This is a genomic window from Pseudomonas sp. DY-1 (assembly GCF_003626975.1).
Taxonomy (GTDB): domain Bacteria; phylum Pseudomonadota; class Gammaproteobacteria; order Pseudomonadales; family Pseudomonadaceae; genus Metapseudomonas.
In genome coordinates, this window is sequence record NZ_CP032616.1 from 5,819,892 (window position 1) to 5,875,772 (window position 55,881).

The 55,881-nt window shown below is 64.1% G+C and carries 53 protein-coding genes and 1 pseudogene; 27 read left to right on the forward strand and 27 right to left on the reverse strand.

From position 1 onward, the window contains the following. Positions 1-24: 24 nt before the first annotated feature. The 7 genes from D6Z43_RS27385 (at position 25) to D6Z43_RS27415 (ending at position 6,659) form a co-directional block, all read left to right on the forward strand. Positions 25-1,299 (forward strand): Rieske 2Fe-2S domain-containing protein, encoded by a 1,275-nt coding sequence (locus D6Z43_RS27385; protein ID WP_120655103.1) that lies wholly within the window; start codon positions 25-27, stop codon positions 1,297-1,299. An 83-nt stretch (positions 1,300-1,382) separates the two neighbouring features. Beyond that, positions 1,383-1,859: an aromatic-ring-hydroxylating dioxygenase subunit beta gene (locus D6Z43_RS27390; protein WP_120655104.1), complete on the forward strand. Its 477-nt coding sequence runs from the start codon at positions 1,383-1,385 to the stop codon at positions 1,857-1,859. Positions 1,860-2,012: 153 nt separating this feature from the next. Beyond that, complete coding sequence (locus tag D6Z43_RS27395; RefSeq protein ID WP_120655105.1) at positions 2,013-2,753, forward strand: SDR family NAD(P)-dependent oxidoreductase; 741 nt, start codon at positions 2,013-2,015, stop codon at positions 2,751-2,753. Positions 2,754-2,842: 89 nt separating this feature from the next. Next, entirely contained in the window at positions 2,843-3,802 is a 960-nt protein-coding gene (locus D6Z43_RS27400) for a PDR/VanB family oxidoreductase (RefSeq protein ID WP_120655106.1), read from the forward strand. 18 nt (positions 3,803-3,820) lie between these two features. Beyond that, positions 3,821-4,321: a flavin reductase gene (locus D6Z43_RS27405; protein WP_120655107.1), complete on the forward strand. Its 501-nt coding sequence runs from the start codon at positions 3,821-3,823 to the stop codon at positions 4,319-4,321. A gap of 377 nt (positions 4,322-4,698) precedes the next feature. Further along, positions 4,699-5,976 carry an OprD family porin gene (locus D6Z43_RS27410; protein ID WP_120655108.1) on the forward strand — a complete coding sequence of 426 codons (1,278 nt, stop codon included), beginning with the start codon at positions 4,699-4,701 and terminating at the stop codon, positions 5,974-5,976. A gap of 59 nt (positions 5,977-6,035) precedes the next feature. Continuing rightward, complete coding sequence (locus D6Z43_RS27415) at positions 6,036-6,659, forward strand: NIPSNAP family protein (protein ID WP_120655109.1); 624 nt, start codon at positions 6,036-6,038, stop codon at positions 6,657-6,659. 137 nt (positions 6,660-6,796) lie between these two features. Here the strand turns inward: D6Z43_RS27415 and D6Z43_RS27420 are convergent, their stop codons facing one another. Beyond that, a complete protein-coding gene (locus tag D6Z43_RS27420; RefSeq protein ID WP_120655110.1) occupies positions 6,797-7,684 on the reverse strand; it encodes a LysR family transcriptional regulator in 888 nt (295 codons plus the stop codon). 135 nt (positions 7,685-7,819) lie between these two features. Between D6Z43_RS27420 and D6Z43_RS27425 the strand changes: the two genes are divergently transcribed. The 4 genes from D6Z43_RS27425 to D6Z43_RS27440 all read left to right on the forward strand — a co-directional run bounded on the left by D6Z43_RS27425 (position 7,820) and on the right by D6Z43_RS27440 (position 11,459). Then, positions 7,820-8,941, forward strand: a complete 1,122-nt coding sequence (locus tag D6Z43_RS27425; protein WP_120655383.1) for a muconate cycloisomerase family protein — start codon at positions 7,820-7,822, stop codon at positions 8,939-8,941. 15 nt (positions 8,942-8,956) lie between these two features. After that, positions 8,957-9,247 carry a muconolactone Delta-isomerase gene (gene catC / locus D6Z43_RS27430; protein WP_120655111.1) on the forward strand — a complete coding sequence of 97 codons (291 nt, stop codon included), beginning with the start codon at positions 8,957-8,959 and terminating at the stop codon, positions 9,245-9,247. A gap of 39 nt (positions 9,248-9,286) precedes the next feature. Beyond that, a complete protein-coding gene (catA, locus tag D6Z43_RS27435; RefSeq protein ID WP_120655112.1) occupies positions 9,287-10,213 on the forward strand; it encodes a catechol 1,2-dioxygenase in 927 nt (308 codons plus the stop codon). A gap of 376 nt (positions 10,214-10,589) precedes the next feature. Continuing rightward, the gene (locus D6Z43_RS27440) at positions 10,590-11,459 is read left to right on the forward strand and encodes an alpha/beta hydrolase (protein WP_120655113.1); all 870 of its coding nucleotides are present in this window, start codon (positions 10,590-10,592) and stop codon (positions 11,457-11,459) included. A 207-nt stretch (positions 11,460-11,666) separates the two neighbouring features. On the opposite strand, the gene D6Z43_RS28600 is transcribed toward D6Z43_RS27440, so the two are convergent. The 10 genes from D6Z43_RS28600 to antA all read right to left on the reverse strand — a co-directional run bounded on the left by D6Z43_RS28600 (position 11,667) and on the right by antA (position 21,696). After that, positions 11,667-12,530, reverse strand: a complete 864-nt coding sequence (locus tag D6Z43_RS28600; RefSeq protein WP_120655114.1) for a methyl-accepting chemotaxis protein — start codon at positions 12,528-12,530, stop codon at positions 11,667-11,669. Between the two features lie 73 nt (positions 12,531-12,603). Further along, positions 12,604-13,857 (reverse strand): OprD family porin, encoded by a 1,254-nt coding sequence (locus D6Z43_RS27450; protein ID WP_120655115.1) that lies wholly within the window; start codon positions 13,855-13,857, stop codon positions 12,604-12,606. A 130-nt stretch (positions 13,858-13,987) separates the two neighbouring features. Further along, positions 13,988-14,677 (reverse strand): ABC transporter ATP-binding protein, encoded by a 690-nt coding sequence (locus tag D6Z43_RS27455; protein ID WP_120655116.1) that lies wholly within the window; start codon positions 14,675-14,677, stop codon positions 13,988-13,990. Continuing rightward, positions 14,670-15,419: an ABC transporter ATP-binding protein gene (locus D6Z43_RS27460; RefSeq protein ID WP_120655117.1), complete on the reverse strand. Its 750-nt coding sequence runs from the start codon at positions 15,417-15,419 to the stop codon at positions 14,670-14,672. Before D6Z43_RS27460 ends, D6Z43_RS27455 begins: the two co-directional genes overlap by 8 nt. Beyond that, positions 15,416-16,435: a branched-chain amino acid ABC transporter permease gene (locus D6Z43_RS27465; protein ID WP_120655118.1), complete on the reverse strand. Its 1,020-nt coding sequence runs from the start codon at positions 16,433-16,435 to the stop codon at positions 15,416-15,418. Before D6Z43_RS27465 ends, D6Z43_RS27460 begins: the two co-directional genes overlap by 4 nt. 10 nt (positions 16,436-16,445) lie before the next feature. Next, on the reverse strand, positions 16,446-17,357 hold the full coding sequence (locus tag D6Z43_RS27470; RefSeq protein ID WP_120655119.1) for a branched-chain amino acid ABC transporter permease: 912 nt from the start codon (positions 17,355-17,357) through the stop codon (positions 16,446-16,448). 61 nt (positions 17,358-17,418) lie between these two features. Further along, positions 17,419-18,582 carry an ABC transporter substrate-binding protein gene (locus D6Z43_RS27475; protein ID WP_120655120.1) on the reverse strand — a complete coding sequence of 388 codons (1,164 nt, stop codon included), beginning with the start codon at positions 18,580-18,582 and terminating at the stop codon, positions 17,419-17,421. A 186-nt stretch (positions 18,583-18,768) separates the two neighbouring features. Then, the gene (gene antC, locus D6Z43_RS27480) at positions 18,769-19,794 is read right to left on the reverse strand and encodes an anthranilate 1,2-dioxygenase electron transfer component AntC (RefSeq protein WP_120655121.1); all 1,026 of its coding nucleotides are present in this window, start codon (positions 19,792-19,794) and stop codon (positions 18,769-18,771) included. 19 nt (positions 19,795-19,813) lie between these two features. After that, positions 19,814-20,305 (reverse strand): anthranilate 1,2-dioxygenase small subunit, encoded by a 492-nt coding sequence (antB, locus tag D6Z43_RS27485; protein ID WP_120655122.1) that lies wholly within the window; start codon positions 20,303-20,305, stop codon positions 19,814-19,816. After that, positions 20,302-21,696, reverse strand: a complete 1,395-nt coding sequence (antA, locus tag D6Z43_RS27490) for an anthranilate 1,2-dioxygenase large subunit (protein ID WP_120655123.1) — start codon at positions 21,694-21,696, stop codon at positions 20,302-20,304. The genes antB and antA overlap by 4 nt, the downstream gene beginning before the upstream one ends. Before the next feature lie 741 nt (positions 21,697-22,437). Between antA and D6Z43_RS27495 the strand changes: the two genes are divergently transcribed. Continuing rightward, positions 22,438-23,451: an AraC family transcriptional regulator gene (locus tag D6Z43_RS27495; protein ID WP_120655124.1), complete on the forward strand. Its 1,014-nt coding sequence runs from the start codon at positions 22,438-22,440 to the stop codon at positions 23,449-23,451. Between the two features lie 107 nt (positions 23,452-23,558). Further along, positions 23,559-24,296 (forward strand): thioredoxin family protein, encoded by a 738-nt coding sequence (locus D6Z43_RS27500; protein ID WP_120655125.1) that lies wholly within the window; start codon positions 23,559-23,561, stop codon positions 24,294-24,296. A gap of 123 nt (positions 24,297-24,419) precedes the next feature. Here the strand turns inward: D6Z43_RS27500 and D6Z43_RS27505 are convergent, their stop codons facing one another. Together D6Z43_RS27505 and D6Z43_RS27510 are read right to left on the reverse strand one after the other, a co-directional pair. Continuing rightward, positions 24,420-27,494 (reverse strand): efflux RND transporter permease subunit, encoded by a 3,075-nt coding sequence (locus D6Z43_RS27505; RefSeq protein WP_120655126.1) that lies wholly within the window; start codon positions 27,492-27,494, stop codon positions 24,420-24,422. A gap of 1 nt (position 27,495) precedes the next feature. After that, on the reverse strand, positions 27,496-28,593 hold the full coding sequence (locus tag D6Z43_RS27510; RefSeq protein WP_120655127.1) for an efflux RND transporter periplasmic adaptor subunit: 1,098 nt from the start codon (positions 28,591-28,593) through the stop codon (positions 27,496-27,498). A gap of 143 nt (positions 28,594-28,736) precedes the next feature. On the opposite strand from D6Z43_RS27510, the gene D6Z43_RS28030 reads away from it, so the two are divergent. Both D6Z43_RS28030 and D6Z43_RS27515 read left to right on the forward strand, forming a co-directional pair. Beyond that, positions 28,737-28,877 carry a hypothetical protein gene (locus tag D6Z43_RS28030; protein WP_162945881.1) on the forward strand — a complete coding sequence of 47 codons (141 nt, stop codon included), beginning with the start codon at positions 28,737-28,739 and terminating at the stop codon, positions 28,875-28,877. Further along, positions 28,874-30,073 carry an MFS transporter gene (locus D6Z43_RS27515; protein WP_120655128.1) on the forward strand — a complete coding sequence of 400 codons (1,200 nt, stop codon included), beginning with the start codon at positions 28,874-28,876 and terminating at the stop codon, positions 30,071-30,073. The genes D6Z43_RS28030 and D6Z43_RS27515 overlap by 4 nt, the downstream gene beginning before the upstream one ends. 238 nt (positions 30,074-30,311) lie before the next feature. On the opposite strand, the gene D6Z43_RS27520 is transcribed toward D6Z43_RS27515, so the two are convergent. From D6Z43_RS27520 to D6Z43_RS27530, 3 genes are all read right to left on the reverse strand, one after another. Further along, the gene (locus D6Z43_RS27520; protein ID WP_120655129.1) at positions 30,312-30,800 is read right to left on the reverse strand and encodes a heme-binding protein; all 489 of its coding nucleotides are present in this window, start codon (positions 30,798-30,800) and stop codon (positions 30,312-30,314) included. Positions 30,801-30,896: 96 nt separating this feature from the next. Next, the gene (locus tag D6Z43_RS27525) at positions 30,897-31,523 is read right to left on the reverse strand and encodes a response regulator transcription factor (RefSeq protein ID WP_120655130.1); all 627 of its coding nucleotides are present in this window, start codon (positions 31,521-31,523) and stop codon (positions 30,897-30,899) included. Then, positions 31,520-32,956 (reverse strand): sensor histidine kinase, encoded by a 1,437-nt coding sequence (locus D6Z43_RS27530; RefSeq protein ID WP_153918293.1) that lies wholly within the window; start codon positions 32,954-32,956, stop codon positions 31,520-31,522. The genes D6Z43_RS27525 and D6Z43_RS27530 overlap by 4 nt, the downstream gene beginning before the upstream one ends. Before the next feature lie 250 nt (positions 32,957-33,206). On the opposite strand from D6Z43_RS27530, the gene yghU reads away from it, so the two are divergent. Next, positions 33,207-34,052, forward strand: a complete 846-nt coding sequence (gene yghU, locus D6Z43_RS27535) for a glutathione-dependent disulfide-bond oxidoreductase (protein WP_120655131.1) — start codon at positions 33,207-33,209, stop codon at positions 34,050-34,052. A gap of 54 nt (positions 34,053-34,106) precedes the next feature. On the opposite strand, the gene D6Z43_RS27540 is transcribed toward yghU, so the two are convergent. Next, entirely contained in the window at positions 34,107-34,721 is a 615-nt protein-coding gene (locus D6Z43_RS27540; protein ID WP_120655132.1) for a DUF4157 domain-containing protein, read from the reverse strand. Between the two features lie 206 nt (positions 34,722-34,927). On the opposite strand from D6Z43_RS27540, the gene D6Z43_RS27545 reads away from it, so the two are divergent. From D6Z43_RS27545 to ycaC, 5 genes are all read left to right on the forward strand, one after another. Then, a complete protein-coding gene (locus D6Z43_RS27545) occupies positions 34,928-35,878 on the forward strand; it encodes a GlxA family transcriptional regulator (protein ID WP_120655133.1) in 951 nt (316 codons plus the stop codon). A gap of 235 nt (positions 35,879-36,113) precedes the next feature. Then, complete coding sequence (locus tag D6Z43_RS27550) at positions 36,114-36,554, forward strand: helix-turn-helix domain-containing protein (protein ID WP_120655134.1); 441 nt, start codon at positions 36,114-36,116, stop codon at positions 36,552-36,554. Beyond that, on the forward strand, positions 36,551-37,486 hold the full coding sequence (locus D6Z43_RS27555) for a LysR substrate-binding domain-containing protein (protein WP_120655135.1): 936 nt from the start codon (positions 36,551-36,553) through the stop codon (positions 37,484-37,486). Before D6Z43_RS27550 ends, D6Z43_RS27555 begins: the two co-directional genes overlap by 4 nt. Positions 37,487-37,747: 261 nt before the next feature. Beyond that, positions 37,748-39,586: an amidohydrolase gene (locus D6Z43_RS27560; protein WP_120655385.1), complete on the forward strand. Its 1,839-nt coding sequence runs from the start codon at positions 37,748-37,750 to the stop codon at positions 39,584-39,586. A gap of 188 nt (positions 39,587-39,774) precedes the next feature. Beyond that, positions 39,775-40,398, forward strand: coding sequence for an isochorismate family cysteine hydrolase YcaC (ycaC, locus tag D6Z43_RS27565; protein ID WP_120655136.1), 624 nt, complete (start codon positions 39,775-39,777; stop codon positions 40,396-40,398). A gap of 196 nt (positions 40,399-40,594) precedes the next feature. Here ycaC and D6Z43_RS27570 read toward each other — a convergent pair. Further along, positions 40,595-40,753 (reverse strand): annotated as a pseudogene (locus D6Z43_RS27570) (alpha/beta hydrolase); the annotation flags it as partial. Positions 40,754-40,952: 199 nt separating this feature from the next. Between D6Z43_RS27570 and D6Z43_RS27575 the strand changes: the two are divergent. Next, positions 40,953-41,789 carry an AraC family transcriptional regulator gene (locus tag D6Z43_RS27575; RefSeq protein ID WP_120655137.1) on the forward strand — a complete coding sequence of 279 codons (837 nt, stop codon included), beginning with the start codon at positions 40,953-40,955 and terminating at the stop codon, positions 41,787-41,789. Between the two features lie 70 nt (positions 41,790-41,859). Then, positions 41,860-42,630 carry an ABC transporter substrate-binding protein gene (locus D6Z43_RS27580; RefSeq protein WP_120655138.1) on the forward strand — a complete coding sequence of 257 codons (771 nt, stop codon included), beginning with the start codon at positions 41,860-41,862 and terminating at the stop codon, positions 42,628-42,630. Positions 42,631-42,645: 15 nt separating this feature from the next. On the opposite strand, the gene D6Z43_RS27585 is transcribed toward D6Z43_RS27580, so the two are convergent. After that, positions 42,646-43,548 (reverse strand): LysR family transcriptional regulator, encoded by a 903-nt coding sequence (locus D6Z43_RS27585; RefSeq protein ID WP_120655139.1) that lies wholly within the window; start codon positions 43,546-43,548, stop codon positions 42,646-42,648. Between the two features lie 308 nt (positions 43,549-43,856). On the opposite strand from D6Z43_RS27585, the gene D6Z43_RS27590 reads away from it, so the two are divergent. Then, positions 43,857-45,362, forward strand: a complete 1,506-nt coding sequence (locus tag D6Z43_RS27590; protein WP_120655140.1) for a cytosine permease — start codon at positions 43,857-43,859, stop codon at positions 45,360-45,362. A gap of 19 nt (positions 45,363-45,381) precedes the next feature. Next, entirely contained in the window at positions 45,382-46,227 is an 846-nt protein-coding gene (locus D6Z43_RS27595; protein WP_120655141.1) for a nitrilase family protein, read from the forward strand. Between the two features lie 82 nt (positions 46,228-46,309). Here the strand turns inward: D6Z43_RS27595 and D6Z43_RS27600 are convergent, their stop codons facing one another. Further along, positions 46,310-46,621 (reverse strand): hypothetical protein, encoded by a 312-nt coding sequence (locus tag D6Z43_RS27600; RefSeq protein ID WP_120655142.1) that lies wholly within the window; start codon positions 46,619-46,621, stop codon positions 46,310-46,312. Between the two features lie 383 nt (positions 46,622-47,004). On the opposite strand from D6Z43_RS27600, the gene D6Z43_RS27605 reads away from it, so the two are divergent. Further along, complete coding sequence (locus tag D6Z43_RS27605) at positions 47,005-47,340, forward strand: DUF2388 domain-containing protein (protein WP_120655143.1); 336 nt, start codon at positions 47,005-47,007, stop codon at positions 47,338-47,340. A 267-nt stretch (positions 47,341-47,607) separates the two neighbouring features. After that, positions 47,608-47,877 (forward strand): DUF1652 domain-containing protein, encoded by a 270-nt coding sequence (locus D6Z43_RS27610; protein ID WP_162945882.1) that lies wholly within the window; start codon positions 47,608-47,610, stop codon positions 47,875-47,877. 54 nt (positions 47,878-47,931) lie between these two features. Here the strand turns inward: D6Z43_RS27610 and D6Z43_RS27615 are convergent, their stop codons facing one another. The 7 genes from D6Z43_RS27615 to D6Z43_RS27645 form a co-directional block, all read right to left on the reverse strand. Beyond that, entirely contained in the window at positions 47,932-48,438 is a 507-nt protein-coding gene (locus D6Z43_RS27615) for a BRO family protein (protein ID WP_256660925.1), read from the reverse strand. Between the two features lie 525 nt (positions 48,439-48,963). Continuing rightward, positions 48,964-49,668: a hypothetical protein gene (locus tag D6Z43_RS27620; protein ID WP_256660926.1), complete on the reverse strand. Its 705-nt coding sequence runs from the start codon at positions 49,666-49,668 to the stop codon at positions 48,964-48,966. After that, a complete protein-coding gene (locus D6Z43_RS28605; RefSeq protein WP_371924436.1) occupies positions 49,665-50,762 on the reverse strand; it encodes a methyl-accepting chemotaxis protein in 1,098 nt (365 codons plus the stop codon). Before D6Z43_RS28605 ends, D6Z43_RS27620 begins: the two co-directional genes overlap by 4 nt. Before the next feature lie 221 nt (positions 50,763-50,983). Then, positions 50,984-52,231, reverse strand: a complete 1,248-nt coding sequence (locus tag D6Z43_RS27630; RefSeq protein WP_120655147.1) for an alginate export family protein — start codon at positions 52,229-52,231, stop codon at positions 50,984-50,986. Positions 52,232-52,578: 347 nt separating this feature from the next. Then, positions 52,579-53,370 (reverse strand): ABC transporter ATP-binding protein, encoded by a 792-nt coding sequence (locus D6Z43_RS27635; RefSeq protein WP_120655148.1) that lies wholly within the window; start codon positions 53,368-53,370, stop codon positions 52,579-52,581. A 79-nt stretch (positions 53,371-53,449) separates the two neighbouring features. Beyond that, positions 53,450-54,307 (reverse strand): nitrate ABC transporter permease, encoded by an 858-nt coding sequence (gene ntrB / locus D6Z43_RS27640; RefSeq protein ID WP_120655149.1) that lies wholly within the window; start codon positions 54,305-54,307, stop codon positions 53,450-53,452. A 14-nt stretch (positions 54,308-54,321) separates the two neighbouring features. After that, positions 54,322-55,605, reverse strand: a complete 1,284-nt coding sequence (locus D6Z43_RS27645; RefSeq protein ID WP_120655150.1) for a CmpA/NrtA family ABC transporter substrate-binding protein — start codon at positions 55,603-55,605, stop codon at positions 54,322-54,324. Positions 55,606-55,881: the final 276 nt, after the last annotated feature.

Below are 55,881 nucleotides of genomic sequence, written 5' to 3' on the forward strand. Positions count from 1 at the left end.
GCCTTGCGCCGACGAGGAGTGATCGTGACCAACCTGATCGAAACCGTGAACCTGGCCAGCTCGCCGGCCGACCTGGTGCTGCACGACCGCGTGCACACCTCCCTCTATACCGACGCCCGCATCTTCGACGAAGAGCTGGAGAAGGTCTTCTACAGCACCTGGATCTGGGTCGCCCATGCCAGTGAGATTCCCGAGGCCGGCAGCTACAAGAGCACCTACGTCGGCAAGCAGCCGGTGATCGTGGTGCGTGACCGCAAGAAGGACGTGCACGTGCTGCTCAACCGCTGCCGTCACCGTGGCGCCACCGTCTGCGAGCACAAGAAGGGCAAGACCAACAGCTTCGTCTGCCCCTACCACGGCTGGAGCTACGCCCTGGACGGCAGCCTGCGCGGCGTGCCGCACCCGGAGAGCTACGCCGATTGCCTGGACAAGGGCGAGCTGCCGCTGGTGAGCCTGCGTGTCGAGGAATACAACGGCATGATCTTCGCCACCTTCAAGGACGACATCGAGCCGCTGGTGGACTTCCTCGGCCCGGCCAAAAAGTGGATCGATCTGTTCATGAAGCAGGGTGCCGGCTACGGCGTTAAGGTTTCCGGTGAGCACCGCTTCCGCTTCCCCGGCAACTGGAAGATCCAGCTGGAAAACACCACGGATGCCTACCACTTCCCTCTGGTGCACAAGTCGTTCCTGTCCTCGGTGGACGAGCAAACCCTGGAACTCTTCGATTTCGTGAAGGGTCCGGGCTACGTCGAAGACCTCGGCAACGGCCACAGCGTGATGGTGATGATCCCCGACCTGGTGGACCTGGAAGCCAACCTGGACCTGCCGATCCCCGAGCGTTTCGAGGCCCTGGCCATTGATCTGCGCGCCGAAGGCATCGAGGAACAGCAGGTGCGCCGTATCGTCCGCGCCGTCGGCGGCTCCGGCTTCAACCTCAACCTGTTCCCCAACGTGGCCTGCTCCATGGCCTTCTTCCGTGTGCTGCAGCCGATCTCCGTGAACGAGACCGAGATCCACCACGCGGTGATCACCATGGACGGCGGCCCGGCCGTGGCCAACCGCTACCGGCTGCGCCTGCACGAACACTTCCAGGGCCCCATGGGCTTCGGCACCCCGGATGATTCCGAGGCCTGGGAGCGTGTGCAGAAGGGCGCCCAGGCGGGCACCGACCTCTGGATCATGCTCAACCGCGGCCTGCCCGGCGAGAAGCCGAGCGAGGACGGGCTGATCAGCGACGTCAGCGCCGAGACCGGCATGCGCGCGGCCTATCAGCAGTGGAAAAAGATGATGTCGGCCTAACCCCATCCGACGCTGCGCGCGCCCCTCCCCAGCGGTGAGAAGGGCGGCGTGGCCACGCAACGCACAGTTTGAAGAGACCAGCCATGAACCTTGAATTGCTCAACCACGTCAGCGCTTTCATCTGGCAGGAAGCGGACATGCTCGACCACGGCGAATTCGACGCCTGGTTGAACCTGTGGTCCGACAAGGGCACCTACATCATTCCGATCGATCCGACCGAGACCGATTTCGAGAACACCCTGAACTACGCCTACGACGACCACCACATGCGCCAACTGCGGGTGCAGCGTCTGATCGGCGGCGAGTCCATCTCCACCAGCCCGCGGGCCCGCACCGTGCGTGCCCTGTCGCGCTTCCGCGTGCTGGGCGAAGAAGACGGCGTGATCACCGTGCGCTGCGCACAGAACCTGCGGGAATTCCGCAAGGACGTGCTCAAGCACTACACCGCCGACATCACCTTCCAGCTCAAGCGCGAAGGCGAGGGTTTCAAGATCCAGCGCAAGCTGATCCAGCTGATCAACTCCACCGATACCCTCGCCGGTATCGGTTACATCCTCTGAGGGCCGACCCATGAGCTGCTGCGCGTCGGCGATACCGCGTCATCAATGGCTTCGAGATGCTCATTTACAGCACGTAAACTCCGCTCTCTCAGCCATTTCTTCCTTGTCTCGCTCTAGCTCGCGAGCCCATGAGTCGACCCTGCGGAGCGCGCCATGAGTCAGATTGCACTCGTCACCGGCGCCGCCCAGGGCCTCGGCCTCGCCATCGCCAGCCGCCTGTTCGCCGCCGGTTACGCCGTGGTGATCTCCGACCTGTCGCTGGAACGCGCCCAGGCCGCTGCCGACCGGCTCGACCCGAGCGGCGAACGCAGCCTGGCGCTGAAACTCGATGTGGCCAGCAAGGCCGACTTCGAGGCGGCGCTGGCGGCGACCCTGGAACGCTTCGGTGCGCTGCATGTGGTGGTGAACAACGCAGCCATGACCATGACCACGCCGGTCATGCAGATCAGCCCCGAGGAGTTCGACCGGGTCCTGAGCCTCAATACCCGCAGCGTCTTCGTCGGCTGCCAGGTATTCGGCGCGCACATGGCCGCCGCCGGCTACGGGCGGATCGTCAACATGGCTTCTCTGGCCGGGCAGAACGGCGGCACCGCCACGGGCGCGCACTACGCCGCGTCCAAGGGCGCCATCGTCACCCTGACCAAGATCTTCGCCAAGGAGCTGGCGGCCAGTGGTGTGACCGTCAACGCTATCGCGCCCGGGCCGATCGAATCGCCCGCCGTGCGCGCAGCGGTGCCGGCCGAGCGCATGGAAGGGCTGCTTGCCAACATCCCGGTCAAGCGCCTGGGCGATGCGGATTTCCTCGGCGATCTGGTGGTGCAGCTGGCGCGTCCTGAAGCCTATTTCACTACCGGGGCGACCTGGGATGTGAACGGTGGACTGTTCATGCGCTAAGTGCGCGAAGCGACAAAGCAAGGCCGTGCGTGCAGTGCGGTGGGTAACAACGAGAACAAGCAGCACCTTGAAGGTGCGGGAAGGCCGGTATGAGTGAGCAAGTGTTGAATCTGGTGGTCCGCAAGCGGGTGGAGCAGGGCGAGGGCGTGGTGATCCTCGACCTCGCCGACCCGTCGGGCAAACCCCTGCCGGCGTTCGAAGCCGGCGCCCATGTCGATATCCACCTCAAGCCCGGCCTGGTGCGCCAGTACTCCCTTTGCGGTGACCCGGCCAACGCCTCCGTCTACCGCCTTGGCGTGCTGCGCGATCCGGCTTCCCGTGGCGGTTCGGTTGCGGTCCATGAACTGCTGCAGGAAGGCAGCGAGGTCGCCATCGGCGCACCGCGCAACCTCTTCCCGCTGGCCGGCGGCGCGAGCCGTTCGATCCTCATCGGCGGTGGCATCGGCATTACCCCGATGATCGCCATGGCCCACGAACTGACTGCGAAGGACAGTGCCTTCGAGCTGCACTACTGCGGTCGCTCGCGCAGCCGTACCGCCTTCCTCGACGAGCTGGAAAGCGCCGACTTCTCCGCTTGTGTGCGTACCCATTTCGATGATGAGGCCGCCGAGCAGAAGCTCGACCTGCCCGCCGTGCTGGGGCAACCAGCGGCCGATGTTCACGTCTATGTTTGCGGCCCGGCCGGGTTCATGGACTGGGTGATCAGTGAGGCACGCAAGGCCGGTTACGCCGACGATCACATCCACCGCGAGTACTTCCAGGTGGAAGTGGACGCCAGTGGCGACAGCTTCGAAGTCGTTGCTTCGCGCAGCGGCAAGGCGGTGCAGGTGGCTGAGGGCCAGAGCATCGTCGACGCTCTCGCCGGCGTCGGTATCAAGATCGAGATTTCCTGCGAGCAGGGCGTCTGCGGTACCTGCCTGTGCGACGTACTGGAAGGCGAACCGGACCACCGTGACGTCTACCTGACCGATGAAGAAAAAGCCGCCAACGACCAGATCCTGGTCTGCTGCTCGCGGGCCAAGTCGAAAAAACTGGTGCTGGACATCTGACAGCTGAGGGGCAAGACCATGGTCGATACCAATGGATTCCGTAATGCCATGGCGCTGCTGGGCGGCGCCGTTTCAGTCATCACCACCGATGGCACCGCAGGCCGCTGGGGCTTTACCGCTTCGGCTGTGTGCAGCGTCACCGACCAGCCGCCGACGCTGCTGGTGTGCATGAACCGCTCCTCGTTCGCCAATGGCCATTTCAAACAGAACGGCGTGCTCAGCGTGAACGTGCTGACCGCCGAGCTGAAGGAAATCTCCGGTGTCTTCGCCAACCGCGAACTGGACTCCGAGCAACGTTTCGCCCGCGCCAGCTGGAGCACCTTGGAGAGCGGTTCGCCGCTGCTGGACGACGCCCTGGTGAGCTTCGACTGCCGCATCGCCCAGGCGCATGAGGTGGGCTCGCACACCATCTTCTACTGCGAGGTGCTGGGCATCCGTCACGGCAAGAACCAGGAAGGCCTGGTGTATTTCAACCGCGCCTACCACCGCCTGGGGGATGCCTCGCGCTCGGCCTGCTGATCGACCTGTAGGAGCGGGGGCCGCGAAAGTCTGCCGCAGGTTGTTCGCCAGCAAGCTGGCTCCTACGGCAAACGAGACCCGGTTAGCGTGTAGGAGCGGATTCATTCGCGATGCGGGTCGCAGGCCTGCCAATGGATTTCGGCTGATCGCCGGAATACCGGATGAAGTTGTACTTCATCCAGTTTGAAGCTGTACCCATAACTATATATATCGAGGGCGCCCGTACATGTTCGGGTGGCGGGCCTTGCTACAACTTTTTTGCAGTAAGTGGTTATAAAAACAAAACTGTGGATTAACTGCCGAAGTTGCACTTCTTGCTAATTAATCTGCTCCCACTAGATGTGCCTTGCATGCACATGTAAGAAAGGATCACTTCCATGTTTCAGAAAAGCTGGCTGGCCAGCGGCGTGGCTGCCGCGGGCCTGATGGGGATGCTCATGCCGATGTCCGCCCAGGCGGACTTCGTGAAGGATCGGCAAATCAGCCTTGGCCTGCGCAACTTCTATATCGATCGTGATTTCAAACAGGATGATGCACCAAAGTCGCGTATTGGAAGTTGGACCCAGGGTTTCGACTTCCGTGCCATCTCCGGATATACCGAAGGCACTTTGCAGTTCGGTCTGGATGTATCCGGGCAATATGCCTATCGCCTCGATGGCGGCGGCGGTCGCGGCCCGGACACCATCATTCCCTACGACGACAGCAAAGGTGAGCAGGTGCGCGACTACGGCCGCGCCGCGCTGACCGGAAAGGTGCGTTACTCCAAGACCGAGTTGAAGGTCGGCGAGCATCGGCCGATGCTGCCGGTGGCCTTCTACGATGATTCCCGCCAACTGATCACCACTTTCCACGGCTTCCTGCTGGAGTCCCGTGAAGTGGACCGGCTGACGCTCACCGGTGGCCGTTTCACCGAGATCAGCAGTCGCGAATCGTCCAACCGCGAGAAGATGTACCTGTTCAATGGGCCGGACATCAAACGCCGCAGCGATGGCCTGAATTTCGGCGGTGCCACCTACGCCTTCACCCCGAGCCTTACCGCCAGCTACTTCTACGGCCAGCTGGAAGACATCTACCAGCAGCATTACCTGGGCGCGACCCATACCGCTGACCTGGGTGGCGGCTATGGCCTGAAGACAGACCTGCGCTACTTCGACAACAGCGAAGACGGCAAGGCGTTGTACGGCGATATCGACAACCGCTCCTACGGCGCGATGACCACCCTGCGCAAGGGCCCCCACGCCATCGGCGTCGGCTACCAGCGCATGCTCGGCGAGAGCGTCTTCCCAACGCTCAACGGCTACGCGCCGCAGCCGTATCTGGTGAACTGGTCCACCGTCGGTTTCGTAAAACCCAACGAAAGCTCCTGGCAGCTGCGCTACGACCTCGACTTTGCCGCCTACGGCGTGCCCGGCCTGAAGCTGATGACCCGCTACCTGCGAGGCACCGGCATCGACCGTGGCAACAACGCCCTGGACCAGAACGTCGAGAGCGAACGCAACATCTACCTCAGCTACGTGGTGCAGAGCGGCCCGCTCAAGGGCGTCGGTTTCGAGTGGCGCAACATCGACGTCAAGACACGCTACGGCAACGGCAGTGCCTCGGGTCCGGACTATCAGGAAAACCGCCTGATCACCACTTATACCTTCAAGTTCTGACCCTGCGGGGCCGGTCGAAAACGGTCGGCCCCGCATTCTTACCTGGCAGCGAGACTCCGATGCGACTCTACGAACTCATCACCTTCACCCTGCGCGTGCGTACTCCCGCCGCGACCCTGGCGCGCCTGGAATCCACCCTTGCCGAAGCGCTGCCGGGCTGCACATTGGTCGGCTGCTGGTCCTCGGAAATCGGCCCCCTGAACCAGGTCGCCGTGCTGCGCGGCTTCAGCGACGAACAGGCCCGTCAGGCCGAGCGCGAGCGCTACCTGCTGGCGCGGGATGCATTCGGCATCGAGGAGTTCATGCTCGACATGAAGGTGGAGAACTACAGCTTGTTCCCCTTCCTCGAACCCCTCGCGCCGGGCGCCCACGGCCCCTTCTACGAACTGCGCGAATACAACCTGATTCCCTCCGGTCTGACCCCCACCCTGGAAGGCTGGAAAAAGGCCGTCGCGCCGCGTACCGGAGAAAGTTATTCACAGGTCTACGCGGCCTTCTACGCCACCGACGGACGCACGCCGCGTTACCTGCACATCTGGCCCTACGCGACCCTGGAACAGCGGCTGGATGTCCGCACGCGAGCCGTCGAGGACGGCGTGTGGCCACCGGAGAACTCCGGGCCGCAACTGCGTGAAATGCATTCCACCGTCTACCTGCCGGCGAAGTTCTCGCCGCTGCAGTAGGCGAAAACCCTTTTTAGCTTTACCTCAGCCCGTTCCACTCCTTTGCGGGCTTTTTTTCTTGTTGTAGGGGCGCTTCGGCCGCTCTCTTGTGGGCGTGAATTTATTCGCCAAGGGCAGCGCAGGGGCCCCGAGCACGCTCAGGCACCGATATGCCCTTCGGACAGCTCTTCGATCAGATCCAGGCAATGGGTCAGCGCCGGGGAGGCATCGCCCACACGGCGGCTGATGATGATGGGGGAGGTGGCCTGGGCTTCCTGCAGGTTGGCGTAGCCGATGTCGATGCGGTGCAGCACCTGCACCGAGGCCGGTACCAGGGTGATGCCGATGCCGGCGGCGACCAGGCCGATGGCGGTCTGCAGTTCGTTGGTCCATTGCGCCACTTCGATCTGCAGGCCGTAGGCCGCGAACAGTGCCAGCACATGGTCGGCATAGCTTGGCCGTGGGTTGCCCGGATAGAGCACGAAAGGCTCCTGGGCCAGGTCGGTAAGGCTCACCGGGCCGGGTAGAAGCGGATGTCCGGCGGGGAGGGCGGCCACTAGCGGGTCGAGGGTCAGCACCTCTTGCTGGATGGCCGGATCATTGATGTGGATGCGGCCGAAGCCGACGTCGATGCGCCCGGCCTTGAGCGAGTCCACCTGTTGCAGGGTGGTCATCTCCGACAGGCCCAGTTCCAGCCCGGCGTCGCTGCGCAAACGACGGATCAGATCGGGCAGCACACCGTAGAGGGTGGAGGGCGCGAAGCCGATGCCGAGCCAGGCTTTTTCGCCTGACCCAATGCGGCGGGTATTGTCACAAACCTTCGTCAGCTGCTCGAGGAGGGTGCTGGAGTGCTCATGGAAAAAGCGTCCTGCCTCGGTCAGGCGCAGGGGTCTGCCACGGTCCAGCAATGCCACCCCGAGCTCCTCTTCGAGTTGCTGTATCTGCCGGCTCAGTGGGGGTTGAGCGATGTGCAGGCGCTCGGCGGCACGGGTGAAATTGAGGGTTTCGGCAAGCGCCTGGAAGTAGCGCAGGTGGCGAAGCTCCATGGTGACTCCGGGGCGGTGACTTTTCGGGTTTGTCGATACCCTGGAGGTATCGTGTTAGACAAACTCTATATTGGACCCCGCGATTTGTCGCGGCCACTATCGGGACCAGATGAAACGAACCTGATGGGTATTGAAGTGAGCCAAGTCCTGATCGAAAGCGTCGAGACGATCATCGTCGACCTGCCGACCATCCGCCCGCACAAGCTGGCCATGCACACCATGCAGAACCAGACCCTGGTGGTGATCCGCCTGCGCTGCTCCGATGGCATCGAAGGCATCGGCGAGTCCACCACCATCGGTGGGCTGGCCTACGGCAACGAAAGCCCGGAGAGCATCAAGCAGAACATCGACAGCCACCTCGCGCCGCTGCTGATCGGCCAGGACGCCAGCAACATCAACGCCGCCATGCTGCGCCTGGACAAGGCCGCCAAGGGCAACACCTTCGCCAAGTCCGGCCTGGAAAGCGCACTGCTCGACGCCCAGGGCAAGCGCCTCGGCCTGCCGGTGAGCGAACTGCTCGGCGGCCGCGTGCGTGACGGCCTGGAAGTGGCCTGGACCCTGGCCAGCGGGGATACCGCCAAGGACATCGCCGAAGCCGAGCACATGCTGGAAATCCGCCGTCACCGCATCTTCAAACTGAAGATCGGCGCGGGTGAAGTGAACCGCGACCTCAAGCACGTGATCGCCATCAAGCAGGCCCTGGGCGACAACGCCAGCGTGCGTGTCGACGTCAACCAGGCCTGGGACGAATCCGTTGCCCTGCGTGCCTGCCATATCCTTGGTGATAACGGCATCGACCTGATCGAACAGCCCATTTCGCGCATCAACCGTTCCGGCCAGGTACGCCTGAACCAGCGCAGCCCGGCGCCGATCATGGCCGACGAGTCCATCGAAAGCGTCGAGGACGCCTTCAGCCTGGCTGCCGACGGCGCCGCCAGCATCTTTGCCCTGAAAATTGCCAAGAACGGTGGCCCACGTGCCGTGCTGCGCACCGCCCAGATCGCCGAGGCGGCCGGTATCGCCCTGTATGGCGGCACCATGCTGGAAGGCTCCATCGGCACCCTGGCGTCGGCCCATGCCTTCGTCACCCTCAAGCAACTGACCTGGCACACCGAGCTGTTCGGCCCACTGCTGCTGACCGAGGAAATCGTCACCGAAGCGCCGGTCTACCGCGACTTCCAGCTGCACGTGCCGCGTACCCCGGGCCTTGGCCTGGCCCTGGACGAAGAGCGCCTGGCGTTCTTCCGCCGCAAGTAAACAGGAGATCTTTCCATGCTGTTCCACGTGAAGATGACCGTAAAACTGCCGGTCGACATGGACCCCACCAAGGCGGCCAAGCTCAAGGCCGACGAGAAAGAACTGGCCCAGCGCCTGCAGCTTGAGGGCAAGTGGCGCCACCTGTGGCGCATCGCCGGTCACTACGCCAACTACAGCGTGTTCGACCTCGCCAGCGTCGAGGAGCTGCACGACACCCTGATGCAGCTGCCGCTGTTCCCCTACATGGAGATCGAGGTGGACGGCCTCTGCCGCCACCCGTCATCGATTCACGAAGACGATCGCTGATCGATTCGCGCCCGATAACAACAAGATGAGGAAATAGCCATGACTATCAAACTGTCCAGTACCGAAAGCGTCCAGAAGTTCTTCCAGGAAGTGAGCGGCTTCAACAACGACCAAGGCAGCCAGCGCATGAAGAAGCTGGTGAACCGCATCCTGGTCGACACCATCAAAATCATCGAAGACCTGGAAGTCACCACCGAAGAGTTCTGGAAAGCGGTGGACTACTTCAACCGCATGGGCGCCCGCGGCGAAGCCGGCCTGCTGGTAGCCGGCCTTGGCCTGGAGCACTACCTGGACCTCCTGCTGGATGCCCAGGACGAGCAGGCCGGCCTGTCCGGCGGCACCCCGCGCACCATCGAAGGCCCGCTGTACGTGGCTGGCGCGCCGCTGTCCGAAGGCGAAACGCGCATGGACGACGGCACCGATGCCGGCACCGTGATGTTCCTCCAGGGCCAGGTCAAAGACGCCGATGGCAAACCGATCGCCGGTGCCGTGGTCGACCTGTGGCACGCCAACACCAAGGGCACCTACTCCTACTTCGACACCACCCAGTCGGACTACAACCTGCGTCGTCGCATCGTCACCGATGCCGATGGCCGCTACCGCGCCCGCAGCATCGTGCCGTCCGGCTACGGCTGCCCGCCGGATGGCACCACCCAGGAAGTGCTGAACCACCTGGGCCGCCACGGCAATCGTCCGGCACACATCCACTTCTTCATCTCCGCACCGGGCTACCGCCACCTGACCACCCAGATCAACCTGTCGGGCGACGAGTACCTGTGGGACGACTTCGCCTATGCCACCCGCGACGGGCTGGTGGGCGAGATCCGATTCACCGAGGACGCCGCCGCTGCTGCCGCCCGTGGCGCTGTGGATCGCTTCGCCGAAATCGACTTCGACTTCCAGTTGCAGAAGGCCCCGAGCCCAGAGCAGGAAGCCATCCGCGACCGCGTTCGCGCCGAAGCCTGAGTCACCGAATCGGCGGGGGAGGCTGGTTCCCCCGCTGTTTGAGCCGGCCGATTGGCCGGCTTTTTTATGGGCGGCTAGTCAACCTGGATCGGCCGTCGGGGCGTGGCCGAACGCCGCTTCCCTCACCCCAACCCTCTCCCAGAGGGAGAGGGGGCTGTCCAAGCAGGATGGCTGGTGAGTGCCCGGCGCGAGTCACCTCTCTCCTTTCGGGAGAGGGGCCAGGGGGAGGGTGGTTGACCCCGCGCTAGGCCTTTCGCGAATGAATTCTCTCCCACAAATGAGCACCCCTGACTCCCCGGATAGCCATCCCCGACTATCCGGATTTCGCCATTCCACGGGATGCCGCCTAATCGACGGACAACCATCGGAGGTGCCCATGACCCGCCCCAGTGATCCGGCCGAACTGGCCGCTTACTACGACGTGCAATACAACGCTCGCGCCAGCGTCGAAGACTTCGATCAGTACCCGCGCCAGTACCGCGCACTGAGCGACTCAGCCCACGCGAGCCTGAAGTGCTTCAAGGATGTGTCCTACGGGCCGGGTACCGGTGAGCGGTTGGATATCTTCCCTGCCGAGCAGCCGAACGCGCCGGTGCTGTTGTTCATCCATGGCGGCTATTGGCGTGCCCTTTCCAAGGCCGATTCGGCATTCATGGCGCCAGCCCTGACCGCTGCCGGCGCTTGCGTGGTGGTGCTGGACTACGACCTGACTCCGGCCGTGACCCTCGATCACATCGTCGACCAGACCCGCCGCTCGCTGGCCTGGCTGCACCGGCATATCGCCGATTTCGGCGGCGATCCGCAGCTCCTGTATGCGAGCGGCAGCTCGGCGGGCGGGCACCTCACCGGGATGCTGCTGGCTGGAGGCTGGCACGGACGCTATGGCGTGCCGGACAGTGTGCTGCGTGGTGCGCTCCCCATCAGTGGGCTGTTTGATCTGCGACCGTTGCTGGAAACGCATATCAATGGCTGGATGGGAATGGACGAAGCGGCGGCGCGGCGCAACAGCCCGACTTTCCGTTTGCCGACGCGGGGAGCCGAGCTGGTGATCAGCTATGGCGCGCAGGAAACGGCGGAATTTGCGCGCCAGTCCCACGAGTTCCTCGACGCCTGGATCGCGAGGGGGCTGCCAGGTCGCTTCGTGGCCGCACCGGGCAAGAACCACTTCGATGTCGTGCTGGAGCTAGGCCAGCCGGGGACGCAGCTGTATCGGGCAGTGTGCGAACTCATGGGCCTGAATGGGTGAGCCTGTAGAAGGTGCGAATTCATTGGCTATGTCTGCATTACGTCTTGCAAGGAGCTGCATTGCCCGTAGGAGCTGGCTTGCCAGCGAATGGCCGCGTTTCGCTGGCAAGCCAGCTCCTACAAGGCTCTTGGCCTGATGGTCAATCTCTCGCAACAGCTAACGCAGACATAGCGAATGAATTCGCCCCTACAAGGAAAGCAGCGGTGATCAACCCACCAACCCCCTCAGCTGCCTGGTGATCCGCTGCTTCTCGTCCAGCCGCTGCATGATGCGCTGGACGATTTCGTAGCGGGTGGTGGCAACGCGCTTCATCTCCGCCAGGGCCTGCAGGGCGATGGCGGATTTCTCCAGGCCGGCGCGGGTCGAACCGTCCACTTGTGCAAGGCCCGTACGTGCGTTTTCCGAGGCCTGTTGCAAGCCTCCGACAATCTCCCTGATCTGTTCGCTCGCCTCGTTGGCACGGCGGGCGAGGTGGCGCACCTCGTCTGCCACCACGGCGAATCCACGGCCCTGTTCGCCAGCGCGTGCCGCTTCAATGGCGGCGTTGAGAGCCAGCAGGTTGGTCTGTTTGGCGATCTCCTGGATGCTGCCGACGATGGAGCCGATGCGCTGTGACTGATCGCTGAGGTCGTTGAACACTTCAGTGATATGTCCCATGTACTGGCCCAGTTCGCCGATGGAGTTTTTCGAGTCCTCGATGCTGTTGGTGGAGAGCTGCAAGTTCTCGCCCGCCTGGCGAGCCAGGCTGTTGGCCTGTTGCATGTCTTCCGCGCTTTCGGCGATGGCCAGGCCAAGGTCGGCCAGGCGGGCCAGCAGGTGTTCGAGGGGTAGGGTTAGGACCGGCGCTACCGGGATTTCCAGCGCGGGCGGTGGAGCGGGTAGCGGTTCCGGCGCCGGTTGGTTCAGCGGGACCTCGACTACCCGGGCTGGCAGGTGGTGGTAGAGCAGCCCACCACAAAGGGTACAGGCGCTCGCCAGGAGCAGGGGCCAGGAGCTGGCCAGCAACCAGGCAGCGAGCATGAAGAGTCCGCCGAGACAGAGCAGCAGGGCGGCCAGGGATTTTCGGGGCATGGCGGTTTCCTTGTCGGGGCAGGGACTGTGGGCAAGAAACCTGTTGGGGCGAATTTATTCGCCCCAACAGGGCTTAGAACAGTGCCAGGGTGTAGTTGAGGATCAGACGGTTCTCGTCGATGTCGGTGCGATAGTTGGAACGTGCGGTGACATTGCGGATGCGCACGCCCAACCCCTTGAGCGAGCCGCTCTGGATCACGTAGCCGATATCCAGGTCGCGTTCCCAGTCCTCGCCTTCGAAGCCCTTACCGGTATCCACGTTGTCGCCCTTGATGTAGCGCACCGTGGTGGTCAGGCCGGGGATGCCGAGGGCGGCGAAGTCGTAGTCATGGCGCACCTGCCAGGAGCGCTCATCCGCCGAGGCGAACTCGTAGGTCGGCACTTCGTTGCCCAGCGGCGTGATGTTGGCGAACACCTTGGGGAAGCCCTGGTCGCCGTACATACCCTGGTAGCCGACGAAGAAGGTATGGCCGCCTCGCTTGGCCGAGAGCAGAGAGTAGAAGGCCTGGTTGTCGACCTCGCCGATCAGCTTCTTGCCGTCCTCGGAAGAATCGTAGAAGCCCATGTTGGCGCCCAGCACCCAGTCACCCACCGGCTCGGCGTGCTTGAGGCTGATCAGGCGCTGGTCGTAGATGTCTTCGAGCTGCGCGTACCAGGTACCCACCGTGGTGCGGTTGGCGTTGAAGGCGTAGTCGGCACCGGCGTAGTTGAAGGCATCGCTGGAAGCCTGCCGTTGCGGCTGGTAGCCGATCTGAGCCTGGATCTTGTCGTCGCCGGCCTCGTTGCGCAGGCTTGTACCGGTCAGATGGCCGCCTTGCAAGGTCAGCCCGGCGATCTCGGTGGAGGTGATGCTGGCACCCTGGTAGCTGGGCGGCAGCAGGCGGATGTCGCTGAACATCAGCACGGGCAGGTTGGGTTGCAGTTCGCCGACTTTCAGCTCGGTCTTCGACACGCGCATTTTGCCGGCCACGCCCAGGCGGCTGTAGTCGTCGGCGGCCTCGCCATCTTCCTGCACCGGCAGCAGGCCGGTGTTCACCCGGTCGGGACTGCTGTCGAGCTTGATGCCGAGGGTGCCGATGGCATCGATGCCGAAACCGACCGGGCCGGGCGTGTAGCCGGACTTGAAGTTGAGGATGAAGCCCTGGGCCCATTCCTCGGCCTTGGACTGCTGGTTCGGCCCGACGATGTCGGAGAAATCGCGACTGAAGTAATAGTTGCGCAGTTGCAGCGTGGCGGTGGAATCCGCGATGAAGCCGGACTCTGCAGCCAGGGCGGAAAGCGGGAGGGTGCTCAAGAGGATCGGGAACGCACGGGACTTGTAGATCATCGCAAGGCTCTTCTTCTTCTGGTTTTCAGGGCGCACCCGTCCGCCGCCGGCTTTTGCTGAGCCGGTGGGGAGCGGATTGCGTCGGGATTACCGGTCCGTCTTGACTACGGGCCGGGAGGCTGGGCGTTGGTCAGACGCCCAGGTATCGATGCGACAACTCCGGTGTCGCGGCGAGCTGGTCCGGCGTGCCCTGCCAGACCTGTCGGCCCTTCTCGATGATGTGGTGGCGATCGACCACCCGCGCCATCTCCTTGAGGTTCTTGTCGATGACCAGGATGGTCTCGCCCTCTGCCTTGAGGGTCACCAGGCAGTTCCAGATGGTCTCGCGGATCACCGGGGCCAAGCCTTCGGTGGCTTCGTCGAGGATCAGCAACTGCGGGTTGGTCATCAGCGCGCGGCCGACGACCAGCATCTGCTGCTCGCCTCCGGAGAGGGTCTTCGACAACTGCTCCTGGCGCTCTTCCAGGCGCGGGAACAGGGCGTAGATGCGTGCCAGGTCCCACTTGCCGCCCTTGGTGGCGGTAGCCAGCAGGTTCTCCTTCACGCTCAGGCTGCCGAAGGTGCGGCGGCCCTCCGGCACCAGGCCGAGGCCCGCCTGGGCGATGCGGTAGGGCGTGGCGCCGCGCATCTCCTGGCCGTGTATGCGGATGCTCCCGGCACTGGGCTTGAGCAGGCCCATGATGGATTTCACGGTGGTGGTCTTGCCCATGCCGTTGCGGCCGATCAGTGAGACCACCTGACCCTGTTCGATCGTCAGGTGCATGTCGAACAACACCTGGCTCAGACCGTAGCCGGCCTGCAATCCACTGACTTCAAGCATGTTCTTCCCCCAGGTAGGCGGCGCGGACCTGCGCGTTGCTGCGGACTTCTTCGACGGAGCCGGTGAGGATCGTCTGGCCATAGACCAGCACGGTGATGCGGTCGGCCAGGGCGAACACGGCATCCATGTCGTGCTCCACCAGCAGGATGGCGTAGCGCCCCTTGAGCGACTGGAGCAGATCGGTCATCCGCGCGGATTCTTCCGCACCCATGCCCGCCATGGGTTCGTCCAGCAGCAGGACAGATGCCTCCTGGGCCAGCGCCAGGGCTAGCTCCAGCTGGCGGCGTTCACCGTGGGACAGCTCGCTAACCAGGTCCTGCGCGCGGCGGCCGAGGCCGACCTGTTCCAGGTAGTCCTGGGCCGGGTCCAGCAAGCTGCGGTCGCGGGACAGCGGGCGCCACATGCCGAAACTCTTGCCTTCGCGAGCGGCGATGGCCACGGCGACGTTCTCCAGCAGGCTGAAGTCCGCGTAGAGCTGGCTGACCTGGAAGGAGCGGGCCAGGCCCAGGCGCGGCCGCTCATGGGCCGGCACTTCGGTGATGTCCCGGCCGGCGAAGAGGATCTGCCCCTTGTCCGGCCGGATTTCCCCGGCGATCTGCGAGATAAGCGTCGACTTGCCCGCGCCGTTGGGGCCGATGATCGCGTGCAACTCGCCAGCGGCCAGCTCCAGGTTGGCGCCGTTAGTGGCTTTCACTGCACCGAACGCCTTCTCCAGGCCACGGATGGACAGTTGCGCGCTCATGGATGCACCTCACGGGTGGTGGCGACAGGGGAGGACTTGGAGTAAGCCTTGCGCGGCCGCTGGCGGGCCATCAGCAGGCCGTAGATGCCCTGGCGGCCGAACAGCACTACCAGCAGCAGGAGGGGGCCGAAGATCAGCAGCCAGTGCTCGGTCCACAGGCTCAGCAGCTGTTCCAGACCGAGGTAGGCGGCCGCCCCCAGCACCGGGCCGAGGAGGGTACCGACGCCACCGAGGATGACCATCGCCATCAGCTCGCCGGACTTCTGCCAGGCGCCCATGTCAGGGCTGACGAACAGCGCGTAGTTGGCCCAGAGCACGCCGGCCAGGCCCGCGCCGAGGCCGGCGATGACGAAGGTGGTGAGGCGGTAGCGCAGGGGTTTCAGACCGAGGCTGATGGTGCGTCGCTCGCTCTGCTTGAGGCCGCGCAGGACGAAGCCGAAGCGCGACCCGACCAGGCGCCGGCAGAACAGCAGCCAGGTCACCAGCAGGGCCACGCAGAGGTAATAGAACTGGTTGGCGTCGTTCAGGTCGAGGCCGGGCAGGCTGTTGCGCTCGTTCATCAGGATGCCGTCGTCGCCACCATAGAGCGACAGCGAGCCGAGGATGAAGTAGAGCATCTGGCTGAAGGCGAGGGTGATCATGATGAACTGTACGCCGCTGGTACGCAGCGACAGGTAGCCCATCACCAGGCCCAGCAGGGCGCAGCAGAGCAGGGCCAGCGGCCAGACGATGAGCGCGCTGTTGCTGCCTTCCCAGCCCCACAGCGGCATCGCCTGCGAGCTGTGGAAGGCGATGATGCCGACCACGTAGCCGCCCAGGCCGAAGAAGGCCGCGTGGCCGAAGCTGACCAGGGCGCCGTAGCCGATCAGCAAATCCAGGCTGGCGGCGGCCATGCCGTAGATGGCCAGGCGCGTGAACAGACTGACCAGGAAGGGTTCGTCGAACAGCGCCGCCACCAGGGGCATCAGCGCGAAGGTGGCCAGGCAGGCCAGGTCGATGAAGAGGCGTCGGGACATGGAATTCTCCTCAGGCGCGGGACGGCAGCAGGCCGCGTGGACGCACCAGCAGCACCAGGGCCATGACGATGTAGGCGCTGGCGGAAATCAACCCGGCGCTCAGCGCGCCGCTGACCTCGGCCGGCAACAGCTGGTCCAGCAGTTGCGGGATGTAGGCGCGGCCCAGGCTGTCGACCATGCCGATCAGCAGGGCGCCCACCAGGGCACCGCGCACCGAGCCAACGCCGCCGACGACGATGACCACGAAAGTAGTGATCAGCACCTTCTCGCCCATGCCGATCTCTACCGAGAGCAGCGGCGCGGCCATGAATCCGGCGAGGCCGCAGAGCATGCAGCCGAAGACGAATACCAGGGTGTAAAGACGGCTGATGTTCACCCCCAGCGCACCGACCATCTCGTGGTCGTCGGCGCCGGCGCGGATCAGCATGCCCAGGCGGGTGTGGTTGATCAGCAGCCACATGCCCAATGCCACCAGCAGGCCAGCGCCGATGAACAGCAGGCGGCTGACCGGGTACATCAGGCCGGGGAGCACTTCGACGAAGGCGTTGTACCAGTCCGGCGTCGGCATGGCCGGCGGGCTGCGGCCGAACAGCAGGGTGATCAGCTCGTTGGTGAAGAACACCACTGCGAGGGTGGCCAGCACCTGGTCCAGATGGTCGCGGTTGTAGAGGCGGCGGATGATCCCGGTCTCGATCACCAGGCCGTAGAGCGCGGCACCGGCCAGGGCGGCGAGGCCGCCGAGCCAGAACGAGCCGCTGGCGATGGCGGTATAGGCGGCACAGAAGGCGCCGACCATATAGAAGGCGCCATGGGCCAGGTTGATGACGCCCATGATGCCGAAGATCAGCGTCAGGCCGGAGGCGAGCAGAAACAGCAGCGCGCTGTACTGCAGGCCATTGAGAAGTTGTTCGAGCAACAGCATGGCGAAGTCCTGCGGTGGTGGCCCGCCGGTGTGGCCGGCGGGCTGGCGGATCAGATTGGAATCAGAGCGCGCACTGGGTCGCGTAACTGTCCACCTGGGCCTTGGCGATGGTCTTCACCGGCACTTCGGCGAGCTTGCCGTCGGCGCCGGCCTGGACCTTGAGCAGGTGCCAGTCGATCACCGCATGCTGGTTGCTACCGAAGCGGAAGTCGCCACGTACCGAGTCGAAGCGGGCATCGCGCAGGGCCGCGCGGAAGGCGTCGGCGTCCTTGAGGTCGCCGTTGGTGGCCTTGAGTGCCGAGCCGATCAGGCGCGCGGTGTCGTAGCCCTGGGCGGCATACATGGTCGGCGCGCGGTTGTACTTCTCGGTGAAGGCCCTGATGAAGGCCTGGTTGGCCGGGTTGTCGGACTGCGGGTTCCAGCCGCTGACCACGTTGACGCCCTCGGCCACGTTGCCGGTGGCGGCGAGCATGCGTTCATCCATGGAGAACACCGGCACCACCATCGGAATGCTCTTCGACAGGCCCGAGCTGCCGTACTGCTTGGCGAAGTTGATGCCTGCACCACCCGGGTGGAACTGGAACACGGCGTCCGGGTTCAGCGAGCGGATGCGCGCCAGTTCCACGGAGAAGTCCAGTTGGTTGAGCTTGGTGTAGATCTCGGTGACTTCGCCCTTGAAGGTGCGCTTGAACCCGGCCAGCGCATCGCGACCGGCCTGGTAGTTGGGCGCCAGGATGACCATCTTCGTGTAGCCCAGGTCGTTGGCGGCAACGCCGGCCATCTCATGGGGCACATCGTTCTGGTAGGAGGCAGCGAAGTAGTTCGGCTTGCACTGCGCGCCGGCAAGGTTGGACGGTGCGGCGTTGGTGCTGATGTAGAAACGGTCGCCCTGGGTGGCACCGTTAACCACGGCGGCCAGCACGTTGGAGAACATCACGCCGGTGTAGAGGGAGATGCCATCCAGGCTCATGCGGTCGATGATCTGCTTGCCCTTGGCGGGTTGCAGGCCGTCGTCCTCGACCACCAGTTCCACCGGCACGCCGCCGAGCTTGCCGCCTTCCTGGTCCATGGCCAGGCGGAAGGCGTCGCGGGCGTCCTCGCCGAGGTAACCGGCCGGGGTCGAAAGTGTGGTGATGAAGCCGATGCGCACAGGTTCCTGTGCCAGGGCGGGAAGGGAAGAGGCCAGTGCGGCCCCGAGCATCGCAAGGTTCAGAGTCGTTTTCATGGTTACCGCCTTGGTTACGCAGTGCCGTCGTGACCCGGCCTGCTAGTTGTTGTGTGGGCAGTTGGTGAAGCGGGTGGAGCGTATTTGTTGTTTTGTGTGCCGCCGTAGGCGCGAGCTTGCCAGCAGCGCACCGCGCATTCGCCAGCAAGCTGGCTCCTACAAAGGGGCCTGCGTTTGGGACGAGCCTCAGGTATTGCTCTCGGTGAACTTCTCGAAATACAGGTGGCCGTTGTCGATGCCGTTTTCCGTGAGCCAGGTCTTCACCGACTCGACCATCGGCGGGGGGCCGCAGAGGTACATGTCGAAGGGGGCTTCGCGCAGGGCCGCTGCATCGAAGTGCTTCGCTACGTAACCGCGCTTACCGTCCCAGTCCTGGCCTTCGTCGCTGATCACCGGGGTGAAACTGAAGTCCGGGATGCGCGCGGCATAGTTCTGGATGCGCTCCAGCTCGCAGAGGTCCGCTACCTGGCGCACGCCATAGAACAGGTGTACCGGCTGTCCGCAGCCGCCGTTCGCGGCGATATCGTCGAGCATGCCGAGGAAGGCGGAGAGGCCGGTGCCGCCGGCCACCATCAGCAGCGGTTTTTCGATGTGGCGCATGTAGAAGGCACCCAGCGGGGCTTCGAAGCGGATCTCGTCACCCACCTTGCAGCGTTCGCGGATGTAGTTGCTCATCACCCCGTCCGGCAGCAGGCGGATGAGGAACTGCAGCTTGTTCTCCGCGTTCGGTCGGTTGGCGAAGGAGTAGGAGCGTTTCGAGTCCGTGCCCGGTACCTGCAGGCGGGCGTACTGTCCCGGCAGGAAGTCCAGGTGCTGGCCGTCGATGCCGGCATCCAGGTGGAGGATGGCGGTGGTCGGCGACACCTGCTCCACAAAGGTGACCACGCCACGCTCTTGCACCGGCCGCGCCGCGCTGCAGAGCGATGAGGCGAAATCGAAGTAGAACGAGGCATCGGACTGCACACGGGTCTGGCAGGTGAGCATCCTGCGCTGCTCCAGGTCCTTGGCCGACAAGGCTTCTTCGTCCACGTAGTCCATTGCGTAGCGGCCAGATTCGCAGCGGCCCATGCAGGTGCCGCAGACACCCTCGCGGCAGTCCAGCGGAATGTTGATGCCGTTACGCAGGGCGGCGTCGAGCAGGATCTCGTTGCCCTGCACGGGGAAGAACAGGGTTTTGCCATCGGCAAAACTGAAGGCGACCTTGTGATTCATGGCGCATGCATCCGGGCAATCAGAGGTGGTAGAAGTCGAGCACCGAGTTGATGGTGTCGTTGAGCAGGACCATGTGCTTGCGGGTGATCTTCCAACTCTCGCCGCTGGGCTTGAGGTGGTAGGTCGCATGGCCAAAGAAGTGCTCGGCCTGGCCCAGGCGGTAGTACAGGGTCTGCCAGCCGGCCGTCACTTCGAGCTGACCGTCTTCGCGCTCGGTGATGCGCACATTGCTGATCTGGTGCAGGGTGCGCGGCATCGGGATGGTCGAGGCGGCCTTGCCGGTGCGGATGCGGAACACGCGGTCTTCCAGGCCCGAGCGGTTGCTGTAGTAGATCAGCGACATGCCGCGTTTCGGGTCGGTGGTGTACTGGTGCTCGGACTCCCACTGCGGCAGGTGGTACTCGCACTGCTCGTCGAACAGGTCCAGGTAGGCGTCCCAGTCCTGGGCGTCGCACAGGGCGGACTTGCGATAGAGGAATTGTTCGATCTGGTATTGCAGCTGCGAGTTCATGCCTGCACCTCCTGCAGTTTCAGGGCTTTCTGGTCCAGACCCTGGAGCAGGAACCGCTGCCAGTTGCTGTGCTGGTTCACGTACAGGCCTTCATGGGTGAATTCGGTGCCGGTCATCACCGGGGCGATGCCCAGGGTCTGGCTGTTCGGCGTGGCGCCGGTGACCCACTTGCCGTAGCCGCGGGAGATGTCGCTCCAGCGCTCCAGGCGCCCCTGGAAGCCGCGTTGCTGTTCGCGGAATTCCACCAGGTCGTCGGGGGTGCCGAGGCCGGAGACGTTGAAGAAGTCCTCGAACTGGCGGATGCGGCTCTCACGGTCGGCGTCGGATTCGCCCTTCACGCCAATGCACTGGCTGATGATCTCGGTCTTGTTCCAGGCCACCGGGCGCACGATGCGCAGCTGGGAGCTGATCTGGTCCATGAAGAACAGGCTGGGGTAGATGTTCAGGTTGCGCAGGCGGTGCATCATCCACTCCGCCTTGGCCTGGCCGTGCTCCTGCACCAGGCGCGGCATTACGGTGGCGTAGCCGGGACGCACGGTTGGGTTGGGCATGTCGCTGAACAGCACGCTGTGTCCGTTGTTGAAGGAGAACCAGCCATCGTCGGTCTCGGCATCGCCGGCGCCGAGCTTGCTGTAGTCCAGCGTGCTGCTGGCGCCACCCTTGGCGGCGTTGACCTGCTGGCGATGTTGCACGGTGGCCACGTAGTTGTAGTGCACGGTGCTGACGTGATAGCCGTCCAGGCCGTTCTCGTTCTGCAGCTTCCAGTTGCCGTCGAAGGTGTAGGTGGACTTGCCCGGCAGCACTTCCAGCTCGCCGGTGGGCGACTGGGCGACCATCATGTCGAAGAACACCTTGGCGTCGCCGAGGAAGTCTTCCAGGCTGTCGGTGCCCGTGACGTCGAGGCTGATGAAGACGAAGCCCTTGTAGCTTTCGATGCGCGCCTTCTTCAGTCCTCGGGTGGCCTTGTCGAAGCCTTCCGGGTATTCGCCAGGTGCCTTCACCTTCACCAGGCGGCCGTCGCTCTTGTAGCACCAGGCGTGGAAGGGGCAGGTGAAGGTGGACTGGTTGCCCTTGCCGACGCGCGTGAGGGTGGCGCCGCGATGCTGGCAGGCGTTGATCAGGGCGTTCAGCGCGCCATTGCCGTCACGGGTGATGATCATCGGCTGGCGGCCGGCGCGCATCGTCATGAAGTCGTGGACGTTGGGGATCTCGCTCTCGTGGCAGGCGTAGATCCAGTTCTTCTCGAAGATCAGCTCCATCTCCAGGTCGAACAGGTCCGGCTCGGTGAACATGTCCCGGGCAATGCGGTACACGCCTTCGGCCGGACGGAAGTCCAGGCAGCCGCTGACGTACTCTCTCCACTGCGCAACGTTTTTATTCGAAGTATTCATGGGTGGCACCTTCCACATCGGGCGAAACAGTGGAGGTCATTAGAAGGAGCCGGGACTTCCCCGGTCTATCCGTTTGGTTGGCAAAGACGCGCCGAAAATTTTGTGTCCCGGTTGCAGGCCAGAGAGCAGACGGGGCGGGGTTTCCAGCGGATTTCGGGCGGCCGGAAAAAGCGGATAGCCTTTGTCCAGGGAGCGGATAGCGACGAGGCTCTGAAGGGGAGTTGAATCCACTCTGTCGGCAGGTTGGCGGGGCGCGGTAACGGCCGCCTGGCCTGGATTGGCCCGAGGTAACGCAAAGTCGTGGAAATTGCGGATGGCTAGCCGATTCGTTCGCTGCGCGCTATCCGAAAAGTTGGCAAAGACTATCCGCCGGTGCTGCGCGGGTAACCCTTCGCCTGCGCGCCCTTCCCACGTCAGGTAACACTGGGGTGCTTTACCTGTCTGGCGGTGCTTCATCGAGTGGCGCCGGTGACGGTGGCCAACGCGCGCATCGAAGTGTTGCTGCGCGTGCTTCAGCGCGTGGCAGCAAGGCTCTGGGATGAGGCGTCCAGACGCGCGGTCTGGTTCTTTGAAGTGACCCGTCCGGGGGATCGAGGAACGGTTCTATCCGGAAAGTTGGCCAATGCTATCCTCGTTTTCTGCTCTTCGAAGGATCGTGCTGGCGTGGCATGGAGCTTGCGTGCTTTAACTCGACGCGCCGCTAGAGCGCGCATCTCCAATTGCCGTGTTGGGTGCCGCGTGATGAGTACGAAGAACCATCTTCATTTTCGAGACATATCCGCCGATCGCTACGATCTGGCCGGAGCCCGTTCCTGGATGTCGAACATTTGCGGCCCCCACCACTTGAAGGTGGCGAAGCCTGAACGCATCCAGTTCCACCACAGCGGCAATGTGCTGCCCTCGATGTCCACGACCCTGGGCTATGTGGAGTACGGCACCGACGTCACCATCGGCGTCGGCGAGGACATGAACCTCAATTGCTACAGCCTCAGCCTGCCGCTCTGCGGTGAACAGGAGCTGGCCAAGTCCGGGCGTCTGCTGCGTTCGGATCGCGACTGGGGGGTGATTGTCTCGCCCCACGAGCATCAGGAACTGACCATCGCCGGCGACTGCCACAAGTTGCAGGTAGCCATTCCCCGCGCGGCGATGCTGCAGACCCTGGAAGACCTGCTGCAACGCAGCGTGGATACTCCTCTGTGCTTCCAGGCCGAGATGGACGCCGTGGATGGCGCGGCCGCGTCCTGGTGGCGCATGGCCCGGCACCTGATCGACGAGCTGGAGCGCAGCCGCGATCTCTACGGGCAGCTGTTCTTCACCCGTGACCTGGAAAGCGCGTTGATCAAGGGGCTGATCCTGGCGCAGCCGAACAACTATTCGGAAGAGCTGCGCGAACGCCTGGAGATAAAGCTGCCTCACTACCTGCTGCGTGCCCGTTCCTTCATCCAGGTCCACGCCCGCGAGGATATCTGCCTGGAGGACATCGAGCGGGCTGCCGGCGTTTCGCGCTTCAAGCTGTTCGAGGGCTTCAAGAAGTACTTCGGCCAGTCGCCCATGGCGTTCCTGAAAAAGCACCGGCTCACTGCAGTGCGCCAGGACATCCTCGAGGACCGTTCCCAGCGCAACATCTCGGCGATTGCCCTGGCCTGGGGCTTCAATCACCTCGGACGCTTCTCCAGCGAGTACCGCAAGCTGTTCGGCGAGACGCCCAGCGCCACGGTGCAGCGCCTGGAAGCCCGGCGCGGCCACAGCCTCTGAGGCGGGGCCGTTCGTCGCCAACTCTTCGAGCGATTGTCGAGCGCACTTTCCGTCGGACGACCAATAGGGCGAGTCCCTTATCAACGTCTGGTTCAGGAGTGCGCACCATGAAGATCGACAAGCATCCCGTAGTTTCCCGAGAAGAATGGCTTCAGGCGCGCGAAGAGCTGCTGCGCAAGGAAAAAGCCTTCACCCGAGAGCGCGACAAACTCAGTGCCGAGCGGCGGGCGCTGCCTTGGGTACGAGTCGAGGAGATCTATGCCTTCGAGGGGCCTGATGGCTGGGAAACCCTGGCCGACCTGTTCGATGGGCGCAGCACGCTGGTCATCTACCACTTCATGTTTGGACCCGGCTGGGAGGAGGGTTGCCCGGGCTGTTCCTTCCTCGCCGACCATATCGACGGGCCAAACCAGCACCTGAAGCACCACGACGTGACCCTGCTGTGCGTTTCACGTGCGCCTTTGCAGGAGTTCCAGGCCTTCCGCAAACGCATGGGCTGGAAGTTCAAGTGGGTGTCGTCCCATGGCGGCAGTTTCAACCGGGACTTCGGCGTGGCCGCCAGGCCCGAGGACATCGCCGCTGGCATTGCACGATACAACTACGGCACCAGCAAGGACCCGGGTGAGGACATGCCGGGGCTCAGCGTGTTCTATCGCAACGAGGCGGGGGAAATCTTCCACACCTATTCCACCTATGCCCGTGGCCTCGACCTGCTGGTGGGCGCCTACAACTTCCTCGACCTGCTGCCCAAGGGACGGGACGAAGCGGAGATCATGGACTGGATGACCTACCACGACCGCTATGAGGACGAGCCCGTCAAGGTGCATAGCTGCTGTGCGGAGTAGCCTCTCGCAATTGTGGGGGTGAACTCATTTGCCAAGCAGACCGGAGGTCTGCCCTGGGGAGTGTCAGGGGGCAACTGCGTTGCCCTTGGCGAATGAATTCGCCCCTACAGGAGGTTTACCGCCTCATGCCAGGGCCGCAGCGGTGGTTATCGGTTTTTCCTTCCGCAATACCAGCGCACACAGCGCCGGCAGGAACAGCAGGGTGAGCACTGTGCCCACCAGTACGCCACCGATCAGCACATAGGCCAGGGATGACCAGAACACCGAGAAGGTCAGCGGGATGAAGGCCAGCGCGGCAGCCAGGGCGGTGAGCAGCACTGGGCGGGCACGGCGGACGGTGGCTTCGATGATGGCCTCGCGCAGCGGTCGGCCGTGGGCCTGCTCCTGTTCTATCTGGTCGGTGAAGATCAGCGTGTTGCGCATCAGGATTCCGCCGATGCCGATCAGCGCCAGGATGGCATTGAAGCCGAACGGCTGGTTGAACAGCAGCAGTGCCGGCATGGCGCCGATCAGGCCCAAGGGCGCGGTGGCGAAGACCATGAACATCCGGCCGAAGGACCGCACCTGGAACATGATCACCACCAGGGTCAGCAAGATCATTACCGGGAACAGCACGGCCAGCGCCTTGTTGGCCTTGGCGCTTTCTTCCACCGGGCCGCCGATGGTCACCTTGTAGCCTGCCGGCAGCTTGGCGATCAGTGGTTGCAGGTCGGCGAACACGGCCTTTTCCACATCCGGCGGCTGGGTGCCCTTGATGATGTCGGCGCGCACTTCGAAGGTGAGCTCGCGGTCGCGGCGCTTGAGGATGGGGTCTTCCATCACCGGCTGGAAGCGGCCCACCTGTTCCAGCGGCACCGAGACGCCGGCAGCGTTGGTAATGGTCAGGCCCTCGATACCGCCGAGGTTTTCCCGCTGGGTGTTTTGCGCACGGACCGTTACGGCCACGGTGCGGGTGCCTTCGCGGACTTCGGTCACCGGGTTGCCGGTAAGCAGGGCGTTGAGCTGGCTCTTCACATCAACGGGTGTGAAGCCGAGCAGGCGCAGGCGGTCCTGGTCCAGTACCAGGCGATAGGAGCTGCTGCGCTCGCCCCAGTCGACGAAGGTGTCGCGGGTCTTGGGATTGGCGGCCACCACGGCGCGAACCTCTTCGCTGATCTGCCGCAGTTGGTCGAGGTTCGGACCGGAAACGCGGAACACGACCGGGAACGGCACTGGCGGGCCGAACACCAGCTGGGTGACACGTACCCGTGCGGAGGGGAATTCGCCAGCGGCGATGCGCGTCTGCATGCGTTCCCTGAGGGCGTCGCGGGCCTTGGAATCGGCGGTCTGCACGATGATCTTGGCAAACGCCGGGTCCGGCAGCTCGGGGTTAAGGGACAGGAAGAAACGTGGCGCACCACCACCCACGTAGGCGTCGACCAGTTTGGTCTGGGGCTCCTCCAGCAGGGCTTTCTCCACCTGGGCGACTACGGCTTCGGTCGCCTTGAAGGCACTGCCCGGTGGCATGTAGACCTCCACCAGTAGCTCGGAGCGGTCGGAATTGGGGAAGAATTGCTTCTTCACGATGCCCATTCCGAGGCCGCTGGCGACGAAGGCCAGCACCACCAGCACGGTGACCAGCTTGCGGTGGTTCACGCACCAGGTGATCAGGGCGCGCAGGCGCTGGTAGAGACGGGTGGCATAGAGCGCTTCATGGCCACCGGGTATGGGTTTGATCTTCGGCAGCAGCTTCACCCCCAGGTAGGGCGTGAAGAACACTGCCACCAGCCAGGAAGCGAGCAGGGCGAAGCCGACGATCCAGAAGATGTTTCCGGCGTACTCGCCCGCGCCGGACTTGGCGAAGCCCACCGGCAGGAAGCCGATGACGGTTACCAGGGTTCCGGTGAGCATGGGGGCGGCGGTGGAGGTCCATGCGAAGGTGGCGGCCTGCATGCGGTCGAGGCCTTCCTCCAGCTTCACTACCATCATCTCGATGGCGATGATGGCGTCGTCCACCAGCAGGCCCAGGGAGAGGATCAGCGCGCCGAGGGTGATCCGGTCGAACTCGCGCCCGGTCATCAGCATGATCACGAAGACGATGGACAGGGTCAGCGGTACGGCAGCAGCCACCACGAGACCGACGCGGAAGCCCAGGGCCAGCAGGCTGATCAGCATCACTACGCCCAGGGCGACGAAGAACTTGAGCATGAACTCGTTCACCGCGATGCGGATTTTCTCGGCCTGGTCGGAAACCTTGTCGAACGTGACGCCCAGCGGCAGCCCGGCGTGGATGCGGTCTTCCTCGGCCTGCAGGGACTTGTCCAGTTCAAGGCCGTTGAAGTGCGGGTCCATGATCACACCGAGCATCAGTGCCGGTTCGCCCTGGTGACGAATGCGATAGCTCGGCGGGTCCTCGTAGCCGCGCTTGACCGTGGCGACATCGGCGATGCGCAGCAGCTTGCCGTTGGCGTTGATCGGTACGTTCTCGATCAGTTTCAGGCTGTCGAAGGCGCCATCCAGGCGGATGTAGGCGCGCGGCCCGCTGGTTTCGACGAAACCTGCCGGGGCCACGCCGTTCTGCTTGCCCAGGGCTTCAAAGATCTGTTCGGGTTTCAGGCCGAGGGTGGCCAGACGTTGGTAGGAAAACTCGACGAAGATGCGCTGGGCCTGTTCACCGAGGATGTTGACCTTCTTGACGCCAGGCAGGTTGAGCAGACCCTGGCGCAGGTCCTCGGCCATCTGCACCAGCTGACGGTGGGGCAGTTGTTCGGCCTCCAGTGCATAGAGGGCGAAGTAGACGTCCGAATACTCGTCGTTGAAGAAGGGGCCGACCACGCCTTGTGGAAGGCGCTTGGCTTCATCGGAGAGCTTCTTGCGGGTCTGGTAGAACAGCTGTTGGATGTCCCCCGGCCGGGTGGAGTCCTGGTACTGCAGCTTCATCGAGACGAAGCCGGGCTGGGCGATGGTTTCTACCCTGTCGTAGAAGTCCAGCTCCTGCAGGCGCTTCTCCAGGCGGTCTGCCACCTGCTCCTGCATTTCCCGCGCAGTGGCGCCCGGCCAGGCGGCGGTAATGGTCATGGTCTTGACCGTGAAGGAGGGATCTTCGGCGCGGCCCAGCTTGCTGAAAGCGATGGCGCCGGCGACCAGCGTGGCGATGATCAGGAACAGCGTCACCGCCCGGTTGCGTACCGCGAATGCGGAAAGATTGAAGCGGCTCATCTCAGTTCTCCAGGGCCAGCGACGGCGCCGGCAGTTCGCGCACGCTGTCACCGGCGTTCAGCAGGTGGGCGCCGAGGGCGACGATGCGTTCACCCGGCTGCACGCCACCTTCCAGCACCGCTTCTTCCTGCTCCAGGCGCACCACGCGAACCGAACGCAGCTCGACCTTGCCGTCCGCCTTGATGACCCAGACGCCGGTGCCCTGGCCTTTGTCGTGCAGGGCGCCAAGCGGCACGCGTACCAGTTGCTGTTGGGCGGCGCCTTCCAGTTGCAGGGTGATGGTGGAACCGATGGCCAGGGCCGTGGAGTCGCCACCCAGGGTGTAGCGGGCGCGGAAGGTGCGAGTGGTGGTATCCGCCGCCGCGGAGAGTTCGCGCAGGGTGGCTGGCACCGCATCGCCTGACGCTCCATATGGGTAGGCGCGGGCAGCGTGGTTGGCGAAGGAACGCTGGGTTTCCGGGATGTCGATCACCGCCTCGCGCGCACCGTCATGGGCGAGGCTGGCGACGATCTGGCCTTCGGCGACGACCTGTCCGCGGTCCACCCGTACATCGGTGATCACGCCGTCGCCATCGGCCTGCAAGGTCGAATAAGTGCGACGGTTCTCCACCTGGGCCGCTTCGGAAGTGGCGGCGGCCTGTTCGGCCTGGGCGACCCGCAGGCGCGTGGCGGCCTGGTCGTACAGTTGGCGGGAGACCGCGCCGGTGCCGGCCAGGCGGCGATAGCGGGCTTCGTCGTCGCGGGCCTGGCGCAGTTCGGCTTCAGCCGCGGTGACGCGGTTGCGTGCGGTGCGCAGGGCCAGTTCGAAATCGGTGTTGTCCAGCACCAGCAGTACATCGCCACGCTTCACGCGGGTGCCCGGGTCCACCTTGCGGGCAATCACCTTGCCGCCGACGCGAAAGCCCAGGTCGCTGGCCGTGCGGGCGGCTACCACGCCGGTGTAGAGGGCATTCTGCTGGGCCGCCGCTTGTACGTCCGCCGCCAATACCGCCCGTGGCTGGGGCGCGCTGACCGTGGTGTCGGCCTGGCTGTTGCAACCGGAGAGCGCCAGCAGGGCGGCGGGGATCAGGGCGAGTAGGGCAAGGTGCGGGCGATTCATGGAGCGATCCTCGGAGTGGGCGGCATCGGGGCGGAGCACCGCAGGTCGAAAATATGATAGGCATAATCTAATTTCGTGTATATATGTCACTCGTCATCTAATTCGTCAGCCCAAGGGCGAAGCGACCAACGGAGGTGCATGCGATGTGCAATGAACAACAAGTGGCAGATAACGGCCTGGCCTGCGTTGCGCCGCCCGCCGTCAGCAACGACGACTGGCATGCCCTGGAGTGGCAACTGATGGCCCTGGCGCTGGAAGCCGAAGTAGTGGGAGAACTGTCATGAATCCGTCGCGCCTGCTGCTGGCCATCCTCATGGTGCTGACCGCCATGGGGGAAATCTCCACTCAACTGATCATTCCCGCCCTCGGTGCCCTCGAACAGGGGCTGGGTGCGGCTCATGGCACCAGTCTCGCGGCGCTGTCCGCTTTCGTCGCAGCGTTCGGGCTCGGGCAATTGCTGCTCGGGCCGCTGTCCGACCGGGTTGGCCGCCGACCGGTGCTGATCGGCGGTCTCAGCCTTTATCTGGCCGCAACTGCGTGGATGTTCCTGGCCGATAGCATGTCCGACTTCATTCTCGGCCGTGTGGTCCAGGGCCTTGGTGCCTGCGCGGCACTGGTGCTGGCGCGTGCCATCGTGCGTGATGTCTGGAAGACCCAGGCGGCCCCGGCCCTGGCCCTGACCGTGATCGGCATGCTCAGCGCCATCGCCCTGGCGCCCATGGTGGGCGGCCTGCTCACCCAGTGGGGCGGCTGGCATGCGCCCATCCTTGCTTCCCTGGCCATCGGCAGCCTGGCGCTGCTGGCGGTGCTGGCCTTCTACCGGGAATCCAACCCCAGTCTCGATCCCAAGGCCGGTCATCCGGCGACGCTGGCGCGCGATTACTTCGACCTGTTCAAGCAGCGTTCCAGCCGCGCCTTGGCCTTTACCCTGGCAGGTACCTATGGGGCGATGTTCGCGGTGGTGGCCGGTTCATCGGCTGTCTATATCGGCCTGCTGGGACTGAGCGCGGCGGAGTACGGTCTGGCCTTCGGCGCCACCATTTCCGGACTGATCGCCGGCGCGTTGTTCACCCAACGCAAGATCATGCAACTGGGTCCGCAACGTATCGTTGGTATTGGTGTGAGCCTGGTGGCCACGGGTGCACTGACCACCCTGCTGGTGCACGCCACGCTTGGCCTGTCGGTACTCGGCCTCTCATTGCCGCAGGTGTTGGTGACCCTGGGCGGCGGCATGCTGATTCCGGCTTCGGTGGCCGGTGTGGTCATGCCCAACGCCCACCGCGCTGGCCTTGCCGCCGGCCTGATGGGCTTCGCCCAGATGCTCGGCGCGACCTTGAGCGGCGTTCTGCTGGGGGCGCTGCAAGATGGCAGCTCCTGGCCGATGGTCGGCGTGCAAGCCGTATTCGCCGTGGCGGCCATCAGCGGGTTCACGCTGATGACCCGCAAGGCACGCAGCGCGGCGGTTTCTGCGGCGGGGTGAGGGAAAGGAGAAGCACGCACGGGGCCGCCTGCCCCAGGCCCGAGACGCAGGGCAGGGACTGACCATCGCCCAAGCTATGCCCGCCAGCCTCGTCGCAGGTCGGTAGAGAGGACTGAGAGATCGTGCGATGGATGAGAGCATCCATCGCCGTTGGCCCGAATCATGAGGACCCATTCCCCGCCGCTAAGGAGCCGCCTGGTGACCTTCGAGTAGGCCGCCAGGTAACTGGGCGAATCGCTTACTTGAACAGCGCCGCGTTGGTCGCCAGGACTTCGTCGGCGCACTGGGCGTCCAGGTGGCCACCCGGGGCGCCGGCTACGCCGATGGCGCCGATGACGGCATCGCCGGCCTTGACCGGAACGCCACCACCCAGCAGCAGGAAGCCGGGAATGTCGGCCAGGTTGGCGGCGGCCGGGTTCTTCTGGGCGTTCTCCATGATGTTCAGGGTCGGGTTCTTGGCGGAGGCGGCAGTGAAGGCCTTGGCGCGGCTGGCTTCTACGGTGTGTGGGCCGGCGTTGTTGGCGCGGGCGAAGGCTTTCAGCAGGCCGGCGCGGTCCACTACCGAAGCGCTGACGTTGTAGCCCTTGGCCTGGCAGGCGGCGACGGTTGCGACTGCCAGCTTCTGGGCGTCTTCGCTGGAGATGTTGCTTTCCTTCAGCACGGCGGCCTGGGCGGTGCCCGCGAGGGTCAGGGAGCAGAGCAGGGCAGCGAGGGAAGTACGGGGCATGGCTGTGTCCTTTCGTGGTGGACTTGAGGTGCAGCCAGTGTGTCTGGAGGGGGGGCGGCGCGGTATTCGCCCGACTACGGGACGGCCTCCGTAGTGCTACGGAGGTGGCGAGTCGAGCAGGCTGGCGTATTGGCGGATGAGCTGCGCCAGCGAGTCGGTTTCGAGCTTGGCGAAGACGTTGGCCCGATAGGTTTCCACGGTGCGCGGCGACAACTCGAACTCGCGTGCGATCTCTTTGTTGCTCATGCCCTGGACGATGCGTTCCAGCACATCGCGCTCGCGCCCCGAGAGGCGCCCCAGCCGCTCGACGGCGGCCTGGGTCACCGCCTGACGCTCGCGGCTGGCGATGTGGGTGCGCACGGCGGTCTGAACTGCGTCGAGGAAGACATCGTCGTCCGCCGGCTTCTGCAGGAACTCCATGGCGCCGCCCTTGAAGGCCCGGCGGCAGAGGTCGACGTTGGCGTGGCCGGTGAGCATCACCACCGGCAGGTCGGAGACTTCCGCCAGGCGGGCCAGCACGTCCAGCCCGCCGATGCCCGGCATGCGAATGTCCAGCACCACGCAACCGATGGCCTGCGGCGCCAGCGAGTCGAGAAAAACCTGGGGATCGCTGAATCCCTCACTGCGTAGTCCAACGCTGCGCAGCAACAGCGCCAGGGCGTCGCGCACGGCGTCGTCATCGTCCACCAGGTAAACGAGCGGAGAGTGTGCGGGGAGGCTCATGCATCGGCTCCGGCGAGGGGCAGGCGCAGGGTGAAGCAGGCGCCTCGGGGTTCGAGGTTGCGAACGCTGATGCGGCCGTCCATTGCGCCGGCCAGGGTTTCGCAGAGTGTCAGGCCCAGCCCCATACCGTGCGGTCGCGTGGTGTAGAAGGGCTCGAACAGGCGCGGCAGCGCATCGGCGGGAATGCCCGGACCGTCGTCGCTGACGCTGAATACATAGCCGCTGTCCTCGACACCGCCAGAAAGGCCGATGTTGCGGGTACTCGTCGCGTCGGCGGCGTTCTGCACCAGGTTGTGCAGGATCTGCTCGAGGGCCACCCGGTCGCCCAGCGGCCGCTCGCCCGGAGAGGCGTTGCGCCAGGTCAGGCGGATGCCACGGCGCGCCAGTTCCTGTTCGCGCAGGAACAGCAGCGAAGCCGCCAGCGCATCGGGATCGACCGCCGTGCGGGGCGAGGGTGAGCTGGGCTGCACCAGCTCGCGCATGCGCTGGATGATGTCGGCCGCGCGGCGTGCCTGGCCGGCGCTGGCGAGCAGGGCCTGGCGCACTGCCGGGCGTTCCTCTTCGTCATCCAGCAGGCGTTCGGCGGCACGCACCTGGGCGAGGATGGCGGTCAGCGGCTGGTTCAGCTCGTGGGCGATGCCAGCCGCCATCTCGCCCAGGGTGCTCAGCCGTGTCATTGCGGCCAGACGGGCTTCTTCCTGCTGCCGCCTGGCGTCGGCGCGCGTACGCTGCCAGACGCTCGTACCGGCGGCCAGCAGGCAACTGGCGACCGCCCAGACCAGCCATTCCATCCAGGGCCAATCGCTGGGCGTCAGCCGTTTCCAACTGTGCAGGGGAAAGGGTTGGCTGACCGCGCCCAAGGGTTTGTGCAGGTCGATCAACCAGCCCAGCGAGCTGGCGCTGGATTGGCGTGCCAGCAGGGTCAGCGGCCCGGCGCCCACATCCAGCGTCAGCGTGGCCAGCGAGGGGGGGAAATCGGCGGTCGGTATGAGTTGCCGCGCATCCAGCAACAGGCTCCAGCTCGACGGTGCCACCAGCCAGTAGCGTGCCTCGTCCAGCGGCTGCGTGACGGGACGCTTCAGTTGGCGTGCCTGCTCGATCGTCGCAGCGAAGTTCGGCGGGGCGGCGAGGCTGCCCGTCCAGGTTCCGTCGCGCAGGAAACCCAGGCCCAGCAGTTGTGGCATGGAGGGTTGCAGGCTGGGGAGCAGGCGTTCGGGATCAGGCGGATGCGACAACGCGGCCAGGGTGGCCAGCACAGCCTCGTGCTGCACCGTCTTCTGGCTGAGCATGCGCTGGGCGATGCTGGTGTCCTGGAGAAAGCGCTCACGTCGGTCGGCATGGTCCTGCCAGCCGATCCAGGCGGCGACGGGGCAGAACAGCACCAGCCAGAGCAGGAATGTGCGGGTATTGGTCAGGGGTTTCACGGTGTGCATCATGCCTGGCCTGTGCCGATGGCGGCCATCCGTAGGGCTACGGAGGAGCGGTGCGATTCGCCGCGCGGGGCAGGGGCTGGAGCCAAGTGGGGCGAGTCCATCGGTGGCATCTGTCGGGCCTGGTTGCGGATGTCGAGTGGGCGTGGCTGCGTTGCAGCCCTCTGGTCACTCCCGCAAGGCTCCTGCCGCCCTACAATGCTTCGGGTTCCATTCAAGACCACTGTCTTTTGTCCTGCATGAGGGGGTTCAAATGTCCGATGCACGCTATGTTCCGCCGGAAGTATGGCGGCACCTCGAACCGTCCGGGGGCGAGTTCGCCAACATCAACCGCCCGGTCGCGGGGCCGACCCATGAGCGCGAGTTGCCGGTGGGCAAGCATCCGTTACAGCTCTATTCGCTGGCGACGCCCAACGGGGTGAAGGTGACCATTCTGCTGGAAGAGCTGCTGGCCCTGGGGCATGCCGGCGCCGAGTACGACGCCTGGCTCATCCGCATTACAGAGGGCGATCAGTTCTCCAGTGGATTCGTCGAGATAAACCCGAACTCGAAGATTCCCGTGCTGGTGGATTACAGCCAGGAAAAGCCCATCCGCATCTTCGAGTCGGGCTCGATCCTGCTGTATCTCGCGGAGAAGTTCGGCCGCTTCCTGCCGTCCGATCTGGCAACGCGCACCGAAACGTTGAACTGGCTGTTCTGGCAAATGGGGTCGGCGCCCTACCTGGGGGGAGGTTTCGGGCACTTCTACGCCTACGCGCCGGAGAAGTTCGAGTACGCGATCAACCGATTCACCATGGAGACGAAGCGCCAACTGGATGTTCTGGATCGCCGTCTCGCCGATCACCGCTATCTCGCCGGCGACACCTACACCATCGCCGACATGGCCGTCTGGCCCTGGTACGGCCAACTGGTGCGGGGGCATCTGTACTCCGCGGCGGAATTCCTCTCCGCCCATGAGTACGTCCATGTGCTGCGCTGGGCCGAGGAGATCGCCCAGCGGCCTGCGGTGAAGCGTGGTCGGCGAGTCAACCGCACCTGGGGTGATCCGGCGGAACAGTGCCCGGAGCGGCATCAGGCATCCGATCTGGACGGAGACTGATGCCCGCTTGGCGTTGGGGATAGCCAGTCTGGAAGATTTGTGCAGCTGGCGGGTTCAGAGCTTCTTGCCGCTACTGGCCACCGCTGGCCTCAACGCCCGCGCTACTTCACCCTGGATTTTGTAGGCCGGGGCTTCCACCGAGTTGTAGTCCCGTGTGTAGCGCTTGGCGAAGTCCGCCACGCCCCATTCCAGGTACTGCTTTACGTGGTGCAGTTCATGAGCCCAGAGGGCGACGTTGTTCTGCGCGTCGTCCTCGTTGCGGAAAACGATCACGTCCACCAGGGTCACCGCTTCCACGTCCGGGTTCTGCATCAGGGTGTTGGCGGCGTTCATCTCGGCATCGACGCCCACCTTGTAGCGGGCCGTGTCCAGCACCTGCAGGTCGTAGTAAGGCTCCAGCTGCGCACGGATGTGCAGTGGAATGGGGTACAGAACGGTCGCTGGCATGTTGTTGCGCGACTCCACGATCCACTGTTGCAGGCTGGTGGCGGCCATCTGGTTGACCCCTTCCAGCAGCGGGGCAATGTCCCCCTGGCTTCCCGGTGCGCAGAAACAGGTCACCACGCACACCTGCGATTGCCCGGCGGGACAGGCAAGGGCGGCGGTGGAAACGAAGGGCAGGGCAAGAATGGTCTGACGCAGGAATGTGCGAAGGGATACAGCGAACAAGGAGCCTCCCGGAGGCGCTGACGGAGCGCGCCATTATGGACAGCGGTGGCGGGGATTGGTTGCGCAATCCCCATCCGGCTGTCGGCCGATGTTCAAACGGTCTTCGTTTCCTGGGGCAGGCACGTGGCGGATGTGGAATTGTCGATTGCGTCCTGGAATGTCATGTCGCATGCTCTTCGCAGTCCTGCACAGGTATCCCTAAGTCCATGAAAAATATAGCAATGGTATTGTTTCAGGACTTCCTGCTCCTGGACATCGCCGGTCCGCTTGAAGTCTTCTCCATCGCCAACCGCTATCTGCCGGCCGACAAGCATTACCGGATCATCACCATTGGCACCGAGACCAGCGCTATTCGGGCCTCCAACGGCACCTTGATGCAGGCGGAGCTTAGCCTGGAGGAAGCCGTCGATGCCTACGACCTGCTGCTGGTCCCCGGCGGGCCAGGCGCCTACCTCAAACCCTTCCCTGAGCTGGTGGACTGGCTGCCGCGGGCCTGTGAAAAGGCCGGGCGCTTCGGTTCCATCTGCACGGGCGCGTTCATTCTCGGTTTTGCGGGGTTGCTGGATGGACATCGGGTGACAACGCACTGGCATTACACCGATCGTCTGGCCAAGGCCTTCCCCAGGGCACAGGTTCAGACCGACCACATTTTCCTGGAGGATGGTCGCCTGGTGTCCTCTGGGGGCGTCACTGCCGGTATCGACCTGGCGCTGTCGATGGTCGCCAAGGACCACGGCCGCAAGGTCGCCCTGGATGTGGCCAAGGTGCTGCTGGTGGTCATGACGCGTCAGGGCGGGCAGGCGCAGTTCAGCCCGCTGGTGGCGACGATCAGCACCCACGAGACACCGATCAGCCGGGTGCAGAGCCATGTGCTGGAGCGCCTGGACGAATCCTTCAGCGTCGCGCGAATGGCCGAGATCGCGGCCATGAGTCCGCGTCACTTCGCCCGTACCTTCGTCCGTGAGGTGCAGATGACGCCCATGGATTTCCTGCAGAACGCCCGTATCGATCACGCCAGGAACCTGCTGGAAACCAGCGACCTGCCACTGAAGACCATTGCCTTTCGCAGTGGCTTCGGCAGCGTGCGCGTGATGCGTCAGCGCTTCACCGAGCGGCTCGGGCTGACCCCCCTGCAATACCGCCAGCAGTTCAGCTGAGCCGCAGTGTCCGCATCGGGCACTGCGATGTCCGTATTCGGCACCGCCGCAGAGTTGTCGTACATCTTCCAACTGACAAGATAAAGGCCATTCGTCGGGAGCCTGGCACATGGCTGTCGGTGTGCTGACGCACGCCTGCAAAGAACCACTGGCCTCATTGCCAATCAGCAGCTTGCTGGTGATGGCCCTCACTCACCCTGCCAGACCCACCGTCTCACCACGATGGACTGAAGCAATGCCACGATCCGAGTTCCACGCCACGGGCGCCCCCGGTGCAATCTCCGGGGACGATGTGGCGTTCTCCACCGCAGGTGGGCTGAGCGCCAGCCGCGAACGCCTGGTCAAGCAGCTGATTCTCGCCAACCTCGCCAGCAGCCTTGAAGTCACCGCCCTGGCCGATGCCTGTTCTCTGTCCCGAAGCCATTTTTCCAGGGCATTCAAATGCAGCACCGGACTGTCGCCCCGGGAATGGATTCAGCGCCAACGTATCGCCCGCGCCAAGGAGCTGATTCGCCGCTCCGAGCTGAGCCTGATCCAGATCGGCCTGGAATGCGGCTTCTGCGATCAGGCGCATTTCTGCCGCAGTTTCTCGCGCAGCGTCGGGGTCACGCCCCTGACCTGGCGCCTCGGAGCGCGGCTCGACCCCAACGACTCCGCCACCAGGAATACCCCATGAACCGAAACCAACTGCGTCGCGTCGACCTCAACCTCCTGGTCGTTTTCGAGGCCCTGATGTTCGAGAAGAATGTGACGCGGGTAGCCGAGAAGCTTTTCCTCGGCCAGTCGGCGGTGAGTGCGTCGCTTGCACGTTTGCGCGACCTGTTCGACGACCCGCTGCTGATCCGCCAGGGCCGTGGCATGGAAGCCACGCCGAGGGCACAGGCCATCCTCGAGGAGTTGCGTCCGGCGCTGGACGCCATTTCCGGCGCGGTGAGCCGTGCCAAGGATTTCGACCCTGCCAGCAGTCGCGAGATATTCCGCATCGGCCTTTCCGACGATGCCGAATTCGGCCTGTTCCCGGAGCTGCTGCGGCGTCTGCGCGAGGAGGCTCCCGGCATAAAGGTGGTGGTGCGGCGGGTGAACTACCTGCTGCTGCCGTCGCTGCTGGCATCCGGAGAGATTTCCGTGGGCGTCAGCTACACCCAGGAACTGCCGGCCAATGCCAAGCGCCGAAAACTGCGCGACATCCCCTGCAAGGTGCTGCGTGGTGACGACCGGCCGGAGCCGCTGACCCTGGACGACTACTGCGAGCGGCCGCACGCCATGGTGTCCTTCTCCGGGGACCTGTGCGGCAACATCGACCTCGACCTGCAACGGGTGGAACGCAGCCGTAACGTCGTGCTGGCGGTGCCGCAGTTCAGCGGCCTGCGTTCGTTGCTGCCGCGCACCGAGCTGATCGCCACTGTGCCCGACTATGCCGCCTGTGCATTGGTCGCGGGCACCAGCCTGCGCGCCGAGGATCCACCGTTTTCCATTGCTCCGGCCGAGCTCTCCATGGTCTGGAGCGGGGCGCATGACAACGACCCGGCGGAGCGCTGGTTGCGCACGCACATCGTCGAACACATGTCGCGTCCGCTGCACCAGATGGTTGGGAGCGCAGCCTTCTAGAACGGGCGTTCCAGCTGAAGAACAGCACATTCGTGCAATCGTTGCATGAGAGGACACGGCATCCTCGGGGTCCGATTTTCGCCGCCAGCCCCGGCGAGCGCGACGACCGAGGAACCGTTCATGAGCCAAGACCCATCCAGCAATAGCCGCCGCCAGTTCCTCGCCGCCAGCTCCGTGCTGGGTGCCGCTGGCGCACTCTGGTCCGCACTACCCTTCACCGGCGCCGCAGGCGTCGCCCATGCCGCTACTTCAGGGGGTTCCATGTCCGCCGACCTGATCCTGTTCAATGGCCGCCTGCACACGGTCGACCGCGAAAAGCCCACCGCCAGCGCCGTGGCCATCAAGGACGGGCGCTTTCTCGCCGTCGGCAGCGATGCCGAGGCCATGGCCCATCGCGGCGACGCCACCCAGGTCATCGACCTCAAGCAGCGCACGGTGATCCCCGGCCTCAACGACTCGCACCTGCACCTGATCCGCGGCGGCCTCAACTACAACCTGGAACTGCGCTGGGAAGGCGTGCCCTCGGTGGCCGACGCCCTGCGCATGCTCAAGGACCAGGCCGACCGAACCCCCTCTCCGCAGTGGGTACGCGTGGTCGGTGGCTGGAACGAGTTCCAGTTCGCCGAAAAACGCATGCCGACCCTGGAGGAAATCAACCGCACAGCGCCGGACACCCCGGTGTTCCTCCTCCACCTCTACGACCGCGCGCTGCTCAACCGCGCCGCGCTGAAGGCGGTCGGCTACACCAAGGACACGCCCAACCCGCCGGGTGGCGAAATCCAGCGCGACGGCAGCGGCAACCCCACCGGCATGCTGATCGCCCGGCCCAACGCCACCATCCTCTACGCCACCCTGGCCAAGGGGCCGAAGTTGCCGCTGGAGTACCAGGTCAACTCCACCCGCCAGTTCATGCGCGAGCTCAACCGCCTCGGCCTGACCAGCGCCATCGACGCCGGCGGCGGCTACCAGAACTACCCGGACGACTACCAGGTGATCGAGGAACTGGCCCAGCAGGGCCAGCTCAGCGTGCGCATCGCCTACAACCTGTTCACCCAGAAACCCAAGGAAGAGCTCACCGACTTCCAGAACTGGAGCAAGGTGGTCAAGCCCGGCCAGGGCAATGACTTCCTGCGCCACAACGGCGCCGGCGAGATGCTGGTGTTCTCCGCGGCCGACTTCGAGGACTTCCTCGAACCGCGCCCGGACCTGCCGCAGACCATGGAGCAGGAGCTGGAGCCGGTGGTGCGCCACCTGGTGGAGCAGCGCTGGCCGTTCCGCCTGCACGCCACCTACGACGAATCCATCTCGCGCATGCTGGATGTGTTCGAGAAGGTCAACCGCGACATTCCGTTCAACGGCCTGCCGTGGTTCTTCGACCACGCCGAAACCATCTCGCCGAAGAACATCGAGCGAGTGCGTGCCTTGGGCGGCGGCATCGCCATCCAGGACCGCATGGCCTTCCAGGGCGAGTACTTCGTCGACCGCTACGGCGCCAAGGCGGCCGAGCAGACTCCGCCGATCCAGCGCATGTTGGCCGAAGGCGTGCCGGTGGGCGCCGGCACCGACGCCACCCGCGTCTCCAGCTACAACCCCTGGACCTCGCTGTACTGGCTGGTCAGCGGCCGCACCGTCGGCGGCCTGGAGCTTTATCCCCAGGGCCTGTCGCGCGACACCGCGCTGCAACTCTTCACCCACGGCAGCGCCTGGTTCTCCAGCGAGCAGGGCAAGAAGGGGCAGATCAAGGTGGGCCAACTGGCCGACCTCGCCGCCTTGTCGGCGGATTTCTTCAGCGTCGAGGACGAGGCCATCAAGTGGATCGAGTCGGTGCTGACCGTGGTCGACGGCAAGGTGGTCTACGCCGCCGGCGAGTTCGACAAGCTCGGTCCGCCGCAGCTGCCGGTGCTGCCGGAGTGGTCGCCGGTGGCCAAGGTCCCCGGCCACTGGAAGCCCGCCGCGCCGCTCGCCGCCCAGGTGCACCAGTGCGTCGGCGCCTGCACGGTGCACGCCCACAGCCACGAGCGGGCACGGCAGTCGAGCGTGCCGGTGAGCGACTTCCAGGGCTTCTGGGGGGCACTGGGCTGCTCCTGCTTTGCCTTCTGATGGTTCCTTGAGGGGGCGACTTCAATCGCCAAGGGCAGCAACGCTGCCCCCCGGCGAACCCGAAGGGCAGACCTTCGGCCTGCCTGGCGAATGAATTCGCCCCTACAGAGAAAACAGCCCCCCAGGGCAAGCCTGAATTATTTGCGCAGGCCCCAAGCCGGCGCCCTACCCAAGCAAGGAGAACGACCATGGCTACTCCCTACAAGCGTCTCGACAAGGACAACGCCGCCGTCCTGCTGGTGGACCACCAGTCCGGCCTGCTGTCGCTGGTTCGCGACTTCACCCCGGACGAGTTCAAGAACAACGTGCTGGCCCTGGCCGACATCGCCAAGTTCTTCAACCTGCCGACCATCCTCACCACCAGCTTCGAAAGCGGCCCGAACGGCCCACTGGTGCCAGAACTCAAGGCCATGTTCCCAGACGCGCCGTACATCCCGCGCCCCGGCCAGATCAACGCCTGGGACAACGCCGATTTCGTCAAGGCGGTGAAGGCCACCGGCAAGAAGCAACTGATCATCGCGGGCGTGGTGACCGATGTCTGCGTGGCGTTCCCGACCCTGTCGGCCATTGCCGAAGGCTTTGACGTGTTCGTGGTCACCGACGCCTCCGGCACCTTCAACCCGGTGGTACGCGACGCCGCACTGAACCGCATGAGCCAGGCCGGCGCCCAGCTGATGAACTGGTTCGCCGTGGGCTGCGAACTGCACCGCGACTGGCGCAACGACATCGAAGGTTTCGGCGGTCTGCTCGCCGGTCACCTGCCGGCCTACGCCAACCTGATGCAGAGCTACTCGGCGCTGAACGCCAAGTAATCCCAGCGCAAAAAAATGCCCGCATTTGTGCGGGCATTTTTGTTTCGCCGGTGGACATCGAGAGTGATGCCTGGCCAGCCCCAAGGGTGGATGACGCTCTGTTCATCCACCAGCGATGCCGATCCGGGCTCCGATCGTTGGGTCTCGTTCCTCGGCACCAACCTACCGAAGAACATCGTTCTGCACGGCGAATCTCTTACTGCAGGTGCTTCCTCAGCTCGGTACCGGCCTGACGCATGGCCGCCTGCACGGCGGGAACATGGGCCAGCGGGTTGAGCAGGCCATAGTCGTGGATCATGCCGTTGAAGCGCACGGCGGTGACGTCGACGCCAGCGGCATTCAGCTTGCGCGCCCAGCTGGCTGGACTATCGCGCTGGCCGGTGCGGAGTTATTGCATGGGTGTGCTTACTTTCGGCCCGGTACCGGCCAGGGTGGAAATCCGGCGGAGCAATTCCGTCGTCACGGGCGGTGCGAAGGGAAGTCGCCGCGCAAGAACGATCAAGTGCCATCCTCTCCAGCGCGGCACACTCGCTGGCGTCTCGTAAGGAGTGAACATGGAAGACCCTATCGACAAGGCCCTCTGGATGATCGAAACCGATGTCGACGGCCACTTCGATCTCCAGGCCATCGCCGGCGCCTGTGGCGTATCCCGTTTCTGCCTGGCCCGTGCGTTCGTCGTTGCCACCGGCTGGCCCGTGATGCGCTACGCGCGGGTAAGGCGGCTAAGCCGGGCAGCGCGCAGGCTGGCTGACGGGGAAACGGACATCCTCGGCCTGGCCCTGGAGTCCGGCTATGGCTCCCACGAGGCTTTCACTCGCGCGTTTCGCGAGCATTTCGGCCTGACGCTGGAATCCGTTCGAGCACGCGGCTATCTGGACGGCATCCAATTAAGAGAGGCCATGCGCATGCGCCCCACCAGCACCTATCCACTTACCGAACCGCGTTTCGAACAGGGCGAAGAACTGCTGATCGCCGGACTCGGTGAGCGCTTCACCGCCGACAAGTCCCTAGGCATCACCGCCCTCTGGCAGCGCTTCGTGCCCTACATCGGCCGGGTATCCGGGCAGCAGGGTTACGAGACGTATGGTCTGTGCCACAGCCCGGATGAGGAGGGTGGTTTCGAGTACATGGCTGGCGTTCGGGTCAACCGCACAGACGATCTGCCGGCCGGTTTCACCCACCAGCGGCTGCCAGCGCGGCGTTATGCGGTGTTCCGCCATCAGGGGCACATCTCCAGCATCCACGAGACCTTTGCAGCGATCTTCCAGCGCTGGTTGCCGCAGTCCGGATTGCAGGCCGCCGATGCGCCGGAGTTCGAGTATTACAGTGCCGATTTCGATCCCATGGCTGGAACGGGTTGGGTGGAAATCTGGGTGCCGATAAAGGACTGAAAAGGGGGAGACTCGCGGCTTCCCGTCAGCCTAAACTGAGCGGCATTTTCGTCAGGCCCCTTGCACATCCATGCCGAGTACGCAGGTATCAAGTCGTTGCCGAGCGTTGTGGTTCGTCGCGCTGCTGCTGGCCAGCGTGTGGCCGCTGTTCGGCCATGCCGGCCAACCGGCCGAGTACCGCATCGGGGTGGAACAGGTGGATTACTACCCCATCTACTCCGCGGTGCCGCCAGACAACGAATACCGCGGCTATGCCCGTGACCTGCTGGACCTCTTCGCCACCCGGGAAAACCTGCGCTTCATCTATGTGGCGCTGCCGGTGCGGCGTCTGTCCCATTCCTTCTGGAGTGGACGACTCGATCTGGTCTTCCCCGACAACCCGCGCTGGGCAGAGCCGCAGAAGCCCGCCGGAATCACCTACTCGCAGCCGGTGCTGCAATTCCAGGACGCCATGCTGGTGTTGCCGGAGCGCAAGGGCCAGCCGCGCAAGAACTTCCGCCGGCTCGGCTTCGTCCGTGGTTTCACGCCGTGGAAGTTTCAGGACGACATCGCTGCCGAACGGGTGGTCATCGAGGAGGCGCCCAACCCCGAGGGACTTATCCACATGGTCATGGCCGGCTACATAGACGCTGCCAACATGGCGCAGCAAGTGGCTAACTTCCACCTCAAGCACCTGGGGCGGGAAGGCGGCCTGGTGATCGAGTCGTCATTGCTGCCACTCAGCGACAGCTACTACCACCTCTCCAGCATCCAGCACCCTGAGCTCATCCACCGTTTCGATGCCTTTCTCCAGCGTGAGCAAGCGGCGATTCAGACGCTGAAGGCGAAGTACGGTTTCTAACGCCGGGGCAGGCGGTCAGGCCAGTTCGAAGGCATCCATCAATTCCGCGAGAAAGGTGCTCACCAGTTCGCTCTGGCGGATGGAATGCCGGACTGCCGCGTGGAACTGCACTTCATAGCGAAACTGGTTCGGGTTGAGGGCGCGGAGCTGGTCCAGTTCAACGTGGCGTGCCGCGTAGTGCTCGGGCAGAAAGCCCAGGTGCTGGCCAGAAAGGATCAGCAGGGCAGCGCCATCCATGCTGTCGGTGAGAGCGGTCATGCGGTCGATCGAGGTAGGGGCTGGCATTTCCGGCAGCGGGTGACTGGGCCAGACCCACTCGTGTTCGGCCACGTCGGCGACTTGTAGCGTGCCAGCCTGGAGATAGAGCGGGTGCGAGGCACTGCAATAGGCAGCCTGGGTTTCGCTGAACAGGGACAGATAGTCGAGGTTGTCGAGACGCCGCCAGAAATAGCCGATGGCCAGGTCCAGATGGCCATTGATGAGCTTCTCTTCGAGGAAGGCGGACGACAGCTCGGTGAACTGGAAGTACAGGCCCTGGTTGCGTGCGCGCAGGCGAGCGATGGCCAGGGCGATCTTCTTGTTGGCCGTCGGGTCGATCTGTCCGAGCAGGCCGATGTTCAGCGTGCCGGAGAGGGTGCGGTTGATGTGCTGCACTTCAAGGCGAAAGCCCTCGGCAGCTGCCAGCAGGCGCCGCGCCGCTTCGACGAACTGGCTGCCCTTGGACGTCAGCGCGAATCCCGCCCGGCCACGTTGGCAGAGGCGGAAGCCCACGCGAGTCTCAAGTGACGCCAGTTGCGCACTGATAGTGGGTTGCGAAGTGTTCAGCGCAGTCTGCGCAGCGGAAATGCCTCCTGCCTCGACAACCGCCAGGAACACGCGGATCAGACGGATATCCAGTTCGGATACGTTGCCCAGCATGGGGCCTCCGGGAATGCCTTACATAGAAGGCGATCTATGTGAACAGTTGGCCCGCGCTATTTTACGAATTCGGCAGGGCACCTAGATTGCTGCTTCAGCGACGGCTCGATCCCAATCAGGATGCCGGGAATAGCCGGGTCGCCAGGCGTCATCATAGGTCGCCGCAGAGGGCGTTCGCCACAGGGCTTGGGCAGCGCCATCTCACCCAACATAGATGAACCCGATGTATGGCTGGCGCCTTGCGTGGCCCGCTGACCGCATCATCACAAGAACAACAGTTCGCTCGACCAGGAGCGAAGGAGCATCCCATGTCAGGGTCCACCCAGCCCGTTCACGCGGCTGACGCCAGCGCCGGATTGGCCATCGAAGGCCACTCGATCGACTACATCCCCGAATCCGAGCGCCACGCCCGGCTCAGCAGCCAGGGGCCGTTCTGGTTCCTCGGCAACTTCCACTTCTTCACCATCTCCATCGGTTTCGTCGGGCCGAGCCTGGGGCTGTCTGCCCTGTGGACGACCCTGGCCGGTGCGCTGGGCATCATGTTCGGCACCTTGTTCATGGCCTTCCACGGCTCCCAGGGGCCGGAGATGGGCCTGCCGCAGATGATCCAGTCCCGTGCGCAGTTCGGTTATCGCGGGGTGGTGCTGGCGTTGATGGCGACCCTGTTCGTGTTCGTCGGCTTCAACGTGGTGAACGTCTCGCTGATCATCGACGGCCTGAAAAATGTCTTCGGACTTGAGCCGCTTCCCGTGGCCTGCGCGGTGATCGCCGTCGGCGCGCTGCTGTCGATCTATGGCCACGACCTGATGCACAAGGCCTTCAAATGGGCATTGATGCTGACCCTGCCGCTCTACGCGCTGGTGACCGTCGCGCTCATGTTCGGCGCCGGGCAGTCGGAGGCAGTCGAGCCGGCCAGCCTGGGCTTCACCTGGGTTGCGTTCGTCACCCAGTTCGCCATCGCGGCCAGCTACAACATCTCCTACGCGCCCTATGTATCTGACTACTCGCGTTACCTGCCGAAGAACACCAGCCGACCCAAATTGATTGCGGCGGTGTTCCTCGGCGCTTCGCTCTCCGGTGCCTGGATGATCGGCCTCGGCGCCTGGCTTGCGCAGTTGCTGCAAGTGTCCGACGCACTGGTGGCGCTGGATCGCGTCGGCACGGCCGTGCTGCCGGGGCTGGGCCATGTTCTGGTACTGGTTTCGGTGGTCGGCTTCCTGCCGGTGATCGCGCTCAACACCTACAGCGCCATGCTTACCCTGCTGACTGGCATCGACTCGGTTCGCCGCATCAACCCGACACCGCGTGCGCGGGTGCTGTCGATCCTCATCATCACCCTGGTGCTGCTCGCCTGTGTGATGTCGATCCGTGGCAATGGCATCTCCATCCTCAATACCTTCCTGGTGCTGATGCTCTACTTCCTCGTGCCGTGGACCGCCGTGAACCTGGTGGACTACTTCTGCGTGCGCAAAGGCCGCTATGCGATCCCCCACTTCTTTACGCCGAATGGCATCTACGGCGCGTGGCAAATGCGCGGCATCGTCGCCTACGTGGTGGGCTTCGTTTGCATGATCCCGTTCTTCTTCATCTTCGATGCAGCGGCAGGCCAGGAGGTCTTCGTCGGCCCCATGGCACGCCTGCTGGACGGCGTGGATATCGCCTGGCTGGTAGGGCTGGTGGTGTCCGGCCTGACCTACTTCATCCTCAGTCGCTCGCTCGACCTGGAAAGCGAACGCCGCATCATCGATGCCATCAGCGAACGCGACATCCTCGAAATGACCCGAGCTGGCGCAAGCCAGGAACCGCGAGCCTGATATCAGGGAGTACTGCCCAGTGAACGCATCCCGAAACCTCAAGGTCGCCTGCTGCCAGTTGGCGCCGAAGATCGGTGACCTCGCCCACAACCGCCGCATTGCCGAGCGGGCCATCCGCGCGGCTGCGCTGCAAGGCGCGCGAGTCGTGGTGCTGCCGGAGCTGGTGCAGAGCGGTTACGTCTTCCACGACCTGGCCGAGGCGCTGGCTTCGGCCGAAGCCGTGGACGGGCCGACGCTGCAACTCTGGCAAGCGCTGGCCCGCGAGCTTGAGATCGTCATCGTTGCCGGCTTCTGCGAGCGACTCGATGATCAGCGCGTTGCCAACAGCGCCGCCCTGGTCGATGCCACGGGAGTGCGCGCCCTGTACCGCAAGGCGCACCTGTGGGATGCCGAAAACGCCATCTTCACCACTGGCAACGAACCGCCGCCAGTGGTGGAAACCGCCTTCGGACGGATCGGCGTGATGATTTGCTACGACCTGGAGTTCCCCGAGTGGGTGCGCCTGCCGGCATTGGCTGGCGCCGATTTGCTCTGCGCGCCGGTCAACTGGCCGGACGGCCCGCGCCCGCCCATCGAACGCCCGGCCGAAGTGGTGCGCGTGCAAGCCAACGCTGCGGTCAACCGCCTGTTCATCGCTGCCTGTGATCGGCATGGCAGCGAGCGCGGGGTGAACTGGGTGCAGGGCTCGGTGATCGTCGATCCGGACGGCTACCCGTTGGCTGGGCCGGCGGAAGAGGGCGGGGAACAGATTCTCGTCGCCACCCTGAATCTGGATGAAGCGCGCAACAAGCGCATCAGCCAGCACAACCACCTGCATGAGGATCGTCGGCCGGAGCTGTACGGGGCAGGTGGACTGCTGGAGTGAATGGCGGCTGCGAGGTGCATTGCGTGGTCCAAAGCCTGCACAGAGAAAAGCCCCGCTTGAGGGGCTTTTCCTTTTTGGAATGTCAGTTCGCTGCGTTGTTCGTGGTTTGCTCCAGGGATGCGGCCTGGCGCAGAGGCTGCGTTTCCCTGATGCAGAAGAGGACCATATGGAAGTCGCTGCCCCATTCCGACTCGCATTGGCCGCGAATGGGGCCGCTGTAGCTGGCAACGGCTTCGGCTGACTGGCGTTGCTCTTCTACGCAATAGCTGCGCATGGCATCACCGCTCCATTTCTCCAGGCAATGTGCCTGGATGGCCGATTCGTCGGCCTGGGCGCCAGTCAGGACGCCGGTAGCCATTGCTGCAGCGGCGATCAGACGTTTTCTTTGCGACATAAGTACGCTCTCTTCCTTCGAAATGTCGGCCCTCCGTGGCCTGCGAGTTACACGAAGCAGTGAGATGAATTCGTGGTTGTGAACAACCGGAGCCCTGACCGCCACGCTTGGGTGCACAGTGGTGGTGCAGTCTAGTACAGCTCCGCCTTCTTCCCAGATCACCCCATGGTGGCCCGACGTCCGGTATACGGAAGCGGCGGGGAAGGCGCGCATTTTTCCATGCAGGGACTTCACCCCACCTAACCTGGATCAATGGTTTCCGATGCAGGGCTGGCGACCGGATGGACGGCGGGCCTATCGATATGAACGAGATTTGTGGGAAAGCCAGGAACTCGTTTCGCGTGCCGCAATCTGAGGGGAACGCAAACACCCAAGGAGTCACCATGCGTTTCCGCAACACCGTTGCCACCCTCGCACTGATCGCTGTGCCATTCGCGTCTGCCGTTGCCAAACACGACCACGACGATCACGACGACCTGCTGCGAAATCTCATCTCCACCGGCGCTACCACCGCCTCCAGCTACATCACCAGCGGCGGCGACGATAAGCTCGTAGGACCGGTGAAGGACGACGCCAGCAGCTTCATCGCCAGCGGTGGCGAAATCCGCGGCCCCTATCTCGAAGCCGAACTGCAACGGATTCGCAGCGCGAACCCGAGCCTGAGCGAGCGCAGTGACCTGGATCTGGCGAGCGCCATCCTGGCGGGTGACTCGCAGTAATCAAGCGGCAGCGCTTCGCGCAAGCGAAGTGGAGGGACAGGGAGGTCCTGCCTCATTTCGCCGTACTGTGAATGAGCCATTCGGCGGCGTATTCCCTGGCGCGCAGGACGCCTCGGGAGCGGCCTGGACGGCCCTGTTCGGGGGTGTACTCCAGGGTCTTTAAGCTTCCCGCCGAACGGTCGATATCAGGCCCCTTTCCCCGCTTTCCGTGAGCTATACCCCTTCCACGCGTTCTGTTCAGAACGCGCGTACGATCTGGGGAGAGCAATGAGAGCCAAGCTGGAACATCGATTGCAAAAGCGGCTGGAAGCGTTGCTACCCGGCCATGTCATCAATTGCCAGATCGGCGCCGATGGCATTTTGGCGCTGACGGTGCGTTGGCCTGCCTCCGGCGAGAGCATGGCCATCACCGGTATCACCATGCAGTCCCTGCTGGGGCGTGAAGCCCTGGAAAATACCGTCGATCAGATTCTGATCGAGATCAGTGCCGCTCGTGGTGAGTTGCCCCTCCTTCTCACCCAGCGGAAGGCGGAATAGAAGAGCAAGGGGCGATTAGGGGACAGATCTGTTATCTGCCCCCCTGCCTCTCTGTTATCCGACCACCACTGGTTCTCGCTCCAGCAAACGCGAGCATTCATTCAGCGGCAGCCACGCCTTGCCCTGCCAATGCAATACCTCCAACTCCCGCCCCAGCCAATGCAGCACCCTGCGACAGGGTCGCTGGCCGTCGAAGCGTTCTTCGCTGCGCAGGCGCGGGATCACCTGCCGAGTTATCCACTGGCGTATGCAGCGGTTCTCCGGGTGATAGAAGTGGATCAGCGTGGCATACAGGCCGGAGTCGCTAACCAGCAATTCCTCCTGGAACTCGCCATGGCTGTTGCGCATCCAGGCCCTTTGCACCTGATCTTCATCGAGGTTGCGTTGTATCCGTTCGGCAAGCTGGGGATGTGCCATCAGCCGGGCGAGATCGTTGACGGCAAACCAGGGCTCGTCGTCCAGCAGCAGTGCACGGAGCTGGCGTTTGTGGCGAATGAAGGAGAGGGGGAGCAGGACTTCGACGTCAGTCTGCTGCGCGGGGAGAAAGGGGAAATCGGGCATATCCATTACCTCTGCTTGATGGAGCAGCTTTCTTAGGGCTGTTGGAGTCGGGAGCTAAGAAACCTCAAGCAGAAGGCCGGGCATATTTCCCTTTCGGGTGTTGTATTAGCCCACTCCCGACAGTGCAGAGTTTTGCGGACGCGAGTATGCCGCGAGCACAAAAAAGCCGCTGAGCTTTCGGGAGCGGTGATCCGCTGCTTGATAGGCGTTTCTTAGGCGCCAGCGAAAGAGGGTATGGACGGTGCCGGAAAGCGGCAATGTCGAAGGCGTGTGCGAAAGGGCTGATTGGGGAAGCGGATTCTGGGCGGCTCAGAGGCCCAGAAACGAAAAGACCATCAAGTGGGCCTTGATCTGAGGAGGTCTGGAGCGGGCGAAGGGCATCGAACTCTTATGACCTGTCCCCGGAAGACGCTCGACTACGCAACTGGCGGTCGGTAGTGAATGGCAGCTACCGGTTGAATCCACAGTTGATTGTGGACACCAGTACGTCACGGGAGCGCTCCTGGCATCCAATGAGGCGTCAGGTCATGAGGCTCGGAAGTGCCCAGCAGGTCGAATACCACTTTGAATCGCGTCGATTCGTGCGTCGATCAGCGGAGTGAGCAAGGCATAGAGGTCGGTAGGCTGGAGTGCGGTTCGCTGTACACCCATTAGCTCAGTGGACAGACGCCCCAGGGCCGCGCGGAGGGGCACGTCTGCATTCTTCAGCAGGCGATCATGCAGGTACTGCAGCTGAATGCGAAGCTCCAGCGGGCAGTGTTCCTGGGCAGCCGCGCGAATCGAAAGACCTCGCAGTCGGCCGAGCTCTTCGACTTGCCAGCATCGCTCGGCGACCTCCGGTGTCAGTGCCAGCAGGTGGCAACGTTGCAAGTCCAGGTGCTGGATGTGGGCAAGCAGTTGCTCCAGCAAACGGCAATGCCCATCGAAGTCCTCCGGCGTGCGCAGCAGGCCTTGCCAGGTTCGATAGTGCCCCGACGCTGTCCAGGCCAGCCAGGACTGTTCCAGTTCGGCTGCAAGCTTCTGGCGGTGGTGCAGGGCCTCGCCACTGCTCTGAGCGCCCAGCGCACGATGGCGCTGGACGCCCTGCATGAGCACCAGGCCCAACTGCAACATGGTGCGCAGTTCTTCTTGCTGGCGGTACTGCCGGCGTCGATTGGCCCACAGCAGGGCCATGCACGACGCGGCGAGGGCCGTCAGTACGGCCAGTGCGGGCAGGCTCTGCATGATCATAGCGTCGCGTCGCTTGTGAGTCGGGTGAGGTAGCGGGTCAGGTCATGCAGGTCGTGGGTCTGTCGGCTTTGCACCTGAAGGCTGGTGCTGATCTGTTGCAGCTGTTCACCGAGGTCCTGGTTCGCCTGGTGATGCTCGACCAGGGCCTGTTGCATGTTGTCGAAACGCTGCAGGTTTTCCTGACTTTTGCGGGCCAGCCGATCAAGGCTCTCGGCGAGGCTGTTGCTCTGGCCGCTACCCCGCTCCAGCAGCTCGCGGTGATGCTCGACCTCATGGCTCACCTGCTTCACAGCTTCGGCAATGGCCGAGGCTGCAGCGATTATCTCGCGCGTGGTCCTGTCGGTAGCGGTAGCCATCTGCCGGACTTCGTCGGCCACCACCGCGAAACCGCGACCTTGTTCACCGGCGCGGGCCGCCTCGATCGAGGCGTTCAAAGCCAGTAGTTGGGTTCGCTTGGCCAGGTCCTGAATGCCATGCACCGACTGCTCGACGAGCGCGGTGCTGTGCAGCAATTGCGTCACAGCTCGGGCGGTGTCGCCGAGGCTGCTGCGTATGTCCGCCATCCCTGCCCCCAGTTGCCGAGCCGCCTGGCATCCTTCCTCGCCCTGGGCATGGGCGGCCGCGAAATCCGTCCGGGCGCTACTGGCCATTTCGTCCACGCTGACCAGGCTGCGCTCAATCTGTTCGCTGGCGGCTGCGATCATGTTCACCCGCTGGCTTTGCTCACCGCCCTGGACATTGGCTTTCTGCGCCAACTGTTCCAGCGCCTGGCTGGCGAAGCGCACCTCGCTGTTGAGGCGATCATTGCCGCGCAGTCGTTCACTGCACTCGACCAGCAGGTTGGCCTGGTCGTTGGCGGATTGAGTGCTGAGCAGGCGCGCCAGTTCGTCGAACCAGAAGGCTTCGCTGCAGCGCTGGCGCAACTGATGTAGATGCAGGGAGATCGCCAGGTAGAGCGTCACGAGGATAAATCCAAGCGCCATGACCGGCTGACCTGCATATGTGCAGGCCGCTGCTCCCAGTGCCGTCCCGATGGGCAGCCATGCACCGGATTGGACACTGGCGACCAGGGCGATACCTGGCTCGAATGGCAGGGAGGTCGTCCGTCGTCGAGGCGTTCGCCGGAGGTCCTGAGCGAGTCTGGTCGCTCCGTCGATTCCAGTTACACCGGAGTCAGCGAGATTGCTCATGCAGGGATTCCCACGTGGAGTGAAGACTGTGCGTTGTCCATGATCGTGCCGCGTCCTCGTGAACGGTTCGGCGGGATCGGTGTGGGGCAAGACGCCCGCACACCGATGTACCCACCAATTTGCGGTTAGTAGGTGTATTGCACCTGCACCCAGAGCTTGTCGGTATCGACCGTGCGGGCTCGATCATCCGAGTCGTAGCTGGCGTACTTGAGCAGTCCGACCAGGCCTTTCACACCTGGAATCGGGTGCGCATAGGACAGGTCGATCTCGCTGCCGTAGCTGTCGCTGCCCTGCTCGGTGTCGAAGTCGTGGTACCAGGCTTGCAGGCTGCCGCCGGCCAATGGCGCGGTGAACCCCAGGTAGGCGTCCTCGATGCCGTCGGCCGGCGTGGTGAGGAACTGGTCGGCCCAGCCCTGAAAGATGTGCTTGGTCGCCAGCGGCGTCTGGAACGCGCGGTTGCCGGGGCCGCTGTCACCACCCAGCACCTCGTACCCGCCCTTGAACTGCACGCCCTTGAAGACATACCCCAATTCCGCCAGGTAGTACTCACTGTCCAGGTCCAGCGGGTTATCGGCGTAGTCCTGCTGGCGTGCGTACTCCAGCGCATAGTTGAAACCGGCCAGCGCACCGTTCAGGCGCAGGCCGCTGGTCCGGCTGGACAAGCTGCCCAGCGGGGAGGTCGCGGTGGTCGCAATGTTGTCCAGGCCGAGCAGGTAGCTGTAGGCGGTCACTGCGAGTTCCGGCCGCACCAGGTACTGGGCATTGAACAGGTGGCTGTGGCCTTCGATGTTGGCCGGGTTGGTGCGGTTGTCGAAGCGGCCGTTTTCCGGGCCAAAGATGGTGTTGATGTTGTCGAGGTAGCTGTAGGTCAGGGTCAGGCCGTCGAGGGGCTTGAGTTGAGCGAGAGCCGCGTCGTAGGTCTGCTCGTTCTGCCGCCAGGCGGAGCCGCCGACGAAGCGTTGGTTATCCAGATTGATGCGCTGGCGGCCAAGCACGGCGCTGCCGAAGGCCTGGTCGTAACGCAGCAGGGCCTGGTTGACTTCGGTGCCGTCGGGGTCGACCACCATGGCGTAGTTGGTCTGGCCATTGCGGGTGCTGTTGTAGGCGGCATCGCCGAGGCGGCTGACGTTGTCCACTTCCACCAGGCCCGAGAGGCCGTACCACTTGCCGGTCTGGAAGCCGACGCGGGTGCGCAGGGTCTGGGCATTGGCGTCGCGCAGGTTGTTGTTCTGGTCAACGTTCTCAAAGCGGTAGCGGGCATCGAGGATGGCTTTGCCCCCAGTGAACAGGTTGCTAACGTCCTCTGCGGCCAGGGCGGCGTGACTGGTGCCGGCAACGGCCAGCGACAGCAGAGCGGGATTCAGCATGTGCATAGCGGTTTTCCTAGGTCTGAAAAGCGCAAAAAAAAACGTCACGGTGTCCGCGCTCCTGATGGAGAGGGGATTCCGCGACGTCGTTGTCGGTTGAGTGGCAGACACGCCGTTGTGCTGACCGGGGAAGGTCTTAGCAGGCACTGTGCCAGTTTGTTCAATTACTTGATTTGCCTGAAGTTTGTTTGGCGCCAAGAACATTTGGCGATTACGTCATGCACATGCGCGGGCAAGGTTGCATTGGTGGGGTGCGAAGCCGGGGACGGGGGCCCCTGCATGGGGCATGCGGGCAAGTCAAAACGCGAAAGCCCGGCACGTGGCCGGGCTTTCGCGAAGGGCAGGGCGGATACCTAAGCAGCAGGGCGCTGCTGGCGTTGGTAGAGGAACTCAAGCACCGCGGTGCGGTACTCGTGGTAGTGGGCATCGTTGGCCAGCGCCAGGCGATTGCGCGGGCGCGCCAGATCGACCCGGACGATATCGCCGACGGTGGCCGCCGGGCCATTGGTCATCATCACGATTCGGTCGGAGAGCAGCACGGCCTCGTCCACGTCATGGGTGACCATCACAACGGTACTGTGGGTCTCGCCGACGATGCGCAGCAACTCGTCCTGCAGGTGCGCACGGGTGAGGGCGTCCAGGGCGCCGAAGGGCTCGTCCATCAGCAGCACCTTGGGTTCCATCGCCAGCGCGCGGGCGATGCCTACGCGCTGTTTCATGCCACCGGAGATTTCACTGGGGTGCTTGTGCGCCGCGTGATCCAGGCCAACCATCTGCAATGCGGCGGCGGTGCGCTCCTTGAGGCGGGCCTTGCTTTCGCGGGCGCCGAAGACCCGCTCCACAGCCAGGTAGACGTTGCCGAAGCAGGTCATCCAGGGCAGCAGGCTGTGGTTCTGGAACACCACAGCACGCTCCGGGCCAGGGCCGTCGATTTCCCGGCCATTGCAAATCAGCCCGCCTTCGCTGGCGTCCAGCAGGCCGGCGATCAGGTTGAGCACGGTGGACTTGCCGCAGCCGGAGTGGCCGATCAGCGAAACGAACTCGCCACGGGCGATGCAGAGGTTGACGTTGCTGAGGGCCTGGAAGCGCCCCTTGCGTGTATCGAAGTGTTTGCTGACACCGGTCAGCTCGACGAACTTGTCCATCAGGGTTCTCCTGCTCTTGGTAGGAGCGAGCTTGCTCGCGAATGCGGTTCGCGAGCAGAGCTCGCTCCTACAGAAATGGTCAGTTGTTGTAGTCGAAGCGCTTGGCCAGCCACAGCAGGCTCTGTTCCAGGGCCAGGCCCACCAGGCCGACGATGATGATGGCGATGAGGATGTGCTCGACGTTGAGGTTGTTCCATTCGTCCCACACCCAGAAGCCCAGGCCGGTGCCGCCGGTGAGCATTTCCGCCGCCACGATCACCAGCCAGGCGACACCGATGGCCAGGCGGATGCCAGTCATCAGGTGAGGCAACACGGCGGGGAACAGGATGCGGGTGAGTACCTTGAACTCGGAGAGCTTCAGAACCCGCGCCACGTTGAGGTAGTCCTGCGGCACGCTGGCCACCCCGGCGGCGGTGTTGAGGATGATCGGCCAGATCGAACTGATGAAGATCACCCAGATCGACGCGGGGCCAGCGGCCTCGAACACCAGCAGGCCGATGGGCAGCCAGGCCAGCGGCGACACCGGGCGCAGCAGGCTGATGATGGGGGACAGCATTCCGGCCAGGAAGGTGAAGCGGCCGATGGCGAAACCCAGGGGAATACCTACCAGCGCCGCCATGCCGAAGCCCAGGCCGACCCGGCCCAGCGAGTGCAGGATGTTCCAGCCGATGCCCATGTCGTTGGGACCGTTGTCGTAGAAGGGATCGGCAAAGAGTTCCAGCGCCGAATGCCAGGTCGACAGTGGCCCCGGCAACCCTTCGCTGCGTGTCGCCACCAGGGCCCAGAGGCCGATGAACAGCAGCAGGCCGAGCAGTGGTGGGACCAGTGCCCGTGCCAGGTTGTTGAAGAACTCCACGGCTGGCTTGGCCAGTCGTGGAGCGGAGCTGGGTGCGGCCTTGGCCGGCAGAGGCAGCGGCGGAGTTACCGGAGCGTTCATCGTTACCTCCCGGGTCAGGCTTTGATGGCAAAGGACTGGGCGTAGGCGGCAGGGTTCGAGCCGTCCCACAGCTTGCCGTCAATCAGGGTGCTGCCGCGCATCTGGCTGGCCGGAACCGGCAGGCCGAGGGCGCTGGCCGCTTCACTGAACAGCTTGGTCTGGTTGACCTGGGCGGCGACGGCTGCGTAGTCCGGGTCCTGCTTGATCAGGCCCCAGCGCTTGAACTGGGTCATGAACCACATGCCGTCGGAGAGCCAAGGGAAGTTCACGTTGCAGTCCTTGCAGAAGGCCATGGCGTGCTTGTCATCCCATTTGTTGCCCAGGCCGTCCTCGTAGTGCCCGAGGAAGCGCTGCTCGATGACGTCCACCGGGGCGTTCACGTAGGCCTTGCCGGCAATGAGTTTGGCGGTGGCCTTCTTGTTCTCGTCGCTGGCCTCGATGAAGCGGCTGGCGTCGAGCAGGGCCATCACCAGTGCCCGTGCGGTGTTGGGGTTCTGCTCGACGAAATCGCGCGAGCAGCCCAGCACCTTCTCCGGATGGTCCGCCCAGATCTGCTGGGTGGTGGTGGCAGTGAAACCGATCTTGTCGAAGATCGCCCGCGCGCCCCAGGGCTCGCCGACGCAGAAGCCGTCCATGTTGCCGACGCGCATGTTGGCGACCATCTGCGGCGGCGGCACGGTGATGGTCTTCACATCGGTCAGCGGGTTGATGCCATGGCTGGCCAGCCAGTAGTAGAGCCACATGGCATGGGTGCCGGTGGGGAAGGTCTGGGCGAAGGTCAGTGGGTTGCCGCCCTTCTTGATATGCGCGGCGAGTTGTTCACCGTTGGTCACGCCAGCTTCTTTCAATTGGCGGGAGAGGGTGATGGCCTGGCCGTTCTGGTTCAGTCCCATGAGCACCGCCATGTTCTTCTGCGGACCGGCAACGCCGAGCTGGGAGCTGTACATCATGCCGTAGAGCACGTGGGAGGCATCGAGTTCGCCGGTGTTCAGCTTGTCGCGCACGCCAGCCCAGGAAGCTTCCTTGCTGGGTGTGATGGACAGGCCGTACTTGGCGGCGAAGCCCTGGGTGGCGGCCACGACCACCGAGGCGCAGTCGGTGAGGGGAATGAAGCCGACCTTCAGGGCGGTCTTTTCCGGTGCATCCGAGCCGGCGGCCCAGGCCGCGCTGCGCAGGAAACCGGGGGCGGAGAGGCCGAGGGCGGTCACGCCACCGACCGTGCCGGCAATGGCGATCGATTGCTTGAGGAAGTTGCGACGACTGTTGTTCACCGGGTCTTTGGAATCACGTTCGCTCATGGTGCTGTCCTGAATGGAGGGCAAAACAAAAACGGCGCACGCCAGAGCTCCCGAGAAGGAAAGGAGCTCTGACGGACGCCGTTGTCCGTGATCCGCGGCCCACCGCCGTTGGCGCGCTACGCAAGATTCTGCAGGTGAGACTGCAAACGCCTTGCCAGCTTGCCCAGCAGCCCGAAGCCATGACTTCGGCAGGCTGCTTTAGGTCGTTATTGTCTTTTAAATCAGCAGCTTGACTCTTTGGGTAAAAGTGCGGACAGGCTGGCGGCACTGAGCCAT

Coding starts and splice junctions, on each gene's coding strand:
- D6Z43_RS27390 (WP_120655104.1), top strand. CDS start 1,383: ATGAACCTTGAATTGCTCAACCACGTCAGCGCTTTCATCTGGCAGGAA.
- D6Z43_RS27395 (WP_120655105.1), top strand. CDS start 2,013: ATGAGTCAGATTGCACTCGTCACCGGCGCCGCCCAGGGCCTCGGCCTC.
- D6Z43_RS27400 (WP_120655106.1), top strand. CDS start 2,843: ATGAGTGAGCAAGTGTTGAATCTGGTGGTCCGCAAGCGGGTGGAGCAG.
- D6Z43_RS27405 (WP_120655107.1), top strand. CDS start 3,821: ATGGTCGATACCAATGGATTCCGTAATGCCATGGCGCTGCTGGGCGGC.
- D6Z43_RS27410 (WP_120655108.1), top strand. CDS start 4,699: ATGTTTCAGAAAAGCTGGCTGGCCAGCGGCGTGGCTGCCGCGGGCCTG.
- D6Z43_RS27415 (WP_120655109.1), top strand. CDS start 6,036: ATGCGACTCTACGAACTCATCACCTTCACCCTGCGCGTGCGTACTCCC.
- D6Z43_RS27420 (WP_120655110.1), bottom strand. CDS start 7,684: ATGGAGCTTCGCCACCTGCGCTACTTCCAGGCGCTTGCCGAAACCCTC.
- catC (WP_120655111.1), top strand. CDS start 8,957: ATGCTGTTCCACGTGAAGATGACCGTAAAACTGCCGGTCGACATGGAC.
- catA (WP_120655112.1), top strand. CDS start 9,287: ATGACTATCAAACTGTCCAGTACCGAAAGCGTCCAGAAGTTCTTCCAG.
- D6Z43_RS27440 (WP_120655113.1), top strand. CDS start 10,590: ATGACCCGCCCCAGTGATCCGGCCGAACTGGCCGCTTACTACGACGTG.
- D6Z43_RS28600 (WP_120655114.1), bottom strand. CDS start 12,530: ATGCCCCGAAAATCCCTGGCCGCCCTGCTGCTCTGTCTCGGCGGACTC.
- D6Z43_RS27450 (WP_120655115.1), bottom strand. CDS start 13,857: ATGATCTACAAGTCCCGTGCGTTCCCGATCCTCTTGAGCACCCTCCCG.
- D6Z43_RS27455 (WP_120655116.1), bottom strand. CDS start 14,677: ATGCTTGAAGTCAGTGGATTGCAGGCCGGCTACGGTCTGAGCCAGGTG.
- D6Z43_RS27460 (WP_120655117.1), bottom strand. CDS start 15,419: ATGAGCGCGCAACTGTCCATCCGTGGCCTGGAGAAGGCGTTCGGTGCA.
- D6Z43_RS27465 (WP_120655118.1), bottom strand. CDS start 16,435: ATGTCCCGACGCCTCTTCATCGACCTGGCCTGCCTGGCCACCTTCGCG.
- D6Z43_RS27470 (WP_120655119.1), bottom strand. CDS start 17,357: ATGCTGTTGCTCGAACAACTTCTCAATGGCCTGCAGTACAGCGCGCTG.
- D6Z43_RS27475 (WP_120655120.1), bottom strand. CDS start 18,582: ATGAAAACGACTCTGAACCTTGCGATGCTCGGGGCCGCACTGGCCTCT.
- antC (WP_120655121.1), bottom strand. CDS start 19,794: ATGAATCACAAGGTCGCCTTCAGTTTTGCCGATGGCAAAACCCTGTTC.
- antB (WP_120655122.1), bottom strand. CDS start 20,305: ATGAACTCGCAGCTGCAATACCAGATCGAACAATTCCTCTATCGCAAG.
- antA (WP_120655123.1), bottom strand. CDS start 21,696: ATGAATACTTCGAATAAAAACGTTGCGCAGTGGAGAGAGTACGTCAGC.
- D6Z43_RS27495 (WP_120655124.1), top strand. CDS start 22,438: ATGAGTACGAAGAACCATCTTCATTTTCGAGACATATCCGCCGATCGC.
- D6Z43_RS27500 (WP_120655125.1), top strand. CDS start 23,559: ATGAAGATCGACAAGCATCCCGTAGTTTCCCGAGAAGAATGGCTTCAG.
- D6Z43_RS27505 (WP_120655126.1), bottom strand. CDS start 27,494: ATGAGCCGCTTCAATCTTTCCGCATTCGCGGTACGCAACCGGGCGGTG.
- D6Z43_RS27510 (WP_120655127.1), bottom strand. CDS start 28,593: ATGAATCGCCCGCACCTTGCCCTACTCGCCCTGATCCCCGCCGCCCTG.
- D6Z43_RS28030 (WP_162945881.1), top strand. CDS start 28,737: ATGTGCAATGAACAACAAGTGGCAGATAACGGCCTGGCCTGCGTTGCG.
- D6Z43_RS27515 (WP_120655128.1), top strand. CDS start 28,874: ATGAATCCGTCGCGCCTGCTGCTGGCCATCCTCATGGTGCTGACCGCC.
- D6Z43_RS27520 (WP_120655129.1), bottom strand. CDS start 30,800: ATGCCCCGTACTTCCCTCGCTGCCCTGCTCTGCTCCCTGACCCTCGCG.
- D6Z43_RS27525 (WP_120655130.1), bottom strand. CDS start 31,523: ATGAGCCTCCCCGCACACTCTCCGCTCGTTTACCTGGTGGACGATGAC.
- D6Z43_RS27530 (WP_153918293.1), bottom strand. CDS start 32,956: ATGCACACCGTGAAACCCCTGACCAATACCCGCACATTCCTGCTCTGG.
- yghU (WP_120655131.1), top strand. CDS start 33,207: ATGTCCGATGCACGCTATGTTCCGCCGGAAGTATGGCGGCACCTCGAA.
- D6Z43_RS27545 (WP_120655133.1), top strand. CDS start 34,928: ATGAAAAATATAGCAATGGTATTGTTTCAGGACTTCCTGCTCCTGGAC.
- D6Z43_RS27550 (WP_120655134.1), top strand. CDS start 36,114: ATGCCACGATCCGAGTTCCACGCCACGGGCGCCCCCGGTGCAATCTCC.
- D6Z43_RS27555 (WP_120655135.1), top strand. CDS start 36,551: ATGAACCGAAACCAACTGCGTCGCGTCGACCTCAACCTCCTGGTCGTT.
- D6Z43_RS27560 (WP_120655385.1), top strand. CDS start 37,748: ATGTCCGCCGACCTGATCCTGTTCAATGGCCGCCTGCACACGGTCGAC.
- ycaC (WP_120655136.1), top strand. CDS start 39,775: ATGGCTACTCCCTACAAGCGTCTCGACAAGGACAACGCCGCCGTCCTG.
- D6Z43_RS27575 (WP_120655137.1), top strand. CDS start 40,953: ATGGAAGACCCTATCGACAAGGCCCTCTGGATGATCGAAACCGATGTC.
- D6Z43_RS27580 (WP_120655138.1), top strand. CDS start 41,860: ATGCCGAGTACGCAGGTATCAAGTCGTTGCCGAGCGTTGTGGTTCGTC.
- D6Z43_RS27585 (WP_120655139.1), bottom strand. CDS start 43,548: ATGCTGGGCAACGTATCCGAACTGGATATCCGTCTGATCCGCGTGTTC.
- D6Z43_RS27590 (WP_120655140.1), top strand. CDS start 43,857: ATGTCAGGGTCCACCCAGCCCGTTCACGCGGCTGACGCCAGCGCCGGA.
- D6Z43_RS27600 (WP_120655142.1), bottom strand. CDS start 46,621: ATGTCGCAAAGAAAACGTCTGATCGCCGCTGCAGCAATGGCTACCGGC.
- D6Z43_RS27605 (WP_120655143.1), top strand. CDS start 47,005: ATGCGTTTCCGCAACACCGTTGCCACCCTCGCACTGATCGCTGTGCCA.
- D6Z43_RS27610 (WP_162945882.1), top strand. CDS start 47,608: ATGAGAGCCAAGCTGGAACATCGATTGCAAAAGCGGCTGGAAGCGTTG.
- D6Z43_RS27615 (WP_256660925.1), bottom strand. CDS start 48,438: ATGCCCGATTTCCCCTTTCTCCCCGCGCAGCAGACTGACGTCGAAGTC.
- D6Z43_RS27620 (WP_256660926.1), bottom strand. CDS start 49,668: ATGATCATGCAGAGCCTGCCCGCACTGGCCGTACTGACGGCCCTCGCC.
- D6Z43_RS27630 (WP_120655147.1), bottom strand. CDS start 52,231: ATGCACATGCTGAATCCCGCTCTGCTGTCGCTGGCCGTTGCCGGCACC.
- D6Z43_RS27635 (WP_120655148.1), bottom strand. CDS start 53,370: ATGGACAAGTTCGTCGAGCTGACCGGTGTCAGCAAACACTTCGATACA.
- ntrB (WP_120655149.1), bottom strand. CDS start 54,307: ATGAACGCTCCGGTAACTCCGCCGCTGCCTCTGCCGGCCAAGGCCGCA.
- D6Z43_RS27645 (WP_120655150.1), bottom strand. CDS start 55,605: ATGAGCGAACGTGATTCCAAAGACCCGGTGAACAACAGTCGTCGCAAC.